Annotated in this window: 42 protein-coding genes and 1 pseudogene; 9 read left to right on the forward strand and 34 right to left on the reverse strand. The window is 63.4% G+C overall.

Features of this window, described 5'->3' with window-relative positions:
- From AC1Q6Z_RS27895 to glf, 3 genes and pseudogenes are all read left to right on the forward strand, one after another.
- Nucleotides 1-1,643 (forward strand): annotated as a pseudogene (locus AC1Q6Z_RS27895) (beta strand repeat-containing protein); the annotation flags it as partial.
- Nucleotides 1,644-1,818: 175 nt separating this feature from the next.
- Entirely contained in the window at nucleotides 1,819-3,864 is a 2,046-nt protein-coding gene (locus tag AC1Q6Z_RS27900) for an O-linked N-acetylglucosamine transferase, SPINDLY family protein (RefSeq protein ID WP_492649942.1), read from the forward strand.
- A 47-nt stretch (nucleotides 3,865-3,911) separates the two neighbouring features.
- Complete coding sequence (glf, locus tag AC1Q6Z_RS27905; protein WP_492649943.1) at nucleotides 3,912-5,069, forward strand: UDP-galactopyranose mutase; 1,158 nt, start codon at nucleotides 3,912-3,914, stop codon at nucleotides 5,067-5,069.
- A 69-nt stretch (nucleotides 5,070-5,138) separates the two neighbouring features.
- Here glf and AC1Q6Z_RS27910 read toward each other — a convergent pair whose 3' ends face one another.
- The 16 genes from AC1Q6Z_RS27910 to AC1Q6Z_RS27985 all read right to left on the reverse strand — a co-directional run bounded on the left by AC1Q6Z_RS27910 (nucleotide 5,139) and on the right by AC1Q6Z_RS27985 (nucleotide 17,258).
- Nucleotides 5,139-6,053 (reverse strand): flagellin N-terminal helical domain-containing protein, encoded by a 915-nt coding sequence (locus tag AC1Q6Z_RS27910; protein ID WP_256120734.1) that lies wholly within the window; start codon nucleotides 6,051-6,053, stop codon nucleotides 5,139-5,141.
- 257 nt (nucleotides 6,054-6,310) lie between these two features.
- Complete coding sequence (locus AC1Q6Z_RS27915) at nucleotides 6,311-7,216, reverse strand: flagellin N-terminal helical domain-containing protein (protein WP_256120735.1); 906 nt, start codon at nucleotides 7,214-7,216, stop codon at nucleotides 6,311-6,313.
- 239 nt (nucleotides 7,217-7,455) lie between these two features.
- A complete protein-coding gene (fliP, locus tag AC1Q6Z_RS27920) occupies nucleotides 7,456-8,202 on the reverse strand; it encodes a flagellar type III secretion system pore protein FliP (RefSeq protein ID WP_256120736.1) in 747 nt (248 codons plus the stop codon).
- Nucleotides 8,199-8,732, reverse strand: a complete 534-nt coding sequence (locus tag AC1Q6Z_RS27925) for a flagellar basal body-associated FliL family protein (RefSeq protein ID WP_492649944.1) — start codon at nucleotides 8,730-8,732, stop codon at nucleotides 8,199-8,201. The genes fliP and AC1Q6Z_RS27925 overlap by 4 nt, the downstream gene beginning before the upstream one ends.
- Nucleotides 8,733-8,763: 31 nt before the next feature.
- Entirely contained in the window at nucleotides 8,764-9,474 is a 711-nt protein-coding gene (flgH, locus tag AC1Q6Z_RS27930) for a flagellar basal body L-ring protein FlgH (RefSeq protein WP_256120738.1), read from the reverse strand.
- Nucleotides 9,471-10,013 (reverse strand): MotE family protein, encoded by a 543-nt coding sequence (locus AC1Q6Z_RS27935; protein ID WP_319318398.1) that lies wholly within the window; start codon nucleotides 10,011-10,013, stop codon nucleotides 9,471-9,473. Before AC1Q6Z_RS27935 ends, flgH begins: the two co-directional genes overlap by 4 nt.
- Nucleotides 10,010-11,122 carry a flagellar basal body P-ring protein FlgI gene (locus AC1Q6Z_RS27940; protein WP_492649957.1) on the reverse strand — a complete coding sequence of 371 codons (1,113 nt, stop codon included), beginning with the start codon at nucleotides 11,120-11,122 and terminating at the stop codon, nucleotides 10,010-10,012. The genes AC1Q6Z_RS27935 and AC1Q6Z_RS27940 overlap by 4 nt, the downstream gene beginning before the upstream one ends.
- Nucleotides 11,122-11,631, reverse strand: a complete 510-nt coding sequence (flgA, locus tag AC1Q6Z_RS27945; protein ID WP_256120740.1) for a flagellar basal body P-ring formation chaperone FlgA — start codon at nucleotides 11,629-11,631, stop codon at nucleotides 11,122-11,124. The genes AC1Q6Z_RS27940 and flgA overlap by 1 nt, the downstream gene beginning before the upstream one ends.
- A gap of 20 nt (nucleotides 11,632-11,651) precedes the next feature.
- Nucleotides 11,652-12,434 (reverse strand): flagellar basal-body rod protein FlgG, encoded by a 783-nt coding sequence (flgG, locus tag AC1Q6Z_RS27950; RefSeq protein WP_256120741.1) that lies wholly within the window; start codon nucleotides 12,432-12,434, stop codon nucleotides 11,652-11,654.
- A gap of 9 nt (nucleotides 12,435-12,443) precedes the next feature.
- Entirely contained in the window at nucleotides 12,444-12,773 is a 330-nt protein-coding gene (gene fliE / locus AC1Q6Z_RS27955; protein WP_256120742.1) for a flagellar hook-basal body complex protein FliE, read from the reverse strand.
- Nucleotides 12,770-13,189, reverse strand: a complete 420-nt coding sequence (gene flgC, locus AC1Q6Z_RS27960) for a flagellar basal body rod protein FlgC (RefSeq protein WP_256120743.1) — start codon at nucleotides 13,187-13,189, stop codon at nucleotides 12,770-12,772. The genes fliE and flgC overlap by 4 nt, the downstream gene beginning before the upstream one ends.
- A 3-nt stretch (nucleotides 13,190-13,192) precedes the next feature.
- Entirely contained in the window at nucleotides 13,193-13,573 is a 381-nt protein-coding gene (gene flgB / locus AC1Q6Z_RS27965; RefSeq protein ID WP_256120744.1) for a flagellar basal body rod protein FlgB, read from the reverse strand.
- 195 nt (nucleotides 13,574-13,768) lie between these two features.
- The gene (locus AC1Q6Z_RS27970; RefSeq protein ID WP_435267674.1) at nucleotides 13,769-14,338 is read right to left on the reverse strand and encodes a flagellar protein; all 570 of its coding nucleotides are present in this window, start codon (nucleotides 14,336-14,338) and stop codon (nucleotides 13,769-13,771) included.
- Entirely contained in the window at nucleotides 14,335-15,744 is a 1,410-nt protein-coding gene (gene fliI, locus AC1Q6Z_RS27975; protein WP_439630056.1) for a flagellar protein export ATPase FliI, read from the reverse strand. Before fliI ends, AC1Q6Z_RS27970 begins: the two co-directional genes overlap by 4 nt.
- Before the next feature lie 6 nt (nucleotides 15,745-15,750).
- The gene (gene flgF, locus AC1Q6Z_RS27980; RefSeq protein WP_256120747.1) at nucleotides 15,751-16,476 is read right to left on the reverse strand and encodes a flagellar basal-body rod protein FlgF; all 726 of its coding nucleotides are present in this window, start codon (nucleotides 16,474-16,476) and stop codon (nucleotides 15,751-15,753) included.
- A 2-nt stretch (nucleotides 16,477-16,478) separates the two neighbouring features.
- A complete protein-coding gene (locus AC1Q6Z_RS27985; protein ID WP_492649945.1) occupies nucleotides 16,479-17,258 on the reverse strand; it encodes a DUF1217 domain-containing protein in 780 nt (259 codons plus the stop codon).
- A 172-nt stretch (nucleotides 17,259-17,430) separates the two neighbouring features.
- On the opposite strand from AC1Q6Z_RS27985, the gene motA reads away from it, so the two are divergent.
- From motA to AC1Q6Z_RS28015, 6 genes are all read left to right on the forward strand, one after another.
- On the forward strand, nucleotides 17,431-18,303 hold the full coding sequence (gene motA, locus AC1Q6Z_RS27990) for a flagellar motor stator protein MotA (protein WP_256120749.1): 873 nt from the start codon (nucleotides 17,431-17,433) through the stop codon (nucleotides 18,301-18,303).
- Nucleotides 18,304-18,306: 3 nt separating this feature from the next.
- Nucleotides 18,307-19,251, forward strand: a complete 945-nt coding sequence (locus AC1Q6Z_RS27995) for a FliM/FliN family flagellar motor switch protein (RefSeq protein WP_439615026.1) — start codon at nucleotides 18,307-18,309, stop codon at nucleotides 19,249-19,251.
- A 62-nt stretch (nucleotides 19,252-19,313) separates the two neighbouring features.
- Complete coding sequence (gene fliN, locus AC1Q6Z_RS28000) at nucleotides 19,314-19,889, forward strand: flagellar motor switch protein FliN (protein ID WP_435267550.1); 576 nt, start codon at nucleotides 19,314-19,316, stop codon at nucleotides 19,887-19,889.
- Nucleotides 19,890-19,918: 29 nt separating this feature from the next.
- Nucleotides 19,919-20,959, forward strand: a complete 1,041-nt coding sequence (gene fliG / locus AC1Q6Z_RS28005; RefSeq protein WP_256120752.1) for a flagellar motor switch protein FliG — start codon at nucleotides 19,919-19,921, stop codon at nucleotides 20,957-20,959.
- A 57-nt stretch (nucleotides 20,960-21,016) separates the two neighbouring features.
- The gene (flhB, locus tag AC1Q6Z_RS28010; protein WP_256120753.1) at nucleotides 21,017-22,132 is read left to right on the forward strand and encodes a flagellar biosynthesis protein FlhB; all 1,116 of its coding nucleotides are present in this window, start codon (nucleotides 21,017-21,019) and stop codon (nucleotides 22,130-22,132) included.
- Nucleotides 22,133-22,137: 5 nt separating this feature from the next.
- Complete coding sequence (locus AC1Q6Z_RS28015; protein ID WP_256120754.1) at nucleotides 22,138-22,590, forward strand: BspJ family T4SS effector nucleomodulin; 453 nt, start codon at nucleotides 22,138-22,140, stop codon at nucleotides 22,588-22,590.
- Between the two features lie 71 nt (nucleotides 22,591-22,661).
- Here AC1Q6Z_RS28015 and visR read toward each other — a convergent pair whose 3' ends face one another.
- From visR to AC1Q6Z_RS28105, 18 genes are all read right to left on the reverse strand, one after another.
- Complete coding sequence (gene visR / locus AC1Q6Z_RS28020; protein ID WP_492649946.1) at nucleotides 22,662-23,405, reverse strand: transcriptional regulator VisR; 744 nt, start codon at nucleotides 23,403-23,405, stop codon at nucleotides 22,662-22,664.
- Between the two features lie 10 nt (nucleotides 23,406-23,415).
- Nucleotides 23,416-24,159, reverse strand: a complete 744-nt coding sequence (visN, locus tag AC1Q6Z_RS28025; protein WP_435267549.1) for a transcriptional regulator VisN — start codon at nucleotides 24,157-24,159, stop codon at nucleotides 23,416-23,418.
- Between the two features lie 577 nt (nucleotides 24,160-24,736).
- A complete protein-coding gene (fliF, locus tag AC1Q6Z_RS28030; RefSeq protein ID WP_492649947.1) occupies nucleotides 24,737-26,431 on the reverse strand; it encodes a flagellar basal-body MS-ring/collar protein FliF in 1,695 nt (564 codons plus the stop codon).
- 267 nt (nucleotides 26,432-26,698) lie between these two features.
- Complete coding sequence (cheT, locus tag AC1Q6Z_RS28035; RefSeq protein WP_256120759.1) at nucleotides 26,699-27,088, reverse strand: chemotaxis protein CheT; 390 nt, start codon at nucleotides 27,086-27,088, stop codon at nucleotides 26,699-26,701.
- Between the two features lie 50 nt (nucleotides 27,089-27,138).
- The gene (gene cheD / locus AC1Q6Z_RS28040) at nucleotides 27,139-27,693 is read right to left on the reverse strand and encodes a chemoreceptor glutamine deamidase CheD (RefSeq protein WP_256120760.1); all 555 of its coding nucleotides are present in this window, start codon (nucleotides 27,691-27,693) and stop codon (nucleotides 27,139-27,141) included.
- The gene (locus AC1Q6Z_RS28045; RefSeq protein ID WP_069059978.1) at nucleotides 27,690-28,079 is read right to left on the reverse strand and encodes a response regulator; all 390 of its coding nucleotides are present in this window, start codon (nucleotides 28,077-28,079) and stop codon (nucleotides 27,690-27,692) included. The genes cheD and AC1Q6Z_RS28045 overlap by 4 nt, the downstream gene beginning before the upstream one ends.
- Nucleotides 28,079-29,137, reverse strand: coding sequence for a protein-glutamate O-methylesterase CheB (gene cheB / locus AC1Q6Z_RS28050; RefSeq protein ID WP_435267548.1), 1,059 nt, complete (start codon nucleotides 29,135-29,137; stop codon nucleotides 28,079-28,081). The genes AC1Q6Z_RS28045 and cheB overlap by 1 nt, the downstream gene beginning before the upstream one ends.
- On the reverse strand, nucleotides 29,134-30,039 hold the full coding sequence (gene cheR / locus AC1Q6Z_RS28055; protein ID WP_256120762.1) for a protein-glutamate O-methyltransferase CheR: 906 nt from the start codon (nucleotides 30,037-30,039) through the stop codon (nucleotides 29,134-29,136). Before cheR ends, cheB begins: the two co-directional genes overlap by 4 nt.
- Entirely contained in the window at nucleotides 30,036-30,500 is a 465-nt protein-coding gene (locus AC1Q6Z_RS28060) for a chemotaxis protein CheW (protein WP_492649948.1), read from the reverse strand. Before AC1Q6Z_RS28060 ends, cheR begins: the two co-directional genes overlap by 4 nt.
- Before the next feature lie 6 nt (nucleotides 30,501-30,506).
- Nucleotides 30,507-32,786, reverse strand: a complete 2,280-nt coding sequence (locus AC1Q6Z_RS28065; protein ID WP_492649949.1) for a chemotaxis protein CheA — start codon at nucleotides 32,784-32,786, stop codon at nucleotides 30,507-30,509.
- 16 nt (nucleotides 32,787-32,802) lie between these two features.
- Complete coding sequence (gene cheY1, locus AC1Q6Z_RS28070) at nucleotides 32,803-33,168, reverse strand: chemotaxis response regulator CheY1 (protein ID WP_069059983.1); 366 nt, start codon at nucleotides 33,166-33,168, stop codon at nucleotides 32,803-32,805.
- Nucleotides 33,165-33,464 carry an STAS domain-containing protein gene (locus AC1Q6Z_RS28075; RefSeq protein ID WP_492649950.1) on the reverse strand — a complete coding sequence of 100 codons (300 nt, stop codon included), beginning with the start codon at nucleotides 33,462-33,464 and terminating at the stop codon, nucleotides 33,165-33,167. The genes cheY1 and AC1Q6Z_RS28075 overlap by 4 nt, the downstream gene beginning before the upstream one ends.
- 129 nt (nucleotides 33,465-33,593) lie before the next feature.
- The gene (locus tag AC1Q6Z_RS28080; protein ID WP_492649958.1) at nucleotides 33,594-35,192 is read right to left on the reverse strand and encodes a globin-coupled sensor protein; all 1,599 of its coding nucleotides are present in this window, start codon (nucleotides 35,190-35,192) and stop codon (nucleotides 33,594-33,596) included.
- Between the two features lie 517 nt (nucleotides 35,193-35,709).
- The gene (locus tag AC1Q6Z_RS28085) at nucleotides 35,710-37,068 is read right to left on the reverse strand and encodes an FGGY-family carbohydrate kinase (protein WP_492649951.1); all 1,359 of its coding nucleotides are present in this window, start codon (nucleotides 37,066-37,068) and stop codon (nucleotides 35,710-35,712) included.
- 4 nt (nucleotides 37,069-37,072) lie between these two features.
- Nucleotides 37,073-37,387 carry an L-rhamnose mutarotase gene (gene rhaM / locus AC1Q6Z_RS28090; RefSeq protein WP_492649952.1) on the reverse strand — a complete coding sequence of 105 codons (315 nt, stop codon included), beginning with the start codon at nucleotides 37,385-37,387 and terminating at the stop codon, nucleotides 37,073-37,075.
- 3 nt (nucleotides 37,388-37,390) lie between these two features.
- Entirely contained in the window at nucleotides 37,391-38,386 is a 996-nt protein-coding gene (locus AC1Q6Z_RS28095; protein ID WP_492649953.1) for an ABC transporter permease, read from the reverse strand.
- Nucleotides 38,379-39,362 (reverse strand): ABC transporter permease, encoded by a 984-nt coding sequence (locus AC1Q6Z_RS28100; RefSeq protein WP_492649954.1) that lies wholly within the window; start codon nucleotides 39,360-39,362, stop codon nucleotides 38,379-38,381. Before AC1Q6Z_RS28100 ends, AC1Q6Z_RS28095 begins: the two co-directional genes overlap by 8 nt.
- Nucleotides 39,359-40,855, reverse strand: a complete 1,497-nt coding sequence (locus AC1Q6Z_RS28105; RefSeq protein ID WP_492649959.1) for a sugar ABC transporter ATP-binding protein — start codon at nucleotides 40,853-40,855, stop codon at nucleotides 39,359-39,361. Before AC1Q6Z_RS28105 ends, AC1Q6Z_RS28100 begins: the two co-directional genes overlap by 4 nt.
- Between the last annotated feature and the right edge of the window lie 172 nt (nucleotides 40,856-41,027).

Consider the following 41,027-nt stretch of genomic DNA (forward strand, 5'->3'; position numbering starts at 1 on the left):
TTGCCGCTCTCAGCACCGACCAGGTTGTCGCCCTGACGGCAAAGCAGCTCGCTGGCCTCTCTACCGACACGGTCGCCGCTCTCAGCACAGACCAGGTCGCCGTCCTCACCAGCAAGCAGATCGTCGCCTTCACGAGCGCCCAGGTCGAAGCCCTCACCTCCGAACAGGTGGAAGCTCTCACCAGCTCGCAGATCGCAGCGCTCGGCTCGTCGGCACTCTCCACCATCAGCTCGGACGAACTGGCTTCCTTCACCACCGATGAACTGGCCGCCATCAGCGTCAAGGCTCTGTCCGGTCTCTCCTCTGCCGCTCTTGCCGGTATCACCACCGACAACATCACGGCCCTGAACAGCAAGCAGATCGCCGCTCTCAGCAGCGACCAGCTCGCAGCCCTCTCGTCGGACCAGGTTGCCGCACTCTCCACCGACCAGATCGTCGCCCTGACGGTGAAGCAGCTCTCCGGCCTCTCCACTGACTCGGTCGCCGCTCTCAGCACAGACCAGGTCGCCGCCCTCACCAGCAAGCAGATCATCGCCTTCAACTCCGGGCAGGTAGAGGCTCTCTCCTCCGAACAGATCGAAGCGCTGAACAGCTCGCAGATCGCAGCCCTCGGCTCCTCGGCACTGTCCACCATCAGCTCCGACGAGCTGGCAACCTTCACCACGGATGAGCTGGCCGCCATCAACGTGAAGGCTCTGTCTGGTCTCTCCTCCGCCGCTCTTGCCGGTATCACCACCGACAACATCACGGCGCTGGACAGCAAGCAGATCGCGGTTCTCTCCACCAGCCAGATCTCGGGTCTCTCCTCCGATCAGGTTGCAGCTCTGAGCACCACCCAGATCTCGGCTCTGACGGCAAAGCAGCTCTCGGGCCTCGCTACCGACACCGTCGCGGCCCTCAGCACCGATCAGGTTGCCGCCCTCAGCAGCAAGCAGATCGTTGCCTTCTCCAGCGGTCAGGTAGAGGCGTTCTCCTCCGAACAGATCGAAGCGCTGACCAGCTCGCAGATCGCAGCTCTCGGCTCCTCGGCACTGTCCACGATCAGCTCGGACGAACTGGCTACCTTCACCACGGATGAGCTGGCCGCCATCAGCGTCAAGGCTCTGACCGGTCTCTCCTCGGGTGCTCTTGCCGGTATCACCACCGACAACATCACCGCTCTGAACAGCAAGCAGATCGCCGCCCTGAGCAGCAGCCAGATCTCCGGTCTCTCGACCGACCAGGTCGCAGCACTGAGCACGAGCCAGATCAACGCCCTGACCGCCAAGCAGCTCTCCGGCCTGTCCACCGACACAGTCGCAGCGCTGAGCACCGATCAGGTCGCGGCTCTCAACAGCAAGCAGATCGTTGCCTTCACCAGCAGCCAGATTGCGACCCTGACGAGCGAACAGGTCGAAGCCCTGACGCCCGGCCAGATCGCAGCCCTGAGCTCCTCGGCAATCGCAGCGATGGACGCAGACGAGATCGCCACCTTCTCGACGGCTGATATCGCAGCCATCGGCGTCAAGGCTCTCTCGGGTCTGTCCACTGACGACATCGCAGGCCTCACCTCCGACCAGGCCCGCGCCTTCACCAGCCAGCAGATCGGCGCCCTGAACAGCGCGCAGGTCGAAGCGGTCATCGCGGCTTACAACGACGTCTAAGCCGAACATCTCGGTCTGACATGAGGCGGCGCGGTTCACACCGCGCCGCTTTTTTTGCGTCCGCTTTCGGGGTTGCGGCCCCCCGGAAACGACCAGCCCGACGCAAGTCTGTTCCTGTAGCAAGGCGAACGAGCTCTTTTGCGAACCGTTCAACAGCCGTTGCCGCAGGATGTCCATGACCGTCAGCACCCCCATTCACGCAGATCCCAATGCGCCCCTCCTCCATCTGATGGGTCGGGCCCGCAACCAGCAGCTTTCGCTTTCGGAGCTCTTCCAGAGCGCGGAGAGCCTCAGCGCGGGCGGGCACAGGGCGCATGCGGTGGAGCTCTACAAGACCTGGATCGCCTTCAACGACACCAACCCGCTGCTGCATCTTGCCTATTTCAATTACGCGGTTTCCCTTTCGGGCGCCGGCGATGCTGCGGGAACCATTCACGCGCTTCGCGCGGCCATCCGCATCAACCCGCAATTCGGCCAGGCCCATATCAATCTCGGCCGGACGCTGGAGGATTGCGGGCTGGTCGGGCAGGCCGTGCAGCAATGGCGCGGCTTCGTCGACACGACGGCGGACGTGACGCCGGACCGAATCAACAACCGGCTGCTCAGCCTGCAGCATATCGGCCGCGTGCTCGAAGGCACCGGCCATCTGGAAGAAGCCGAGGCCGCCCTGTGGCAGGCCATGGAACTGTTGCCGACGCGCACGGAAGCCGCGCAGCACTGGATTTCGCTCCGGATGCGCCAGTGCAAATGGCCGATCGTCTCCTCGTCGCTGCACATCACGCCGCGGCAGTTCATGGACGCCATGTCGTCCATGACGATCGCCTGCTACACCGACGATCCGTTCTTCCACATGGCGAAAGCCTATCGCTATTCCCAGACGGCCGTCGGCCGGCCCGCCGATCTCAAGGCCTTCGTGCGCAAGCCGGTGCGCCAGAAATCGGGCACCGGAGAGCGGCTGCGCGTCGGCTACGTCTCCTCGGACCTGCGCCAGCACGCGGTCGGCTTCGCGCTCAGCGAGGTTCTCGAACTGCACGATAAATCATCAGTCGAGATCTTCGCCTATTACTGCGGCGAGCCGGCGCCGATCGACAAGACGCAGGCGCGAATCAAGCAGGCGGTCGACCATTGGCGCGATATCAGCCCGCTCAGCGACCTGGACGCCGCGCGCCTGATCGCGACCGACCAGATCGACGTGCTCGTCGACGTCAACGGCTATACCAAACACGCGCGCACCAAGATTTTCGCCTACCGGCCGGCACCCATCATCGTCAACTTCTGCGGGTATCCGGGCACGGTCGCGAGCCCCTACCACCAGTACATGATCGCCGACGAGCACATCGTGCCGCCGGAAAACGAGATCTATTACACCGAGAAGGTCCTGCGTATCCCCTGCAACCAGCCGGTGGACCGCAAGCGCCTGGTCTCGCCGCGCCCGATGCGCTCGGCCGTCGGTCTGCCGGAAAACGCCTTCGTCTTCGCGAGCTTCAACGGCATGCAGAAGATCACCGCCCCCTGCTTCCAGCGCTGGATGAGCATCCTCACCGCAACGCCGGGCAGCGTGCTGTGGCTGCTTGCCGGTGACGACAGCGTCAACGAGAGGCTCAAGCAGCTCGCGACGCAGAGCGGTATCGCGCCGGAGCGAATCATTTTCGCCGGCAAGGCGCAGAACCCGGACCATCTGGCCCGAATCGGCCTTGCCGACCTCTTCCTCGACACCTTCCCCTACGGTGCGCATTCCACGGCCGCCGACGCCATCACCCAGGGCCTGCCGGTGCTTACGGTTTCCGGCAAGAGCTTTGCGTCGCGCTTCTGCGGCAGCATCGTCACGGCGGCCGGCATTCCCGAACTGGTCTGCGCCGACCCGGACGCCTATGTGCAGAAGGCCATCGCCTTCGCCCGGAATCCGGCGAGCCTCGCGGCGGTCCGGCAATCGCTCCAGGCCCAGCGCGAGACCTGTGCGCTGCGCGACATGGACCGCCTCGCGCGCCGACTCGAAGAACTGTACTGGCAGATGCAGGGCGATGCGGAACGCGGCGAACTGCCCGTGCCGGACCTGCGCAACCTCGACGTCTATTACGAGGTCGGGGCCGAGCTTGCGGCTGCGGGCATCGAATTCGAGACCGACGAGGCCTACCGTCAGCGCTACCGGGCCGAACTTACCGCGCTCAGCGAGCATACTCCCCTCTATCCGGACGCGCGCCTCTGGCAGACGGCCGGTTAAACTCCAGCCGCGAGCGCGCCAAACGTGAGAACGCAGGACGGGATGCCATGCGCGTAAAAGAAAAAATCCTCATCGTCGGCGCCGGACTGTCCGGCGCCGTCATCGGCCGGGAACTCGCCGATGCGGGCTACCGGGTCGAGATCATCGATCAGCGCAATCATATCGGCGGCAACTGCCACACGGTGCGCGACGAAGCGACCGGCGTGATGATGCATATCTACGGGCCGCATATCTTCCACACCGACGATACCGAGGTGTGGGACTATGTGAACGGCTTCCAGACCTTCATGCCCTACAAGAACCGCGTGAAGACGACGAGCGGCGGCCAGGTCTATTCGCTGCCGATCAACCTGCACACGATCAACCAGTTCTTCGGCAAGACGTTCCGGCCCGACGAGGCGCGCGCCTTCCTGGAAGACCAGGGGGACAAGACAATCACCGATCCGCAGAGCTTCGAGGAGCAGGCGTTGCGATTCGTCGGCCGCGATCTCTACGAGGCCTTCTTCAAGGGGTATACCCAGAAGCAGTGGGGCTGTTCGCCGACCGAGCTTCCGGCCTCGATCCTGAAGCGGCTGCCGGTGCGCTTCAACTACGAGGACAACTATTTCTTCCACAAATACCAGGGCATGCCGGAGACCGGCTATACTGAGATGATCGAGCGCATCCTCGACCATCCAAATATCGGGGTGACGCTGGAAACCAGCTTCCGGCGTGACCAGACCGAAGGTTTCGCCCACGTCTTCTATTCCGGCCCCCTCGACGGCTATTTCGACTACGAACTCGGCCGGCTCGGCTACCGCACGCTGGATTTCGAGCGCTTCACCTATGACGGCGACTACCAGGGTTGCGCGGTGATGAACTATGGCGACGTGTCGGTGCCTTATACGCGCATCACCGAGCACAAACATTTCTCGCCCTGGGAAGAGCATGCGGGCTCGGTCTGCTACCGCGAATTCTCGCGGGCCTGCGAGGCCGACGACATCCCCTACTATCCCATCCGCCTCGTCGAGGAGAAGGCGCAGCTTGCCGACTATGTCGCACGCGCGGAACAGGAAGCGGGCGTCACCTTCGTCGGGCGGCTCGGCACCTACCGCTATCTCGACATGGATGTGACGATCCGCGAGGCGCTCGATACGGCCCGACTCTATCTCGCCCGCAGGGCGGAGGACGCCGCCATGTCGAATTTCCTGCGGTCGCCGCTTTAAGACAAGGAAAAAGGCCCCGGAAAACCGGGGCCTTCTGATGGACTTGAAGGATTAAGCCTCGCTTTCCGATTAACGGAAGAGCTGGAGGATGCCTTCGGAAGAGGAGTTGGCGATCGACAGCGACTGGATGGCGAGCTGCTGCTGGGTCTGCAGGGCCTTCAGGCGGGTCGATTCTTCGTTCATGTCGGCGTCGACGAGGCGGCCTACACCGCTGTCGATCGAGTCCGTGAGCTTGGAGACGAAGTCTTCCTGCAGGCCGATACGCATCGAGATCGAGCCAAGCTCGGCGGCTGCGCTGGTCATTGCCGAGAGCGACGTTTCGACGTCGGAGAGGAACTCGCCGATATCGGCCGGGGTCATCGTGTCGTCGAGTTCGATGTCGATGACGGCGGTGCCGGAAACGGCGCCGGCCGTACCGAGGATACCGGCGGCGAAGTCGATGTCGGTGCCATCATGGCCGAAGAGGACGTTGCCGTCGGCGGCGGAGTTGAAGGTGTAGGTGGTCGTCTTGACCGAGACGGTGTCGTCAGCGGCGCGGACGAAGCCCGAAACGACGGACTTTTCGACGGCATCTTCGCCGGCAACCCAGTTTTCGCCCGAGAAGGAAGCCGATTCTGCAATGCTGCGCAGCTGGTCCTGAAGCTGGGTGAGTTCTTCCTGGATCTTCGCCTTGTCGATACCTTCTTCCGTGGCCGCAACAAGCTTGGACTTGATTTCCTTGACGACTTCGATCGCCGAGTCCATCGCCGCATAAGCGGTGTCTACCTTGGCGGCGCCGAGGCCGAGGGCGTCCTGAACAGCGGAAAGCGCCATGTTGTCGGAACGCATCGTGGTCGCGATCGACCAATAGGCGGCGTTGTCGGCTGCACCAGCGACGCGCAGGCCAGACGAAACGCGGGCCTGGGTTTCTTCCATGTTGCTGCCGATGGAACGCAGGGTCTGGAGTGCGGTCATTGCCGCAATGTTCGTCAGAATGCTCGTCATGTCTAAGGTGCCCCTTGAGTGGCTGAAACTGGGAGAAGGGACATTCCGGGGTCGCCGGGTAACGGTGGTCAGCATCATGCCTGCTAACCGGTTAAGTTTCTTGGTTAACCCACCGTTTCGATGAGCACAGAAAACCGCATTAAGGTTAAGGAAGTCTTTAGCGCGGAATAAAAAGCAAAAAACCGCACCCGTTGCCGGGTGCGGTTCTTTGTAGGGATGGGGTGCGGTCAGCCTCCGCGCCTTCCCCCGATGGTCGATTAACGGAAGAGCGACAGGATGTTCTGCGATTCGCCGTTGGAGATCGAAAGCGCCTGGATGGCCAGCTGCTGCTGGGTCTGGAGCGCCTTGAGGCGGGTCGACTCTTCGTTCATGTCGGCGTCGACAAGGCGGCTAACGCCCTGGTCGATCGTGTCGGAGAGCTTCGAAAGGAAGTCGTCCTGCAGGTTGATGCGCATGGAGATCGAGCCGAGCGTACCAGCTGCGTCCGTCATTGCGCTGAGCGCGTCTTCAACGTCGGAGAGTGCGCCGGCGAGGGCGTCGCCGTCCATGGCGCTGATGTCGAGCGTGTAGACTTCGTTGCCTTCGGTGCCTGCGGTGCCGAGGATACCAGCGCTGGTGTCGACGTCGGTGCCATCGTGACCGAACAGCACGTTGCCGGTCGCACCGGTGTCGAGCGTGTAGGTCGTCGTCTTGACGGAGACGCCATCGTCAGCCGAGCGAACGAAGCCGGAAACGACCGTCTTGTCGCCAGCAGCGCCGGCAATCCAGTTTTCGCCGTTGAACGATGCGGATTCCGCGATGTTCAGGAGCTGTTCCTGGAGCTGGGTGATTTCCTTCTGGACCTTCGCCTTGTCAACGCCTTCTTCGGAAGCGGCAACGAGCTTGGTCTTGATCGTCTTTACGACCTCGATAGCGGCGTCCATACCGGCATAGGCGGTATCGACCTTGGCGGCACCCATGCCGAGCGCATCGGATACGGCCGAAAGAGCCATGTTGTCGGAGCGCATGGTGGTCGCGATCGACCAGTAAGCGGCGTTGTCCGAGGCGCTGCCAACGCGCAGGCCGGACGAAATGCGGCCCTGCGTCGTTTCCATGTCGTTGCCGATAGAACGCAGCGTCTGGAGAGCTGCCATTGCAGACGTGTTGGTGAGAATGCTCGCCATTCTAGTTGTCCCTTTTTTTACAAAATACTGGTGGGGACATACCGGACTGAAAACTTACCGGTTACGGCGGTTCGGCATCATGCCAACTCGGTTTCTTCAGGGCTCTGAAGGGATACCAAACCCGTCGTGTGAGCCCCAACCTCGCAGCCAATCCTTGCCAACTTCTTAAATCGGGCAAACGGCCGCAACCCGTTGAAAAACAGGGTAAACAGCGGGTAAAATGATATGGTTAATGAGCTCTAACTGAAGGAGCGGACGAGGCTTCCGACGAGCAGATTCCAGCCGTCGATCAGCACGAAGAACAGGATCTTGAAGGGCAGCGAAATCGAGGTCGGCGGCAGCATCATCATGCCCATGGCCATGGTGATGGTGGCGACGATCATGTCGATGACGAGGAAGGGCAGGACGACCAGGAAGCCGATTTCGAAGCCGCGTCGGATTTCCGAGATCATGAAGGCCGGGATGACGACGCGCAGGTCCGCGATGTTGTTCTGGACGACCGTCTGGCCACGCTCTTCGGCAAGCGAGATGAAGAGCTCGAGGTCCTTGTCGCGGGTGTTGGCCACCATGAATTCGCGGAAGGGTTCCGCAATGCGCCGCATCGCTTCGGTCTCGTCGATCTGGTTGGCGATCATCGGCTCGACGCCGTTCTGCCAGGCGCGGTCGAAGGTCGGCGCCATGACGTAGAAGGTCATGAACAGCGCGAGCGACACGAGAATCATGTTGGACGGCGTGGTGGCAAGCCCCATGCCGGAGCGCAGGATCGAAAACGCGATGACGAAACGCGGAAAGCTCGTCACCATGATGAGAATGCCGGGGGCGACCGAAAGGACGGTCAAAAGCCCGAAGGTGCGGATGATCCAGGACGCGACCGAGCCATCGATGGGCGCGTTAAGGAGATCGCCCGGCAGCTGCAACTGCTGCTGGGCGTAGGCCGCACCGGTCATCGCCATCATGGCGACGAAGGTCAGAAGGGCTCGAATCATTCGATCACAAAACTTCGGAACATGACGTTGGTTACGCGCCCTTCGGACCGAAGGTCAACCCGCTCCTGCAGGTCTTCCCGGAGATATTGGAAACCGCGGGGTCCCTGCACCTGCTGGAGCGAGACCGTGCGCATGTAGGCCATGATGTCCTGGTGGATTTCTTCGGCCAGAACCACGTCCGGAACGCCCTTGAACATCAGCGCGACTTCGAGGCGCACGCGGTTGTCGGAGGGATAGGCGAGATTGCTGGTGATCGGGTCGAGCAGCACGACGCCGTTCGCCGGAGTGGAGATATGCGGCACGGCCTCCGCCGCATCGCCTTCCGCACCGCCGCCATGGCCGTCTCCGCCAGCGGCGGCCTCGGCTGCCGCGACATCTTCCGCCGGCTTATCGGTGGGCGGCGGGGCCAGCATGTTGCCGACGAGCCAGCCGCCGCCGAGCGCCAGGACCGTCAGCACCGCGATTGCCGCGATGGTGATGACCAGCGAGGGCTTCTTCTTCTCCTCGACGACTTCCGCTTCGTCCGCCATGATTTTCTTTCCGGGTTGCTAGGGTTTGGCGTCAGATCGGCGAGAGCAGGTCGACGGCCTGTTGGCCCCATGGCGGCTGCTGCACTTCGGTCAGGCGGCCGCGGCCCCCGTAAGAGATGCGGGCTTCCGCGATGCGCTCGTAGGCGATCTGGTTGTCGGAATCGACGTCCTGCGGGCGCACGATGCCGGCAACGTTCAGGATGCGGAGCTCGTGGTTGACGCGCACTTCCTGCGAACCGCTTATCAGGAGATTGCCGTTCTCGATCACGCCCGTCACGACCGCGGCGACGAGCAAATTCAACCGTTCGGAACGCTCCGTCGTGCCGTCGCCCTTGGTGCTGGTCGACGAGCCGTAGTTCAGGTCGGCTTCCGTATCAGTCTTGAAATTGTTGCCCGAGCCGCCGAAGCCGAGATTCATGCCGCTCTTGTTGGTGCGGGAGCGGTCGGTCTTGTTGTCGAAGGTCGCCCGGTCGTTGACGCGGATGTTGACGGTCAGGATGTCGCCGATCTTGAAGGCGCGCGAATCCTTGAAGAGCGCTGACTGCTGGTCGCTCCAGATCGAATAGCCGGACACCGCCGTGCGCGGCTGCTTCGGATACATGGCAAGCTGCGGGGTTTCCGCATAGTTCAGCCCGCTGCCGATCGGGCTCATCGCCGGCGCCTTGCCGATCTCGTTCAAGGCCTGGCTGGAGCAGCTCGACAAAGCTAGCGCGACGGCGAGTGCTGAGGCGGTCTTCTTCATGACGGGTCCTTTGACGTGTTCGGGTCGCCCGCAATCGCAATAAGGCGGGTAAGCAGCGCGGCCTTATCGGCCGGCATTTCGGCAAGGATGGTGCTCGACTGGCGCGGCGGCAGCTTCATGATGATCGCCGAGGCGATCTCCGGATTGATCTCGGCGAGCTGGCCGGCAGCCGCATCCGGCTTCATCTTGCGGTAGATCTCGACGAGGCCGCCCTCTGCCATCTTGAGGAAGTCGTTTCGGCGTTTCAGCCAGTCCTCATATTCCGCCCGCCGGGCTTCCAGCGTCTTGATGCGCTCGTCGACATCCTTCTGGAGGTTCTCCAGCTCCTGCTTCTGGAGGAGATAGCGCTGGTCGCGCGCCGCGTCCGCGATATTGGTGCAGAATTCGCGGATCTCGTCGGCGGTCGCCTTGGTCGTCATGATGACCGGGCGCTCCTCGGCGAAGGCGCCGGGAATGGCCATCAGCACGAAGCCCGCCATCGGCAGCGCGAGCTTGCGCGCCAGCGTCTTCACGGCTGTGAGGGTCGATACGGTGGTCATTGCAACACCAGTTCTGCCTGGAGGGCGCCTGCGGTCTTGATGCTCTGGAGGATCGAGATGATGCCGTCCGGCTTTACGCCGATGCTGTTCAGCCCGGAGACGAGCGAGCGCAGGCTGGAGCCGTCGAGCAGCGCGACCGTGCCGCCATCCTGCTGGACGAGAATGTCCGTGTTCGGCTCGACCGCCGTCTCGCCCCTGGAGAAGGGTTCCGGCTGCACGACCTTCGGCATCTCGTTGATCTGCACGGTCAGCGTGCCGTAACTGACGGCGACGGGCGAGATCCGCACATCCTGGCCGATGACGATCGTTCCCGTGCGTTCGTTGACGACGACGCGCGCCGGCACGTCGGTCTCCACGACGAGGTTCTCGATATCGGCCATCAGCCGCGCAAGGTCGGCCATCTTCGGCTTGGCGATATAGACCGACTGCGAATCACGCGATTCGGCGATCGGCGCGCCATATTGCGCGGCCGCATAGCGGTTGATGGCGTCAGCCATGCCGACGGCGGTGGAAAAGTCGGGGTTGCGCAGTTGCAGCACGAGATCGGACGAATCCTTGAAGCGCGAGGGAAGCTCGCGCTCGATGATCGCGCCGTTCGGCACGCGGCCTGCCGTGGTTACACCCTGCTGCACGGTGGCCGCCTCGCCGCCGGCGCTGATGCCGGTGACGACGATCGAGCCTTGCGCGACCGCATAGATCTGGCCGTCGGCGCCGGACAGCGAGGTCATGACCAGCGTGCCACCGCGCAGTGACGATGCGTCGCCGAGCGAGCCAACGGTCACGTCGATGCGGCTGCCGGGGCTGGCGAAGGGCGGCAGCGTCGCGGTAACGAGCACGGCGGCGATGTTTTTCGCGCGTGTCTGCGTGCCGACCATCGAGATGCCGAGGTTCTGCAGCATCGCCCGCATGGACTGTTCGGTAAACGGCGACGAACGCATGCTGTCGCCGGTGCCCTGGAGACCGACGACGAGGCCGTAGCCGATAAGCTGGTTGTCGCGGCCCGCCTGGAGCGAGGCGACATCCTTGATGCGGGCGGCCGGCAGCGCCGGGCCTGCCGCGAGCAGCAGGCAGGCGATCATGGCAAGGGCGTGGGAGAAGAGGTTACGCATCATTTCGCCACCACATGCACGGTTCCGTCCGCCATGACCGTGCCGGAGACGGTCACGCCCGAATCCTTGTTGCGGATGCGGATCAGTTCGCCGGCAGCGCCATCCTGCAAGGGGGTGCCGGACGCCCGAATGACGAGCGATCCGTTGTCGAAGACCATCTGCACGGTCGTGCCGCGCGACACGAGGAAGGGTTCGCGCAGCGCCGAGACGAGAATGACGCGCCCCGGCAGCAGCGTGCGCTTGGTCACGAGCCCACTGACCTCGTCGACATTCTGGGCAAAGCCCTTGACGATGTTGGGGTTTGTGACCTCGACCACTTCGAGCTGTCCCGCCTGGATCTCCTCGCCGGGATAGATGATGCGCTTGGGCACGACCGCGGTGCGCGTGTCGGCAAGGGCCGCATCGGCCACGAGAAGACCGACGAGCGCGGCGGGCGCGACAAGGGCCGCGCGCCACCGGATCGACCGGGTCTTTTCTTTCCGAAGAGCTGCTATCAGGCGAAACATCATGTTCCCCGCATGTCCGGTTGTTATCTCAGGTTCTTGCTGACCACGGCCGCCATTTCGTCCGCCGCCTGGATGATCTTGGAGTTCATCTCATAGGCGCGCTGGGCGGAGATCAGGTCGGTGATTTCCTTGACCGGATCGACGTTCGAGGCTTCCAGGTAGTTCTGCTGGATATAGGCGAAGCCCGCTTCGTCCGGGGCGCCGACATTGGCCGGGCCGGAGGCTGCGGTTTCGCGGAAGAGGTTTTCGCCGAGCGGCTCAAGGCCGGCCTCGTTGACGAAGTTCGCCAGCGTGATCTGGCCGAGTTCCTGCTGGTCACCGGCGACGGTGGCATAGACCTGGCCGGACTTGCTGACGGTGACTTCCGTCGCGTCGGCCGGAACGTTGATGCCCGGCACGACCGTGTAGCCGTCCAGCGTCACGAGCTGGCCGTCAGCATTGGTGTTGAAGGCGCCGGCGCGGGTGTAGAGCGTCGTGCCGTCCGCCGCCTCGATCTGGAACCAGCCGCGGCCGATCAGCGCGAGGTCGAAGGAGTTGCCGGTGCTGGTAAGGCCGCCCTGGAGGTGCAGGTTGCGCACCGCAGCGGTCTTGACGCCGAGGCCGACGATGGCGCCTTCCGGCACCACGGACTGGTTGGCGCGGTTCGGCACGCCGGCGGCGCGCTCCGTCTGGTAGAGAAGGTCGGAGAACTCGGCGCGGGCGCGCTTGAAGCCCGTCGTGTTGATGTTCGCGATGTTGTTCGCGATCACTTCGAGATTGGTCTGCTGCGCGTTCATGCCGGTGGCGGCAATGGCAAGGGCTTTCATGTCCGGTCCTCAGATCTGCATTCTAGCGACTTCGAGATAGGCGGTGACGACCTTGTCGCGGATGGCGATGGCGGTCTGCAGCGACTGCTCGGCGTTCATGACGGCATCGACCACTTCGCGGGTCGAGGCCTTGCCCTGGATGGCTTCGAAGGACTTGGTTTCGCTGAGCTTCAGCGAGTTGGCCGCGTCGGTCGCCATGTCGCCCATCACCTGGGCGAAGCTCATTCCGGTTGCGGTTCCCTGCGCGGCGGCAGCGGAAACGGGGTTCGACGTTTCCGTCACACCCGAAAGGGGATTGGCGGAGAAGAGCGAATTGACGCCCTTGATGCTCTCGATCATTGCGATGCCCTCAGGAGGTCGATGGTCGCGCTGATCAGGTCGCGCGATTGTTTGATGCTCTGCAGGTTGGCTTCATAGGAGCGGTTGGCTTCCCGCATGTCGGCCATTTCGACCAGCATGTTGACGTTCGGCATCTTGACGATGCCCTGTTCGTTGGCCGCCGGATTGCCGGGGTCGTATTCGGTCGAGAATTCGCCTTCGTCCACGCCCAGACGCTCGACCTCTACGAGCGCCGCGCCGGTCGCCCGGTCAAGCTCGGCCGCGAAGGTCACGGTCTTGCGACGGAAGGGGTCGGCACCCGGCGTATCGCCTGTGGAGCGGGCGTTGGCGAGGTTTTCCGAGACGATACGGATGCGGGTGGATTGCGCCTCAAGTCCCGAGGCCGCGACTTTCAGTGAAGCTATGAGCGGATCCATTTTTTACCTTCTGACTGTCATCAGCATCATGCGATGAAAGGCCTTGACGAGGCCGGCATTCAACTCGAAATCACGCTTGACCTGACCCTCCTTCATGAGTTCCTCGGCAAGGCCGACGGTGTTGCCGGACTCCTGCACGCCGATCTCTTCGGTGGGCTTGGTGTCGATGACGCGGCTTGCCATTTCGGTTTCGGTGAAATGGCCCGGCTGCGTCGCCGCCATGCGGATGCCCGTGGTTTCGAGCACCGACTGGAAGGGGGTCACGTCCTTTGCCTTGAAGGCGGGCGTGTTCGCGTTGGCGATGTTGCCTGCAACCACGCTCTGGCGGACAGAAAGCCATTCGGCTTGTTTCGATGCCAGTTCAAACAGTTGTATCGGTTGCATGACAAGCTCCATCCTTGTTCGAGGCGAACCTACGGAGCCAATCTTGCGTGGGACTTGCACCGGGTGAGCTTCACCGCCAAGTCCCTGAATTCCCCGGAAATAAAGTGCTCAAGCTGCTCTTGCCACAGCGAGCGGGCGGCCGGCATCCCTCATCGGACGGGCCGAATCGAAGGCGGGCGAAGGCCCGCCGTCGCGTCAGTTGCGTTTGACGATGTCGCCGTTCGAGGTGACGATGACCCAGGCGCCGTCGCGCTGTTCCAGCGTCGCCAGGCGGCTGTTGTCCGGCAGGATCGAGCCGACACGCACGATATACATGCCGCTCGCATCCTCGATCAGCGCCCGGCCGTTCGCCACATGCATCAGCCGGAAGCCGGACGAGGCCGGCAGCGGCTGGTCGAGACCGGTTTCCACCGGAGCGCCGAGCGTCGTCTTATCCTTTTCACCGCCGCCAGCGGTGGTCGCGGTCGAGACGGGATCGACGCTTTCCAGGCTCGGATCGTCGTCGTTATCGACCATCGCGGCAGGCGAGACACTCATCACTTCCTTGGGCTTCGTTTCCGGCAGGTCGCGGGTGTTGCCTTCCCAAAGTGCGGGAACCGAAAACTGATCCGGGTTGAGGAAAACGTACCACGGAAAGAAAGCGGCCATGGCGGCCAGCAGCACGCCGGTGCCCACCAGCATCTTGTCGCCGGTGCTGTAACGCCCCTTCGTCACGCGCTTGATCGGCGGAACGCTCTGGTCCGCATCGAAATCCGTCACTGTCATCCCCTTCTCGTTGCCGGCGCGCCGCCCTGCCCGGCCGCATTCTTCAGCGCGACCGCAAGGTCGGAGAACGCGTCACCGGCGGGCCTTTCGCCCGGCGTCTGTTTCAAAACCTCGTAGATGATCGGCACCTGCTTGATCGCCATGTCGAGATCCGCATCGGCACCCGGGCGATAACCGCCGATGAGGCGCAGGTCGCGCGTCTCCTCGAACCGGTGGATCAGCGCCTTCAGCCGCGACACCAGCTTCTCCTGGTCCGGCGTCCAGGCCTTGCGGGCGAGACGCGAGATGGAGGCGAGCGGGTTGATCGGCGGGTAGCGGCCCTCTTCGGCGAGGCTGCGCTCAAGCACGATATGGCCGTCGAGAATGCCGCGTGTCGAGTCGGCGATCGGGTCGTTGTGGTTGTCACCGTCGACGAGGATCGAGATGATCGCGGTGATCGTGCCCGCACCCTCGGCGCCCGGTCCGGCACGCTCCAGCAGGCGCGGCAGCTCGGTGAAGACGGAGGCAGGATAGCCGCGGGCGATCGGCGGCTCGCCGGAGGCGGTCGCCACTTCCCGGATCGCATGCGCAAAGCGCGTGACGCTGTCGATGATCAGCAGGACGTTGTCGCCCTGGTCGCGGTAATGTTCGGCGATGGTTACGGCGGTCAGCGGCGCCATCTTGCGCAGCATCGGGCTCTCGTCGCTGGTCGCGACGACGGCAACCGACTTCGCGAGATTGTCGCCGAGCGTATCCTCAATGAATTCACGCACTTCACGGCCACGTTCGCCGACCAGCGCAATGACGACCTTGTCAAACGCGTCCGCGCGGGCGAGCATCGATAGAAGCGTCGACTTACCAACGCCGGAGCCGGCGAAGATGCCGAGGCGCTGGCCGAGGCAGAGCGGCGCGAAGATATCGATGGCGCGCACACCGGTATGAAACCCTTTTTCGACGCGTTTGCGGGTCATCGAGGGCGGAGCGGAATTGGAGATCGAGCGCCGTACGTCGCCCTGAACCAGCGGGCCGAGCCCGTCGATCGGCTCGCCCAGCGCATTGATCGTGCGGCCGCACCAGGAGGAGGCCGGTGCGACGCGGAAGGCGCCCTTGCGAATGACGGTGTCGTGGATGCCGATCGGCTCGCCCGGCTCGATCGGGCAGACGACGACCGTCTCCGGCTCCACACGCACGACTTCGCCCAGATGGATGCCCGTCGGGCTGCGATGCGCGACGAACTCGCCGAGGCGCACATGGCGCGACAGGCCGCTCACCGTATAGTTGCCGGACGCGATCGTCTGGACATGGCCGCCATGCACGACGGAAAATTCCGGCGAGGAATAGCGCCGCACCAGGCCCGCCATCGCGCTCAGCATGCGGCCGCCGTCGGGGATACGGGTGTCGCTGGTCGTCCTCTTCTCTGCCGCCATGATCGTTTACCGGTTTCCGCCGAAGGTGCGGATGGCTTCCTTCAGCGATTCCTCGCTGTCGCGCATCAGCGATGCGATGCTTTCGAAGGCGCGCGTGACCTGGATAAGCTGCGTCATCTCGCCGATGGCGTTGACGTTGGATTCCTCGACATAACCCTGCACCACGCCGGCATCCATGCGGTCGACGACCGGCTCGGGCGGAATGGTGGTGATGATGCCGCTGTTGCCGGCGCGCACGAAGCCGCCGGAGAGATCGGCGTCGAACAGGCCGAGGGCCGCGACGGGCTGGCCGTTCTGGTTGAGCTGGCCGTCGGCGCTGAGCAGGATCGGCCCGTTGGCGAGATCGAGCTGGATCGGCCCGCCGCCGGCATCCAGCACCGCATAGCCGTTGAGCGTCACCAGTTCGCCGGCATCGGTCACCGTGAAGCGGCCATCGCGGGTGAGCGTGGGGCCGGAGGGCGTCTCCACCTGGAACCAGGCGTCGCCCTTGATGGCGAAGTCGAGCGTGCCGCCGGTCTCCGTCATGCCGCCGCTGCGGGTGGACAGGAATTCGTTGCCCTGCGAGACGAAGGCGACGTCGGCGACCTTCTGGTCGCTGACGACCTGGTTGAACTTCACTTCCGTGGCGCGGAAGCCGACGGTCGTCGAATTCGCGACGTTGTCTGCCAGTGTCGTCAGGCGGCGATCAAGCGCAAGCTGGGACGAAAGCGATACATAGAGCCCGGTCTGCATGATCAGCGACCTCCGAGTTTCAGGTTGTTGATGGAAATCAGCAGGTCCGTCGAAATGCCGGTGAGGCTCGACGACTGGAAGACGGTCAGCGGATCGTAGCTGCCGGACGGGTTTTCCAGCTCCCACATGGCGGTGAAGCGTTCGAGGAACTTGCCGACCTTGCTGGTGTCCTTGAAGTCTTCGAGGTTCAGCGCCTCTTCGTAATAGGCGGCCTGCCGGTCGATATCGGTGCCGGCAAATTCCGCCGGCAGCTGGAGCGCGGTGCGCACGACCTGCGCCAGCGCGTCGTCGGCGATGATGGAATAGCCGGACGTGATGGACGAGGCCATGCGCTCGAAGTAGAGCGCCAGGCGCACGCCGGTATTGTCCTCGCCGGCGCTGACTTCCAGCGTCTGGCGGGCATATTTGTCGACGACGCCCTTCTGGGCGCGTTCGAAGCCGGTGGCGAACTCGCCGTGCTTGGCGAAGTTCAGCGATTCGGCCAGCTCCTTGTAACGGGTGTCGCTGAGCTGGTTGGCGAAGGCGGCCTCGTCCTCGGTGCCTTCCGTCAGCACCTTGCGCATGAAGGCCTTGGCGTAGGCCATGTCCTCCAGCCCGTGGGCCTTCATCACGTAGTTATAGAGCCGGCTGTCGGCGAAGAATTCATCGACCGACTTTATGCTGCCGATCTTCGAGAGGTAATATTCCGTCTCGCGCTTGACGTCCGGCTGCTCCGACACGCGCGACAGCGACGTCTGGAGGTCCGCGGTAATCAACTTGTAGCTCGTATAGGTGGTCGTCACGATTGGCCGCCGATCAAGGTGCAAGAAGGCACGATTGCCCGTTATGAGCCATGATCCTGCGGGTTTTTGCTTGCGCGAACCTGATCCGTAAACCTGCCGTTAGGTACAGCCTCACGCAAGGCTGGAACCGTATCTCCACAAGGGTCAGAATTGTGTCGGGACACCTGCGCTCATGAACATCATCATCGGTCTAATCGTTACCTTCGGCTGCGTCCTTGGCGGCTATATGGCCATGGGCGGGCACCTGGAGGTGCTGAACCAGCCCTTCGAGCTCCTGATCATCGGCGGCGCCGGCGTCGGCGGCTTCATCGTGGCGAACACGATGAAGGTGATCAAAGGGACCGGAACCGCGCTCGTCGAAGCCTTCAAGCACAAGGTTCCCAAGGAGCGCCATTATCTCGATACGCTCGGCGTGCTCTACAGCCTGATGCGGGACCTGCGCACGAAATCGCGCAACGAGATCGAAGCGCATATCGACAATCCGGACGAGTCGCCGATCTTCCAGTCCGCGCCAACAGTTCTCGCCAACAAGGAACTGACCGCCTTCATCTGCGACTATGTCCGCCTCATCATCATCGGCAATGCCCGCAGCCACGAAATCGAGGCGCTGATGGACGAGGAAATCCAAACGATTACCCGCGACAAGATGAAGCCCTACCACGCGCTCAGCACGATGGGCGACGCCTTCCCGGCCATCGGCATCGTCGCGGCCGTTCTCGGCGTTATCAAGGCCATGGGCGCCATCAACGAAAGCCCGGAAGTGCTTGGCGGCAAGATCGCGGCAGCCCTCGTCGGCACGCTGCTGGGCGTGTTCCTGTCCTATTCGATTGTCACCCCCATCATCACCAACATCAAGGTCGTGCGCGAAAAGCAGAACCGCCTCTACGTCATCGTCAAGCAGACGCTGCTCGCCTACATGAACGGCTCCGTGCCGCAGGTGGCGCTGGAATACGGCCGCAAGACCATCTCTTCCTACGAGCGCCCGTCGATCGACGCGGTCGAGCAGGAAATGATGAATCCGGGCGGCAGTTCGAAGGCGGCCTAAGACATGAAAGAAGCGAGCGTGAGCGAAACCCCTACCCTAGACCCGATCGTACTGGCCCGGCTCACCGGCCGGCTCGGCGACCAGGCGACGATCTCCAAGCTCTGCGCCAGCCTCGGCGACGTCTTTGCCGAGTTCCTGCCGGACATGCTGGAGAGCGAACTCGGTTTCGAGGTCGCGGTCTCCTATGCGGGTTTCGAGACGGGCAAATACGGCCCGCTGGTGGAAGGCCTCGGCGGCGCTATGGCGTTCTGCGATGCATCGCTGCGCGACTGGTGCGATCGCTTCACGCTGATCTGCGACAGCCCGATGATCATCACGCTCGTTGAGAACATGCTCGGCGCCGTCAGCGATACGATCGAGGATCCCGAGCCGCGGCCGCTCTCCAAGATCGAGCTCGACCTTGCCGCCATGATGTTCGACCGCATCTCCGGCGTCGTGAAGACCGCCGTCAACGGCGCGAACGGCTTTGAACCCTTCCTCGGTCCGGCGCACAATGCGGAGACTCGAAAAGCTGCCGACGACGGCTCGGACGACACCTTTGTCGCCATGGTCAACATGGCCGTCGGCATTGGACCGGTGCTCTCGACCTTCCACATCGTCGTTCCGCAGAGCGTTCTCCTGAAATCCAACATCGCTGCGCCGAAACCGGCGAATGTGGCGAAGACCCGCGTCGAGTGGAGCGAACAGCTCGGCGAGCAGGTCCGCCGCTCGAAGGTGACGCTGGAGGCGCGCATTCGTCTCGAAGCCCAGACGCTGGATACGATCAGCCGGCTGCAGGCGGGCGACATCATCCCTTTCAACGAGACGGGCGACGTTCGCGTCGACGTGAACGCCAACGGCCGCAACCTCTATGTCTGCGAGTTCGGCCGCTCCGGCGCCCGCTACACGGTTCGCGTCAAGGATACCTACGGTTCGGAGGACGAGCTTCTCCAGCACATCATTGGATAGTTTAGGCATGAAGCCTGACGAGTGGCACGCCTCAGGCAAGTTTCGAATGGAATAGTGGTCTTATGGCACCGAAGAAAACACCCATCGCTGACGACATGACGTCTTCCCTCAACGCGGGCGACCAGGAACTGGAGCAGGCGATCGACGACCTGCGCGGCGTTCTTCAGAAGGATGCTACCGGCAGTTTCGGCGCGGATCTTCCCGCGACCATCGACAACGACCCGCTCGCCGCTTTCGGCGGCGATTTCGGCAGCTCGGACTTCGGCGGCGGCGCGGCCACGTCGGATTTCGGCGGCGGCACGAGCTTCGGCGGGTCCGATTTCGGCGGCGGCACCGATTTTGGCGCCGATCTCGGCGAAGCAGCCCGCCCGGGCAGCGCGCTTACGTCCAACATGGACCTCATCATGGACATCCCGATCGATCTTCAGATCGTTCTGGGCTCGTCGCAGATGCAGGTCTCCAGCCTCATGAACCTCTCGGAGGGCGCTACGATCGCGCTCGACCGCCGCATCGGCGAGCCCGTCGAGGTCATGGTCAACGGCCGTGTCATCGGCCGCGGCGAAATCACCGTTCTTGAAAATGACGACACCCGCTTCGGGGTCAAGCTCATCGAAGTGAAGAGTACACGCAAGGTCTGATACCGGTTCAGGTCTCAGGGGGATAATCCATGATGGATTTCGAAAATTTCGGCACCTCCACAGCGGTCGGCGCACCGCTATCGCAGGTCGAGAAGGCGGCAGCCGTGCTTCTGGCCATGGGCAAGGGTGTTGCCGGCAAGCTCTTGAAGTATTTTACCCAGAGCGAGCTCCAGGCGATCATCGCCTCCGCGCAGAACCTGCGCGCCATCCCGCCGCACGAATTGCTGGACCTCGTCAACGAGTTCGAAGACCTCTTCACCGAGGGCGCCGGCCTCATGGACAATGCCAAGATGATGGAAGGCATTCTCGAAGAGGGCCTGACGCCGGACGAAGTCGACGGCCTGCTCGGCCGCCGCGCCACCTTCCAGGGCTACGAGACGACGATCTGGGACCGTCTGCAGGACGCCGATCCGGTCTTCGTCGCAAAGTTCCTGCTCAACGAGCACCCGCAGACCATCGCCTATATCCTCTCCATGATGCCCTCGGCCTTCGGCGCCAAGGTGCTGCTGGAGATCCCGGAAGATCACCGCGCCGACATCATCAACCGTACCGTCAACCTCAAGGACGCGAGCCCCAAGGCGACCGTCATCGTGGAAGCGCGCGTCATCGAGATGATCAATGCGCTCGACGCCGAACGCAACTCGATGGGTTCGAACAAGGTTGCGGACCTCATGAACGAGCTCGAAAAGTCGCAGGTCGACGAAATGCTCGCCTCGCTCGAAACGGTCTCCACCGAATCGGTCAAGAAGGTTCGTCCGAAGATCTTCCTCTTCGAAGACGTGCTCTATATGCCGCAGAGAAGCCGCGTGTCGCTGTTCAACGACGTCTCCGGCGACATCATCACGGCGGCCCTTCGCGGCTCGACGATGGAACTGCGCGAATCGATCCTCTCCTCGATCGGCGCACGCCAGCGCCGCATGATCGAATCCGATCTCGCCGCCGGCGACCAGGGCGTCAACCCGCGCGAAGTGGCAATCGCCCGCCGCTCGATCACGCAGGAAGCCATCCGCCTGGCGGCGGCCGGACAAATCCAGTTGAAGGAGAAGGAACAGGCGCGCGAAGCGGCCTGATCCCGCTTGACACCGTAACGCCACAGGCGGAGCGTACTTCCGGCCCGAATCTCCTGAATGGGGATTCGGGCCGTTTCTTTTAGGGAGCGCGACGTGTCGGACGACGACAAAGACAGCAAAACAGAACTCCCGACCGAGAAGAAGATTCGCGACGCGATGGAGAAGGGCAACACACCCTTCTCACGCGAAATCACCATCTTCGCCTCGACGCTCGCGATCTATCTCTTCCTCGTCTTCTTCATGCCGGGCGGCATCGCGCGGATGAACGAAACGTTGCGCGACTTCTTCGAGCAGCCGGAGGCCTGGAACCTCAAGACCGGCACCGATGTGATCGCGATCTTCCGCCATCTCGGCTGGGAGGCCGCAACGCTTCTGACGCCCATTCTCATTATGATGATGGTGTTCGGCATCGCCTCCTCCGTCTTGCAGAACCTGCCGAGCCCGGTGCTCGAACGCGTGCGCCCGCAGATCTCCCGCCTCAACCCAGTGAAGGGCCTCGGCCGCCTGTTCGGCAAGCAGGGCCTCGTCGAATTCGCCAAGTCGCTGATCAAGATCCTGCTCGTCTCGCTCGTCGTGGCGCTCGCCATGCGCGGCAATTATTTCGCCTCGCTCGACACGATGTTCTCCGAGCCGGCGGCGCTCATCATGATGATGACCGCCGACATCAACAAGGTGCTGCTGATCATCCTGTTTGCCACCGCGCTCATCGCCGGCATCGACTTCGCCTGGACGCGCCATCACTGGTTCTCCGAACTGATGATGACGAAGCAGGAGGTGAAGGAAGAAATGAAGCAGTCGCAGGGTGACCCGATCGTGCGCGCCCGCATGCGCTCGATCCAGCGCGACCGCGCCCGCCGCCGCATGATGACGGCCGTGCCGCGCGCCACCCTCGTCATCGCCAACCCGACCCACTTCGCCGTCGCCCTGCGTTACGTGCGCGAAGAAGGCGATGCGCCGGTCGTCGTCGCCAAGGGCCAGGACCTCGTCGCGCTGAAGATTCGTGAGATCGCCGAGGAGAACGGAATACCGGTTTTTGAAGACCCGCCGCTCGCACGCTCAATGTTTGCGCAAGTCTCGGTCGATAGTGTCATTCCGCCGGTGTTTTACAAAGCCGTGGCAGAGCTGATTCACCGGGTTTACGCAGCTTCGCCTCAGACCAGACGGGTAAACTAGATCCGATGAGAAAATGCACCTATTCCGCCGAGCGCGAGAAGATTGTTGCTGAAGCAATCTGCCCGGTCGCCACAGAGCTCCGACTGCTCGACGCCGCCGATCTCGTCTCGTTGTTGCGTTTCGAGTGCTACGGTAACCTGGCCGATCTGGTCTCCTCGGCGGCGGAGCTGTATTTCCTGCCCGGCACGGTGAATTTCGGCGCCGGCGGCGACTACAGCCTCGATTGGGGCACCGAGCCGGAAGTGACGCTCGACATGGAGCTGCGCCCGCAGGGCGTCACCGTCTATGCGAAGCTTCTGTTGCAGAAGGACACGGCAGGCGTGGAAGTGACCCATGTCGCCTTCAACAATCCGTCCGCGGATCCCGACGACAACACGGCCTTCCTGCGCAAGAGCCTCCAGGAGGCGCGCTACGTGAAGTCCGGCGGCAAGGCGCCACCGGCTCTGCACGCCCATTAGAGCATTTCCGCAATTCCGGACGCAAAACCGCTACGCACTTTTGCTGGAATTGCTTTAAGGCAAAAGGCTCGTCAGGTGATGTAGCCGAGGCGGATAGCCTTGGCGATCGCCTGGATGCGGTTGACCGCGTCGAGCTTCGTCGTGGCGGTGCCGAGATAGGCGTTCACGGTGTGCACCGAAAGCCCCATCTTTTCCGCGATCGCCTCCGAGATGCAGCCGTCGCCGGCCATCTGGAGGCAGGCGATCTCGCGTTCGCTGAGCGCTTCGGAGGGTGCGAGCTTCTTTTCCTCGCAGGCCAGCATGTCGATCAGCACCTGGCAGCTCTTCATGTGCATGTCGACGATGAGGTCGCTGGAAGGCGCGATGAACGGCCCCACGAAGACGACATAGCCATTGCCATGCGCGCCGAGGCGAATCGGGAAAGCGATGCCCGACCAGGCGAGCAGCCGCGGCGGGAGGCGTGTCGTGAAAGGCTCTGCGCCCGATTCGGCGAACTGGTTGTCGCCAGCCCCTTCCCAGATCAGCGGCAGCATGGACGCTTCGAGATGGGCGAGCATGGCGGGGCCGTAGGCTTCGATCAGCGAACGGGCATTGCCATCGACATCCTGCGCCCAGTTGTGCAGCGAGAGCGTCAGCTTGCGCGCCGACGGCAGGCCGTGGCCGCTGAGGCGAAGCACCGCGAAGTGCTCGGCGCCGATGATCGTCTGCATCACCTGAAGGCGTGAGACGAAATCGGAGGCGCGGGCGGCTTTCGGCGGACGCGCAAGGCGGATTTCCGTCTCGATGGCCGTGGGGGCGGAAAGCTGGATGTCCATGATGCCCTCCTCAGACCAGGCTGTTGCGAACGGCCCAGGCGATTGCCTCGGACCGCGTCTTGGTCGCGGTCTTGCGCATCACGCTGGTGATGTAGTTGTTGATCGTGTTGCGCGAGATGCCGAGGATGACGGCAATCTCGTCGCTCGTCTTGCCTTCGGCGATCCAGTAGAGGCACTCGATCTCGCGTTCAGTCAGCTCCATCTCACGATCCTGCCGGAGGATCGCGCCCTTGCAGCAAACGCTGGCGAAATAACCGGTCATGACGCCGACATCGCGCAGCTTGCTCTGGGAGAGGATGAAATGCTCCGGGAAGAGCAGCAGCAGCGACATGCGCGCCCGGCCGACATGGAACGCGATGACGCAATATTCGCGGCTGACGCCCTTCGGCACCGGGGCGCCCTCGGCGAGGTGGTGGAAGCAGGGCTTCAACAGCCCGAGGCACTTGTCGAGTTCGCTCATGCGGGACTGGCTGGCAAGCACGGAGCCCGCGATGGAGCGCACCATGTCGAACGGCCAGTCCGAGGCCACGACGGTTTCCAGCCCGGCTTCGGGCGAGACATCGTGGCGGACGAGAAGGTAGTGGGACGCGCTGACATAATCGGTCAGCGCTCTCAGACCGGTGGACAGGCCCGCGCGGTTGGCGCAGCGTCCGAGGTGTTGAATCAGAAGCTCACGCGCACTCTTACGCTCACCTGACTCGGCAGAGAATCCATAGGATTCCCAGGCCGCGACATCCGACCGGATCGTTTCCATGATAGCCCCCTGTTCCGATTCAGAACGGACATTCCCGCCTCCTTCCCGCCAAAAGTTCGGAACCGTCCGAACTTCCCCCGGTCAGGCCGCATCGGCGAGAATCACCAAGCGAATCAGTGACTAAAGTGTACATCGGCCATCGCTAAAAACCACCGCCATCTTCTCGGGATTTACTTTTGCCGGCTTCCGTGAGTCGATTCGAAACGGGTGATTTGCCGGCCCACGAAGCGCCTAATCTCGCCGATGAGCTAGAGGTAAGTGATTGTTAACCATACAATATTCATTTGCCGCAATCAGGGTGCCGCTTGAAAGTGGGCGCTAATTCGATTCACGATTGTGAATAAATAATACAAATCACAACCATAAAGATCATAAACTTTTTGCGAGCATCGGCGGCGTGCGGAATCGGCGGGGCGGGAAGTGACTCCGCCAGCGAAAAAATTGCGCGGTTCGGCCAGGCGAGCGTTGCTGAAATGCGACACGAATTGGCAAATCAGCGTCGCCGTTTTGTCATCCGCAAAAGCAAGGGCGCGGTCGTTGCCGACCGCGCCCGATGCCTTTCGAAATTTTGGAACCGTCAGGCCGCTTCCTTGTCGACCGCCCACTTGCGCAGGATCTTGGCAGCGCGTTCCTCGCTGATCTCGACCATGCGGCCGAGGCGGCGTTCCGGGCCTTCCTTGACGCGGCGGTTGAAGGTGCCGTCGCCGTCGTCGCCGGCATTGAGCAAGTCGTCCGTGCTGTCGAAGCCGAAGTCCGCGCCGAAGCCGTCCATGAGGGTGGCGCCGGGGCCGCCGACACCCGCCACCGGCGAGAAGTCGGGCAGCTCGAGGCCGGCCGCGTCGCTTTCCAGCGCATTGGCCGAGGCACCGCCGCCGGTGACCGAGCGGACCGCCGGGCGAAGGCCGAACCAGACCACCACGATGGCGACGCCGAGGAAGGCCAGCGCATTGATGATGCCGCCGAGATTGCGCGTCAGCACTTCCATGATGCCCGGACCTGCCACAGCCTCGTCGAGGAGCTGGTGATCGAGGAATTCCATGGCGTTGATCGTCACGATGTCGCCGCGGTCGGTGCTGAGGCCAGCGGCTGAAGAGACGATCTTCTGCATGTCGGCGATGTAGGCATCGATTTTCGCCTGGTCGGCAGGCTCGCCAACCATGGCAGCGATACGGGCGCGGTTGACGACGACGGCGACAGACAACTTCTCGACCGCAAAGCCGCTGCGCACGGTGGCGACGGTCTTGCTGTTGATCTCGTAGTTGGTCTGCTCTTCCTTCTTGTCGGCTTCGTCGCTCGATTTCTGGCCGTTAGCGTCGCCCTCGGGGCCGCCCTGGGGAATGTTCTGCTCGACGGTCGCGGCCTTGTTGTCGGCCTGCTGTTGAGACTTCTGGGTTTCTCGCGTTACGCGGACCGAGCGCTCGACGCGGGATTCCGGATCGTAGACTGTCTCCTGGATCTGCTGCGAGTCCGTGTTGAGCGAGGCTGTAACGCTGGCGCGGAAATTGTCCATGCCAAGGAAGGGTGCGAGCGCTTTTTCGATATTGCGTTCGACTTCGCTCTGCACGGTCTGTACGGCCGTCAGCGAGCGGTTGACTGCGCCGTTCTCCGCATCGTCGCCGGAGGCGAGAAGCTGGCCGGCCGAATCGAGGATGGTGACGCCGTCGACTTCCAGGCCCGGCACGGAGGCCGCGACCAGATGGCGGATCGCGCCGGCGGATTCACGACCGACCTGCGCGCTGGCGCGGATCATCACGGAAGCGGTCGGCACCTGCTCCGCCTTGCGGAAGTTGCCGCGCTCCGGCATGACGATGTGCACGCGGGCGGCGGCGATGCCGCTGATCTGCTGGATGGTGCGGGCGATCTCGCCTTCAAGCGCGCGAACGCGCGTCACTTCCTGCATGAAGGAGGTGAGGCCGAGCGAGCCGACCTTGTCGAAGAGTTCGTAGCCGGAATTGGCGCTGCTCGGCAGGCCGCGCTCGGCGAGATAGAGCCGCGCCTTGCCCGTCTGGCCGACCGGCACTTCGATGCTGCCGCCGTCCGTTCCGGTATTGAAGTCGATATTGGCTTCGGCAAGCGCCAGGCTGATCTGGTTCACGTCGGTCTTTTCCAGACCGACATAGAGTGTCTCGTAAGCGGGTTTGTTAACCAGGATTCCGGCGGCAAGCACCAGACCGACCGAGACGATGGCGGCTCCCGCCAGCATCGCGAGCTTCGCCTGCCCTAGCGAAGCCAGGTTCTTGTAGACTTTCGTCAACTGTTCCAACAGATTCATTCTGTTCCCGCACGGACTAGTCGCCTGGACACCGGGCAACATGCCGGCACTATCAGACGCATTTTCAATCTCGTGGGACGAAACCGGCGCATTTCCGCACGCGCCGCCTGCCCCATGGAATACCTGGATCTAACTGACCCGACATGGAGACTAGCCGGCGAAACTTGCGCGAGCATTTCGTTGCGGCGCACCGGAGAGTGCCCGCACAATGCAGGACGGCGCCACAGGGGCGCCGCCAAACTCACCGATTATAGTGTGTGGAATCGGCTAGAAGGCCTCGAAATCGCCGACTGCCTTGCCGATCGGCTGGGAATGGCCGTGGCGCATTCCGTTGCTCAGCGCCTTCTGCATATCGGCAAGCTTCACCAGATTGAGCGCCGTCGTGACGTCGACGATCCAGTTCTCCGGAATGCTTGCGGTGATCGTGTCGATGAACTCGGCGAGGCCGCGCGTCTTCTGGACCGCAAGGTCGATGCCTTGCAGCACCATCATGCGTTCCATGGCGTTCGCTGCGGTTTCGCCGTGCACGGCGGCCAGTTGCGGCTCGATACGTTCGATCAGGTAGGCGACGTCGTGCAGTTCGGACACGATTCGCATCAGGACATCCGGAAGGGCTTCCTCCATGGCAGTCGCTGCACTCAGATACTCGGCTTGCATGGGTGACCCTTTTTATACCCTGTTCGCTTCCTTGGGGTGCGATTGCCCGGTCAGAAGAATTCGATCGAGCTTTCGACAGGCCGGGCGACGGGTACGGGCCGCTGCTCCAGCGCCACCGTCTTCTGCGTCTCCACCCCTGTCAGCGCATATTGCCGGGCCCGGCCGCTCGACGGCCAGTATTCCAGCTTGCGCCCGTGCTCGCCGCCGGTGCTTTCACCGACGACCTTGATGCCTTCGTCCATCAGGAACTGCCGGGCGAACAGCGCGTTCTGCTCGCCGACATTGGAGAAGCGCGCGATCGTCTTCGCGCCCCCGAAAATCTTCGCCTCCAGCCGGTCGCGGCGCGCGCCCTGCTTCAAAAGGCCGTTGATCAACAGTTCCATCAGGTGCACGCCGTAGCGCGTGGCGTCGCCGCCCGAGGCCATCGCCTCGGCCGAGCCCGGCAGCAGGAAATGGTTCATACCGCCGACGCCAATGACCGGGTCGCGCATGCAGGCGGCCACGCACGAGCCGAGAATGGTGGTGAGCACCACATTCGGATCGTTGAGGACCTTGTATTCTCCCTGGATGACATGGACGCGGCGCGTCCCGGCGTCTGCTATCATTTCAATGCCCCGAACACGGCTTCGATGGCCGCCTTCATCTTTTCGATGGTGAACGGCTTGGCGAGAACGTTGTTGGCCCCGAGTGCCGCCGCCTTCTGCACCAGCGCGCGGTCGCCTTGCGCGGTGAGGATGATGAAGGCCGCCTTCTTGGTGGTGGGGTTGGACCGCACCGCCTGAAGGAACTCGATGCCGTCCATCTTCGGCATGTTGAAGTCGGAGATGACGAGATGGTGTGGTTGCTGGGCCATGATGGCCATGCCCTGCGCACCATCACCGGCTGCCGTGATCTGCTTGAAGCCGAGCTGTTGCAGGGCATCACCCAGCAGCAGGCGACTGGTCACCTGATCATCGACGATGAGGACTTTGATTTTTTCAGCGATAGACATTATTCGCTCCCTTCTCTACGGGCCGCAGTGATCTTCAAGATTTCCTCCCCAATGGAGGAGAGCGGAAACTGGTGTTCTACGGCGCCCAGCTCGAAAGCCACCCTCGGCATTCCATATACGACGCAGGTTTTTTCATTCTGACCGATGGTCCGCGCCCCTGCATGGCGCATTTTCAACAGGCCGCTTGCCCCATCCCGGCCCATGCCGGTCAGGATGACGCCGACCGCATTGCGGCCGGCAAGTTCGGCCACCGAATCAAACAGCACATCCACCGAAGGGCGATGGCCGTTGACCGGATCCCGTTCCACCAACCGGCAGCATGGCGCATGTGGGTTGGAGACCTGGAGGTGACGTTCGCCGCCGGGCGCCAGGTAGATCTTGCCGATCTCCAGGCGGGCACCGTCCGTCGCTTCCTGCACCACGGGCGCGCAGAGCCGGTGCAACCGGTCGGCAAAGCTCTTGGTGAAGGACGGCGGCATGTGCTGGGTGATGACGGTCGGCGGGCAATTGACCGGGAACTTCTGCAAGACCGCGATCAGCGCTTCCACGCCGCCCGTCGAGGCGCCGATGGCGACGACCCGGCGGCCGGGCTTGTAGCTGACGGCCGGGTTGACGTTTGCGGCGGTCGGCGCCAGCGGCGGCACGTCCGTGCGGATCTGGCGGCGCTGCGAGCGGGCGGCGGCCTTCACCTTTTCGGCGAGGTCGCCGAAGGGGCGGGCGTCGCCCGGCTGCGGTTTTCCCACGCAATCGAAGGCACCGATTTCCAGCGCCATCAGCGAGGCTTCCGCGCCGCGATGGGTCAGCGTCGAGACCATGATGACCGGCATCGGCCGGAGCTTCATGATCTTGTCGAGGAATTCGAGCCCGTTCATGTTCGGCATCTCGATATCCAGCGTCACGACGTCCGGATTGAGCTGCTTGATCGCGTTGCGGGCTTCCATGGCGTCGCCGGCCTGGCCGACGACGTTGACGTCCGGATCTGCATTGAGCACGGCCGTGATCAGGCCGCGCATGGTCGGCGAGTCGTCGACGACGAGTACGCGCGCGGGTGCCATCATGCGCTCCTCCTGTACTTGCCCGTGTAGCGGTAGGTGGTGATGCCGATATTATCGAACTGGTTCTTCGCCTCGCCCGAGACGCGCTCCGAGTGGCCGATATAGAGGTGGCCGGCGTCGCCGAGCATGCCGGCGAAGCGCGACCAAATCTTCATCTGCGTCGGCTCGTCGAAATAGATCACGACGTTGCGGCAGAAGATCACGTCGAACGGACCCTTGAACGGCCATTGCGCCATCAGGTTCAGTTCGTTGAAGGTGATGAGGCGCTTTACGCGGTCATCGACCTGCCATTTCTGCCGGCCGCCCGCATCCACCTCGCGGAAGAACTGCTTTCGCATCGCGGGGTTGACGGTTTCGAGCGCATTGGCGTCGTAGGCGCCGGCGCGGGCGATGGCGAGAATTTTCGGGTCGATATCCGTCGCGAGGATGCGGAAGTCGTAGTCCGCGGCGTTCGGCATCAGCGACAGCACGGTCAGCGCGATCGAATAGGGCTCCTGGCCATCCGAACAGGCGGCCGACCAGATGCGCACGCGGCCGCCATTGCGCGCGCGCGCCAGGAGGTCCGGCAGCACGTCGCTCTTCATATGGTCGAAGTGATGGTTCTCGCGGAAGAAGCGCGTGAAGTTGGTCGTCAGGTGCGACAGCATCTCCTTGCGCGGGCCGGCACCGGCGGGCGAGGAGACGAGCGCGCAATATTCCCGGAACCCCTTGAGGCCGAGCTGGCGGATATGCTTCGACAGGCGCGAATAGACGAGCGAGGCCTTGGTCTCGTTGAGGTAGATTCCGGCATCCGCATAGATCATGGCCGCAATCTCGGAGAGGTCCTTGCGCGTCAGCGGGTATTCGCCGCTGGCAAGGCACTCGTCCGGAGACTGTCTTGCATCGATGGCCGGGGAATAGGTCATGCAGCTTCGCTTTCCGTATGCGGGAACAGGGCATCGAGTTCGATGAGGCAGATCATGCGGCCCTCGATGGCGAGGATTCCGCGGGCGTAGGCCTTCGCCGCCTCATTGGCGATGTCCGGCGTCGGCTGCATGTTGTCGTCCGTCACGGTCAGGATGTCGGACACCGCATCGACCAGCAGGCCCACCACCCTCGCCCCGACCTGGGCGACGATGATGACGTGGCGCACTGTCGGCTCGGCCGGCTTCATGCCGAGGCGCAGCGACAGGTCGACGATCGGCAGAACGGCACCCCGCAGGTTGATCACGCCTAGCACATAGGACGGTGCATGCGGCATCGACGTCGCCGGGGTCCATCCACGGATCTCCCGGACCGACATCACGTTCACGCAGAACTCCTGGTCGCCGATCCTGAAGGCGATCAGTTCCCGTCCGTGCGTGAGATTGTTTGCCGCGTACGTCATTGTCTCTTAACCGGTTGCAGCGAGCGAGATGTCTTGTCTGAGCGACTGGCCGCGCGAGGCGGCGACCACCGCATCGACGTCCAGGATGAGGGCCACGCGGCCGTCGCCGAGAATGGTGGCGGCGGCGATGCCGGGTACGTGGGTGTAGTTGGCCTCCAGGCTCTTGATGACGACCTGGCGCTGGCCCTGGATGGCATCGACCATGAGGGCACGCTGGCCGCCGCCTTCCGATTCGACGAGGAGGGCTACGCCGTCCATCGGATTGGCCTGCGTGTTGCGGAAGTTGAGGATCCGGCCGACATCCACCAGCGGGCAGAAGGAGTTGCGGATCGAGATGAGGCGCTGCGAGGCGCCGAAGGAGTGGATGGCCGAGGCTTCCGGTTGGAGCGTCTCGACGATCGCCGTCAGCGGCACGACCAGCGTCTGTCCGGCAACCGTGACCACCATGCCGTCGAGGACGGCGAGCGTCAGCGGCAGGCTCATGGTGAAGACGGAGCCCTGGCCGGGCTTCGACGAGATCGAGATGCGGCCGCCAAGCGCCTGGATCGAGCGCTTGACCACGTCCATGCCGACGCCGCGCCCGGAAAGGTCGGAAACCTTGTCGGCGGTGGAGAAGCCGGCGTGGAAGATCAGGTTGTCGATTTCCTCGTCGGACAGGTTGGCGTCGGCAGCGATGAGATCGTTGTCGATCGCCTTCTGGCGTACCTTCTCGCGGTTGATGCCGGCGCCGTCGTCGGCAAGTTCGATGACGATGCGGCCGGAGCGGTGTTTCGCCGTCAGGCGGACGGTGCCTTCCGGATTCTTGCCGAGCGCTTCGCGCTTCTCCGGCATTTCCAGGCCATGGTCGACCGCGTTGCGGATCATGTGCGTCAGCGGCTCGGCGAGCTTGTCGATAACGGTCTTGTCGACTTCGGTGTTCTCGCCTTCCGTGATGAGGCGGACCGATTTGCCGGTGATATCGGCGATTTCGCGAACGGTACGGGCCATGCGCTGGAAGACCGGCTTCACCGGCTGCGCGCGGATCGCCATCACCGAATCCTGGATCTCGCGGGTGAGCTGCTGCAGCTCTTCGAGGCCCATATTGATGGAGGACGTGCCGTTGGTGTCGTTTTCAACGACGCTCTGCGAGAGCATCGCCTGGTTGATGACGAGCTCGCCGACAAGGTTGATCAGGCGGTCGACGCGGTCGAGATCGACGCGGATCGTCTGGCCTGCGGCGGCGGCCTGGTTGGCCTGAGCGGCGCTGGCGGCCGAAGCCGCGGCCTTGGCGTTTTCCGCGGCGCGGCTTGCGACCTGCGCCACCTTGCTGACGGTTTCGGCAGCGGCAACGGCGGCAGCCGCGTCGCTTTCGATGACGGTCGGCTCTTCGTCACCGCCGGTCGAACCGCCCTCGTCGAGGATCGACAGGTCGAACGGCACCGGCTGCATCGGCAGCTCCTCCTCGCTCGCTGCTTCGCCGACAATCTCTTCCTCGACGGTGCGGATGTCGAGATCGCAATCCCACTCGGCGAATTCGAAGACGGTGCGCACGCCGTCCTCGCCCTTGTCTGTCGTCACCGAGATCTTCCAGGAGAAATAGGCTTCCTCCGGGTTCATCTTGTCGAGCGGCGGCAGGCTGTCCATGTCGCAATAGATGCTCATCTCGCCGAGGCGGGAGAGATCGCGCAGGAGCAGGGCCGCTTCGTTGCCCTTGGCATAGAGGTCCTTCTTCGGGCGGAAGAGGATCTGGCAGGTCGGCACGTAGCGATCGGCCGGCTCCTCGTCGAAATCGCCGAAGGAGAAGGGGATCGGCTGGAAGCCTTCGTCGTTGACCGCCGGCTTTTCGACGACCGGCGCCGGCGCGGCCGCCTTGGGAGCAGCGACCGCAGGTTTCGATGCGGGGGCCTCGGCAGCGGCCGGCACTTCGCCGTTCGCCAGCGCTTCCAGTTCGCGGATGAGGGTGCGGCTGCGCGCCTCGTCGACGCTTCCGCCGTCGCGCGCCGCATTGGTCAGGTCCGCCAAGACGTCGGCGGATTTCAGCATGACCTTCAGGACGTCCTGGGTCGGCTCCAGCTTGTTGGATCGAACGCAATCCAGTGTCGTCTCAAACACGTGGGCGAAGGAAACGAGGTCATCGAGGCCGAATGCGCCGGCACCGCCCTTGATCGAATGCACGGCGCGGAACACGGCGTTGACCGTCTCCGGGTCGCGATCCCCATCGTTCAACTTCAAGAGACCGGACTCCAGTTCCGCGAGCTGCTCCTCGCACTCCTGGAAGAAAATCTCTTTGATTTCGTTCATATCCATCGGGAGAAATCCTGGATTAGGCGGTTACGCGCTCGATTGCGTCGATCAGCTTCGTCGGGTCGAAAGGCTTTACGATCCAGCCCGTGGCGCCGGCCTGGCGTGCACGGTTCTTCTTCTCGGCGTCGCTTTCGGTCGTCAGAACGAGGATCGGGATTGCCCGGTACTTCTCGTTGCGGCGAACGCCCTCGATGAAGCCGAAGCCATCGAGACGCGGCATGTTGATGTCGGTGACGATGACATCCGGGTTCGCGTTTTCCAGAACCTCGAGGCCCTCGATGCCATCTTCGGCCTGGATCGTCTCGAAGCCTGCATTGTTGAGGGTGACGAGAAGCATGTTTCGAATTGTCCGGGAATCATCCACGGTGAGTACTTTTTTCTTCATTGCCTAGCCTCCTGTGCCAGCAAGTGATCAATATTCACGCCAATAAGTTGCATTGTCTTCATGAAAGGTTCGGACACCTTGGCGAAGGTGAAGGGCTGCTTGTCCTCCTCCCAGCTCTTGGCGCCAGCCATCAATACCTGGGCACAGAGCGCACCGACCCGCTCGACCGCCGAAGCATCGATGGCGAGCGGACCGCCCTTCAGCCCCATGAGCTGTGCATGCAGCGCCGTCGCCTCGTTGAGGTCGAGGACGGGGGCAAGGCTTAGACTTTTCTGAGCGGCTTTCTTGCTCGCCATTACCGGGTTCCTTGTCTGCGTCTGTGCAAAATCATCGTTGCGTCATTCCGGCCGGCAGGCGGATGGCTTCCTTCCGAAAGCCGGCTGCGCGCCGTCGAGAACCAGTGCCGGGGCCGTCTCTCCGTCATCTCACCCTCCGAAGCCGACGGCGCGCGCCGTGAGGAAATCGAGGGGTGAAGCCTGCACGTCGCTGCGTTCCGCGGCGACACGCGTTTCCGCCGGCGCGGGACGCGGGTTGCGACGAAGGTCGCGGCCCGACGAAACGTGGAATTCACGGATCGTGCGGCCGAGTTCGAGGATGACCGTGTGCAGGTCTCCGCCGGCCTCACCGACGCGGCCTGCATCCGAAGCATCGGCTTCGAGCGCACGGCCGGCACGGCCGATATCCGCGGTGACGCCGCCAAGCCCTTCGGCATCGACGGCGCTTTCGCGCACGATGCCGGTGATGGCGTCGTTGATGTCGGCGACCTGGCGCACGATGTTGCCGATCGCGTCCTGGGTGCGGTGAACGTGCTCGACACCGGCTTCCACCTGCGCCTTGGTGCCCGTCACGAGCTGCTTGATCTCGCGGGCAGCGTCCGCCGAGCGCTGGGCGAGTGCCCGCACTTCCTGCGCGACCACCGCAAAGCCGCGGCCGCTATCGCCGGCGCGGGCGGCCTCGATGCCGGCATTGAGCGCCAGGAGATTGGTCTGGAAGGCGATCTCGTCGATGACGCCGATGATCTGGCCGATCTTTTCAGCCGACGCCTCGATATCCGCCATCGCGGACATGGCCTCGCCGACGATATTGCCGCTTTCGGCGACCGATTGCTGCGTGGTGGCGGCGGCCGACTGCGCCTTGCGGGTTTCGCCAAGCGTCTGGCGCACGCGCTCGACGATGGTGCCGAGGGCATTCGCCGTCTCGATCAGGCTCGCCGACTGCTCGGCCGAACGGGCCGACAGTGCACCGGCGCCCGAGGCGAGCGTGCCGACGAGACGGTCGGATTCCGTCGCGCGATCGGCGGCGGTGGTAAGTCGGGACTGGATTTCGTCGAGCGCGCCGTTCAGCGTCTCGGCCAGCTCGCGCCAGGCCTCCGGCATCTCGCCGGAAACACGCGCGGAAAAATCGAGAGCGGAAAGGCTGCGGATCGTCTCGCCGAAGACGCGATCGAGTCCCGCGCGGTCCTCGCGGCGCTGTTCGCCAAGCGCCCGCTGATGGGCGTGGCGCAGCTCGTTGAAGCGCAGCGAGACGCCGATTTCCATATCGACCATCGCGGTGCGCAGGAAAGCGGAGACAAGATCGGTCAGTTCCTGGCGGCGCGCCTTGGCGCCGGAGAACATGGACTTCGGCCAATATTGTTCGATGAGGCCGGTGACGACCGTTTCGACGACGACCGAATGGCCGGCAATGCGCCAGCGCGGGTCGAGGCCCATCTGGCTTTCGCTGTCAGACAGGACCTTGACCCGTTCGGCATAGAGCGCATCGAACCGCGCATCGGTCAGCACGCTCCAATGGGAGCTCTGGAGATCGTGCAGGCGGTCGATCTGGCGCTCGCTCTGGAAATGCCGGGCGGCATCGGGAAAGGTCTGGAAGCGCTGGAAGAGATCGCGAAGTGCCGTTTCGACATGCCGTTCGAGCGTCTGGCGGTGGCGGCGGAGCGTATCGCCCTGGCTGCCTTCGACGCCGGCAAAGCGCAAACGGTCGCGCAGGCTGGCTGCCTGTCCCGTTCGTGCCTGTTCTGCCGGCATTTCCTGCACCAAACTGCTCCCAAACCAACAATGCCCCGGCCACCCGCAATGGATGGACGACTGAATTCTCGCATGGAGAGGTTGGCTACCGAGCCGTGCTCACGCGGCGGCACAGAGATGCCACCCGTCGATCCATGATCAAATTCGGTGAAACTCGAATACCGGCTCGGATCCGGTACGGCGGTTCGGCATCATGCCTGGGTGAGAAATGGCGAATTTCCCATTCCGACGTGTAGAGCAATGTTTATGGTTAATTCCTTGCCTGAAGGTTAATAGTTCATAGCTTGCTTATGGCATTGCTAAAATTAACAGAACCGACGTTGCGTAAGCCACACGCAAGCTCGCGCGCGTAGGGTCTGGGCATGGACTGACAATGATGTCAGGAGGAACGAACAATGATTGTTCTAGGACTGGGCGCCGCGCTGATCGCTTCTGCAACACTCGCCGCCATCTACCTGCTTCTCGATATCGATGCGGGCCGCGCCCCGGCCAAGGCCCGGGTGTTCTGAAACAGGCCTCAGCCCTCGGCGACGAGCGAGCGCCAGCGCGCCGCATAGTCGGCTGCGCCCGGCGGTAATTCTTCCGCAATCGTCACCACCGCCGGTTCCGGCGCCCGACCCGCGGCAAGGCAGGCCGCGCCGACGCTCGTGCCCGTCGCGCTGCCACCAGCCCGCACCGCGCGCCCTGTTGCGACCTTCAACATCATCAGGAACGCCCGGTTGGCCGCAAACGGCCCCTCGACGATAATCGGTCCTTCCGCGCCGATGAGATCGAGGCAGGTCGCCGTCATCAAGGCGAGATGGAAGCCGATCACGGCCTGCGCCGCATCCTCGCTCAGGTCCTCGCGTGGAACGGTCCATGCTGCCTTGCGGCCGGGGAACGGCCCGGAATCCTCCGGCAGCGACGGGAGCAGCATGGCGCCACGCCCCAGCACCTCCGATATGGCTTCCGGCGGCAGGTCGCCGGACTTGCCGCCCAGCACCGAAAATGCCCGGCCGCCCATGAAGCGGGCGGACGGCACCGGATCGCCGAGCGCATTGACGTTAACGAGCGTATCGCGCGCCTCGTCCAGCGCGACCGGCCGGGCGCCGATCGCCATCACCACGACCCAGGTGCCCGTCGAGACGACCGCATAGGGCGCCTGCCGCGTCACGACGTAGGGCAGCAGCGAGGCGTTGGAGTCATGAATGCCGCAATGGACCGGGATGCCCGGCCGGAGCCCTGCCGCCTGCGCGATTTCGGGACGGATCGGCCCGAGCACATCGCCCGCCTTGCGGACGGGCGGCATGAGCCCGGTCCAGCCCTGGCTTTCCACGAGGCTGGAAAAGCGCCCTTTGCGCGGCTCCCAGAGATCGGCATGGCAGCCAAGCGATGTCACTTCGCTCGCCGCAACGCCCGTCAGGCGGAAGGTCCAATATTGCGCATACATGAGGATCCAGCGCGCCCTGGCGAATTTTTCGGGGAAGCGTTTCGACTGCCAGTAGATCTGCAAACCGGCATTGAGGCCGACAGGCAGCACGGGCGTGCCGCTCTCCTCGAAACGTGGACGGACGGTCCGGTATTCTTCGCCGAATTCCTGCGGCCCGTCATGCTCATAGTCCAGAACGGGAAGGACAAGCTCGCCATCGTCGTCGACAAGGACCGCCGTCGCACCGTGGGTGGTGACCGAAATCGCGTCGATCGGGTGCTCCCGGTCCAGCGCAGCAAGGCTTTCCACGATGAACGCCCAGAGTTTTTCGGTGTCGAAATGCGGATAAGGCGCGGCCTGCACCACGCCGTTCGGCATGGTGCGCGCGGCGACTTCCCGAAAGCTTTCGCCATCGACGAGCACGACCTTGGCATTCGTCTTGCCGATATCGATGACGGCGATGATCATCGGCTCATTCCATATGGAAGACGGTGACGAGCGGCACGGCGACCGGTTCGTTGTCCGGCTTCGTCTCCATGATGTCAGCCATATAAGCCCACCAGCGCTGCATCACCGGATGGCTCGGCAGGTCCGCCATCCTGTGATCGTCGCGCCGCCAAAGCACGCCGAAGAGCAGGTTGGTCTCTTCGTCGAGATGGATGGAATAGTCCGAGATGCCGGCCTCCTTCAGGAGCGCGGAGAGCTCCGGCCAGATCGCATCGTGCCGCGCCTTGTATTCATCCGCCATGCCGGGATTGAGCCGCATGCTAAACGCGTATTTCTCCATGGCTCAATGGCTCCGGAAGCGGCGATAGAGGATCGGCAGCGCGATGACGGAGATCAGCAGCAGGCCTATGAAGATCGACATGACGATGCCCGGCACGTTCAGGAGGCCGAAGCCGAAGGTCACCATGCCCATGATGAGCGCCGCCAGCACGACGCCCGGAATGGTACCGGAGCCGCCGAGAATGTTGACGCCGCCGAGCACGACCATCGTCACCACTTCCAGCTCCCAGCCGAGCGCGATTGACGGGCGCGTCGAGCCTAGGCGGGCCGTGAGGCAGATCGAGGCGATCGCCGCCATCAGGCCGGTCAGCAGGAAGAGCACGAATTTTACCCGGCCGACGCGGACGCCGGAGAACAGCGCCGTCGTCTGGTTGTTGCCGATGGCGTAGACGGCGCGGCCGAAATTCGTCTTGTGCAGGACGATGCCATAGACGATCGCCAAGGCGACGAAGAGGCAGAATTCGAAGGAGAAAACCCACCAGACGTAGCCCTGGCCGAACCAAGAGAAACTCGCCGGGTAGCCGGTAAACGCCTTGTCGCCGAGGATGACGAAGGAGAGGCCGCGAAACAGGCTCATCGTGCCGATGGTGACGACGATCGACGGCAGGCCAAGGCCGGTGACGAGCAGGCCGTTGAAGGCGCCACAGAGGAGGCCGGTAGCGAGTCCGACCATCACCAGCGCCGGCGTATCGAAGCCGAGCTGCACGGCATAGCCCATCGCGGTGGAGGTCAAAGCGATGATCGAGGCGACGGAGAGGTCGATCTCGCCGGAGATGATGACCAGCGCCATGGCAAAGGCGATCATCGCCTTTTCGGTGAAGTTGAACGTCGCGTCCGACAGGTTCCACGGATCGAGGAAATAAGGCGAGGCGAAGGAATTGACGAGGAATATTGCGATCGCGACCGCGACCAGCAGCGTCTCCCAGCTCTTCACCAGCCGTGCGCCGCGCCCTTCCAGCCGGTCGGGGATGTGGCGCGCCACCATCTGGGTCTCAGCCATGCACCGCCTCCGCTTTCCTAAGGATGACCCGACCCTTGCGCTTTTCGGCACGCGCATTCACGGCGACGGCGATGATGATAACCATGCCGGAAATCGCCATCTGGGCGAAGGGCGAGATGTTGATGACGGGCAGCGCGTTCTTGATGACCCCAAGGAACAGCGCGCCGAGCAGCGCCCCGCCGACAGAGCCGATGCCACCGGCAATCGAGATGCCGCCGATGACGCAGGCCGCGATGATATCGAGCTCGAAGCCGGCCGCGATATCGACATAGGCGACGGCATAGCGCGACACCCAAAGATAGCCGGAAAGGCCGGCCAGCGTGCCCGACAGGCAATAGGCGAAGAAGCGCGTGCGACCGACATCGATACCGGTATAGACCGCCGCATGCGGATTGCCGCCGACAGCGAAGAAGGCGCGGCCGAGCGGCGTGCGGCGCATCACCACGACCATGATGGCGATGATAACCAACGACAGCCAGGAAAGCAGCGGGAAGCCGAGCACGGCTGCGCGCGGCAATGCCTTGAAGGCATCGCTCATCTGGTGCGCATTGATCCAGGCACCGCCCGACAGGAGGAAGATCAGGCCGCGATAGATGGTGAGCGTGCCAAGCGTGACGACGATTGGCGGAATGTCGAGCTTCCAGACGAGCAGGCCGTTGATCGAGCCGAGAAGCGCGCCGAGCGCCATGGCGATCAGGATGACCAGCGGGATCGGCAGGCCCGGCATCGCCGCGTTGATCATGGCGGCCACCATGCCGGACAGCGCGAGGTTCGCAGCCATCGAGAGATCGATGCAGCGCGTCAGGATGACGGCCATCTGGCCGAGCGCCAGGATGATCAGGATCGACGTGTCGTTGTAGACATTGGCGAGGTTGCCCGGCGTCACGAAGGGCGGGAAGCGGAGGGCGATCAATGCCACCAGGGCGACGATCGCCACGACCAGCAGCATTTCGCGGTTCTTGAGCAAGAGCTTCATGCGGCCTCCTGAATGCCGGCGGCGGCGCGCACGAGTTTTTCCGCCGTGAGGTCCGCGCGCTCGAAGCGGCCTGCGGTGCGGCCCTCGCGCATGACGATGACCCGGTCGGCCATGCCCATGATTTCCGGGATTTCGGAGGAGACCATGATGACGCTGAGGCCGGAGGCGGCGAGCTCGCTCATGAAAGCGTGCACGGCGGCCTTCGAGCCGATGTCGATGCCCTTGGTCGGCTCATCGAGGATGATGACCTTCGGCCGCGTCGCCAGCCACTTGGCGATCACCACCTTCTGCTGGTTGCCGCCGGAGAGCGTGCCGACATCCTGGTCGAGCGAGGCGGCACGCAGGTCGAGGCGTGCCGTATATTCCCGCGCCAAGGCGAACTCCTCCGCCATGCGCAAAAAACCGGCGCGCGAGGTGCGCGACAGCGAGGGCAGCGTGACGTTCTGGAAGATCGGCAGGCCGATGATCGCGCCCTGCCGGCCGCGTTCCTCCGGTACGTAGACGATGCCGGCTTCGATCGCTTCCGCCGGCGAGCGGATAACCTTGACTTCGCCATCCAACCGGATGGCACCGGCCGAGGGCCTGGTGATACCGATCAGCGATTGCATGAATTCCGAGCGGCCAGCGCCGACGAGGCCGTAGAAACCCAGAATTTCGCCGCGTCGCAGTTCGAAATTGATGTCCTCGAATTCCGTCGGGTGGCGGTAGCCGGAGACGGTGAGCACCGGCTCGCCGATCGCCACCTCCTGCTTGGGAAACACCTGGCCGACATCGCGGCCGACCATCAGGCGCACGAGATCGTCCTGCGTCGTCTCGCCGATCAGCCCCTCGCCCACCATGCGGCCATCGCGGAAGACGGTGTAGCGGTCGGCGATGCGGAAAATTTCATCGAACTTGTGGCTGATGAAGAGGATCGCCTTGCCATCCGCCTTCAGCCGGTCAACCAGTTCGTAAAGCTCGTGGATTTCCTTGTGCGACAGGGCCGCCGTCGGCTCGTCCATGATGACGACGCGGGCATCAATAGAGAGCGCGCGGGCGATGGCGACGAGGTGCTTGTTGGCGATGCCGAGATCGCGCAGACGGATCGACGGGTCGAGATCGGCACCGACGCGCGATAGCAAAGCGCGGGCGTCCGCATTCATCCTCTTCCAGTCTATGAGGCCGAGGCCGGTGCGCGGGGCGTGGCCTAGAAAAATGTTTTCGGCGACCGACAGTTCGTCGAACAGCACGGTCTCCTGATGGATGGCGGTGACGCCGGCTTTTGCGGCAGAATTGGCGGTCGGGAAGCGGGTCTCCACGCCATCGACACGGATTACGCCCTCGTCGGGCTGGTAGATGCCGGTGAGGATTTTGACGAGCGTCGACTTGCCGGCCCCGTTCTCGCCGACGAGCGCCGTCACCGAGCCCGGATAGAGCGCGAGGGAGACCTCTGCGAGCGCGCGCACGCCGGGAAAGGATTTCGAGATCCCCTCAAGTGCGACGGCGGGCTTCATCCGCGATGTGGTCGTGTCCTGCAGCAAGTCTCGGTCCACTCGTTGGGTTCATGCGTGATAACGGGCAATGCGACACCCCCCTCTGGCCTGCCGGCCATCTCCCCCTCAAGGGGGAGTGTTCATGTTGGACTCGCGAGGCGTTTTCTTGCGAGGAAGATGTCGAGTGTGATCT

It is taken from the genome of Shinella sp. GW835-FHT14H05, from assembly GCF_058793575.1.

Coding starts and splice junctions, on each gene's coding strand:
- AC1Q6Z_RS27900 (WP_492649942.1), top strand. CDS start 1,819: ATGACCGTCAGCACCCCCATTCACGCAGATCCCAATGCGCCCCTCCTC.
- glf (WP_492649943.1), top strand. CDS start 3,912: ATGCGCGTAAAAGAAAAAATCCTCATCGTCGGCGCCGGACTGTCCGGC.
- AC1Q6Z_RS27910 (WP_256120734.1), bottom strand. CDS start 6,053: ATGACGAGCATTCTGACGAACATTGCGGCAATGACCGCACTCCAGACC.
- AC1Q6Z_RS27915 (WP_256120735.1), bottom strand. CDS start 7,216: ATGGCGAGCATTCTCACCAACACGTCTGCAATGGCAGCTCTCCAGACG.
- fliP (WP_256120736.1), bottom strand. CDS start 8,202: ATGATTCGAGCCCTTCTGACCTTCGTCGCCATGATGGCGATGACCGGT.
- AC1Q6Z_RS27925 (WP_492649944.1), bottom strand. CDS start 8,732: ATGGCGGACGAAGCGGAAGTCGTCGAGGAGAAGAAGAAGCCCTCGCTG.
- flgH (WP_256120738.1), bottom strand. CDS start 9,474: ATGAAGAAGACCGCCTCAGCACTCGCCGTCGCGCTAGCTTTGTCGAGC.
- AC1Q6Z_RS27935 (WP_319318398.1), bottom strand. CDS start 10,013: ATGACCACCGTATCGACCCTCACAGCCGTGAAGACGCTGGCGCGCAAG.
- AC1Q6Z_RS27940 (WP_492649957.1), bottom strand. CDS start 11,122: ATGCGTAACCTCTTCTCCCACGCCCTTGCCATGATCGCCTGCCTGCTG.
- flgA (WP_256120740.1), bottom strand. CDS start 11,631: ATGATGTTTCGCCTGATAGCAGCTCTTCGGAAAGAAAAGACCCGGTCG.
- flgG (WP_256120741.1), bottom strand. CDS start 12,434: ATGAAAGCCCTTGCCATTGCCGCCACCGGCATGAACGCGCAGCAGACC.
- fliE (WP_256120742.1), bottom strand. CDS start 12,773: ATGATCGAGAGCATCAAGGGCGTCAATTCGCTCTTCTCCGCCAATCCC.
- flgC (WP_256120743.1), bottom strand. CDS start 13,189: ATGGATCCGCTCATAGCTTCACTGAAAGTCGCGGCCTCGGGACTTGAG.
- flgB (WP_256120744.1), bottom strand. CDS start 13,573: ATGCAACCGATACAACTGTTTGAACTGGCATCGAAACAAGCCGAATGG.
- AC1Q6Z_RS27970 (WP_435267674.1), bottom strand. CDS start 14,338: ATGACAGTGACGGATTTCGATGCGGACCAGAGCGTTCCGCCGATCAAG.
- fliI (WP_439630056.1), bottom strand. CDS start 15,744: ATGGCGGCAGAGAAGAGGACGACCAGCGACACCCGTATCCCCGACGGC.
- flgF (WP_256120747.1), bottom strand. CDS start 16,476: ATGCAGACCGGGCTCTATGTATCGCTTTCGTCCCAGCTTGCGCTTGAT.
- motA (WP_256120749.1), top strand. CDS start 17,431: ATGAACATCATCATCGGTCTAATCGTTACCTTCGGCTGCGTCCTTGGC.
- AC1Q6Z_RS27995 (WP_439615026.1), top strand. CDS start 18,307: ATGAAAGAAGCGAGCGTGAGCGAAACCCCTACCCTAGACCCGATCGTA.
- fliN (WP_435267550.1), top strand. CDS start 19,314: ATGGCACCGAAGAAAACACCCATCGCTGACGACATGACGTCTTCCCTC.
- fliG (WP_256120752.1), top strand. CDS start 19,919: ATGATGGATTTCGAAAATTTCGGCACCTCCACAGCGGTCGGCGCACCG.
- flhB (WP_256120753.1), top strand. CDS start 21,017: ATGGGGATTCGGGCCGTTTCTTTTAGGGAGCGCGACGTGTCGGACGAC.
- AC1Q6Z_RS28015 (WP_256120754.1), top strand. CDS start 22,138: ATGAGAAAATGCACCTATTCCGCCGAGCGCGAGAAGATTGTTGCTGAA.
- visR (WP_492649946.1), bottom strand. CDS start 23,405: ATGGACATCCAGCTTTCCGCCCCCACGGCCATCGAGACGGAAATCCGC.
- visN (WP_435267549.1), bottom strand. CDS start 24,159: ATGGAAACGATCCGGTCGGATGTCGCGGCCTGGGAATCCTATGGATTC.
- fliF (WP_492649947.1), bottom strand. CDS start 26,431: ATGAATCTGTTGGAACAGTTGACGAAAGTCTACAAGAACCTGGCTTCG.
- cheT (WP_256120759.1), bottom strand. CDS start 27,088: ATGCAAGCCGAGTATCTGAGTGCAGCGACTGCCATGGAGGAAGCCCTT.
- cheD (WP_256120760.1), bottom strand. CDS start 27,693: ATGATAGCAGACGCCGGGACGCGCCGCGTCCATGTCATCCAGGGAGAA.
- AC1Q6Z_RS28045 (WP_069059978.1), bottom strand. CDS start 28,079: ATGTCTATCGCTGAAAAAATCAAAGTCCTCATCGTCGATGATCAGGTG.
- cheB (WP_435267548.1), bottom strand. CDS start 29,137: ATGATGGCACCCGCGCGCGTACTCGTCGTCGACGACTCGCCGACCATG.
- cheR (WP_256120762.1), bottom strand. CDS start 30,039: ATGACCTATTCCCCGGCCATCGATGCAAGACAGTCTCCGGACGAGTGC.
- AC1Q6Z_RS28060 (WP_492649948.1), bottom strand. CDS start 30,500: ATGACGTACGCGGCAAACAATCTCACGCACGGACGGGAACTGATCGCC.
- AC1Q6Z_RS28065 (WP_492649949.1), bottom strand. CDS start 32,786: ATGGATATGAACGAAATCAAAGAGATTTTCTTCCAGGAGTGCGAGGAG.
- cheY1 (WP_069059983.1), bottom strand. CDS start 33,168: ATGAAGAAAAAAGTACTCACCGTGGATGATTCCCGGACAATTCGAAAC.
- AC1Q6Z_RS28075 (WP_492649950.1), bottom strand. CDS start 33,464: ATGGCGAGCAAGAAAGCCGCTCAGAAAAGTCTAAGCCTTGCCCCCGTC.
- AC1Q6Z_RS28080 (WP_492649958.1), bottom strand. CDS start 35,192: ATGCCGGCAGAACAGGCACGAACGGGACAGGCAGCCAGCCTGCGCGAC.
- AC1Q6Z_RS28085 (WP_492649951.1), bottom strand. CDS start 37,068: ATGATCATCGCCGTCATCGATATCGGCAAGACGAATGCCAAGGTCGTG.
- rhaM (WP_492649952.1), bottom strand. CDS start 37,387: ATGGAGAAATACGCGTTTAGCATGCGGCTCAATCCCGGCATGGCGGAT.
- AC1Q6Z_RS28095 (WP_492649953.1), bottom strand. CDS start 38,386: ATGGCTGAGACCCAGATGGTGGCGCGCCACATCCCCGACCGGCTGGAA.
- AC1Q6Z_RS28100 (WP_492649954.1), bottom strand. CDS start 39,362: ATGAAGCTCTTGCTCAAGAACCGCGAAATGCTGCTGGTCGTGGCGATC.
- AC1Q6Z_RS28105 (WP_492649959.1), bottom strand. CDS start 40,855: ATGAAGCCCGCCGTCGCACTTGAGGGGATCTCGAAATCCTTTCCCGGC.